A 57,671-nucleotide genomic window follows, 5' to 3' on the forward strand; every position below is an offset into this window, starting at 1 on the left:
GTTAGATACTTGGTGGATGACGGAAACAGGTGGCCATATGATTGTGAATTATCCAACGATGGATGTGAAATTAGGATCTATGGGCAAACCTTTACCTGGTGTTGAAGCAGCAATTGTAGATGATCAAGGGAATGAACTACCGGCAAATAGAATGGGGAATCTTGCTATTAAAAAAGGATGGCCATCTATGATGGTGTCTATTTGGAAGAACCCGGAAAAATATGATTCATACTTTATTGGAGATTGGTATGTTTCAGGAGATTCTGCATACAAAGATGAAGAAGGTTATTATTGGTTCCAAGGTCGTGTAGATGATGTAATTATGACAGCTGGAGAACGTGTAGGACCATTTGAAGTAGAATCTAAACTAGTAGAACATGACTCAGTAGCAGAAGCAGGAGTGATTGGTAAGCCTGACCCTATCAGAGGTGAAATTATTAAAGCATTTGTTGCTTTACGTCCAGAATATGAACCGAGTGATGAGTTAAAAGAAGAAATTCGTAAATTTGTTAAAGAAGGCTTAGCCGCACATGCTGCACCTAGAGAAATAGAGTTTAAAGATAAATTACCAAAAACACGTTCAGGTAAGATTATGCGCCGTGTACTTAAAGCTTGGGAACTCGACTTACCCGCAGGAGATTTAAGTACGATGGAAGACTAAAATATAATATAGCGATATTAAAGGCGAAATGATTGATAAACTATAGTCGTGTTTAATTATTTTAAGAAAACCTCTTTTGTATATAGTACAAAAGAGGTTTTTGTGTAAAATGTTAAGTAAAAGTACTAAATAGTATAATGTTTACGATTTTATATACAAATTATATGGAAGCGCTATCTTTAATTATCGACAATATATCTGAATTTGGTTAGTATAATGATATAAGGACTTACCGTTTTTGTTACAAATACGAAGGATATTTAAATTAAGAAGGGACGAGTGAATTTGGCACATTTATCTGATCTAGATATTGCGAATCAATCAACACTAAAACCAATTGGAGAAATTGCTGAAAAGGCAGGTATTCCGTCAAATGCATTAGAACCATACGGGCACTATAAAGCTAAGATTGATATTAATCAAGTTCAACAGCATAATGGCAAGGGAAACGTAGTATTGGTGACAGCTATGAGCCCAACACCGGCTGGGGAAGGAAAATCAACTGTTACTGTAGGGTTAGCTGATGCATTTAATCAACTTAAGAAAAACGTTATGGTAGCATTACGAGAACCTGCTTTAGGACCAACATTTGGTATAAAGGGTGGAGCTACAGGCGGAGGATATGCACAAGTATTACCAATGGAAGATATCAACCTGCACTTTAACGGTGATTTTCATGCAATTACGACTGCAAATAATGCACTTTCAGCATTTATAGATAATCATATACACCAAGGGAATGAATTAGGTATTGATCAACGCCGAATAGAATGGAAGCGTGTATTAGATATGAATGATCGTGCTTTACGTAATGTTATCGTTGGTTTAGGTGGTCCTACACAAGGTGTGCCACGGGAAGATGGTTTCAATATTACTGTGGCTTCTGAAATAATGGCTATTTTATGTTTAGCAAATGATATCAAAGATTTAAAAGTGAAAATAAGCCATATTACTATTGGTTATACACGTGAACGTCAGCCAGTTACAGTTGCTGATTTAAAAGTTGAAGGTGCATTGGCTATGATTCTTAAAGATGCGATTAAACCTAATCTTGTACAAACAATTGAAGGCACGCCTGCACTTGTACATGGTGGGCCATTTGCGAATATTGCACATGGCTGTAATTCTATTTTAGCTACTGAAACTGCTAGAGACTTGGCAGACATCGTAGTAACAGAAGCAGGTTTTGGTTCAGATTTAGGCGCTGAAAAGTTCATTAATATTAAAGCTCGAGAAGCAGGTTTTACACCTTCAGCCGTCGTTGTAGTGGCAACAATTCGTGCTATTAAAATGCATGGTGGTGTAGAGAAAGATAATCTTAAAGAAGAAAATGTGTTAGCACTTGAAAAAGGAATTGTTAATTTAGAACGTCATGTTAAAAATGTTAGAAAATATGGATTGGAGCCGGTAGTTGCTTTAAATGCATTTATCCATGATACAGATGAAGAAACGAAATTTGTACAAAAATGGGCCAAAGACAATGGTATACGTATAGCTTTAACTGAGGTTTGGGAAAAGGGCGGCAATGGAGGTATTGATTTAGCCAATGAAGTTTTAGAAGTTATCGATGAACCTCAAAACTTTAAACATTTATATGAACTTAATCAACCGCTTGAAACGAAAATAGAAACAATTGTACGAGAAATATATGGTGGCTCTAAAGTTACCTTTAGCAGTAAGGCACAAAAACAATTACAACAGTTTAAAGATAATGGTTGGGATAATTATCCTATTTGTATGGCTAAAACGCAATATTCATTTTCTGATGATGCCACACAGTTAGGTGCTCCAGAAGGATTTGAAATTACGATTCGTGAATTGGAGGCCAAGACAGGTGCTGGATTTATAGTTGCATTAACAGGCGCAATTATGACGATGCCAGGTCTACCAAAGAAACCAGCAGCATTAAATATGGATGTTACAGATGATGGACATGCAGTAGGTTTATTTTAAAGTTGAAGCCATTATGATAAAAGGACGCATGGTAATAAATACATGCGTCCTTTTATCTTGTAATTAAATGTTGTTGTACGTTATATTTTTCAGCATTTTTAAAATCATCAGGCGTGATTTTTTCTTCGACTAACATGCGTTTAAGTACATAATGTTGACGATTTAAACTGATCTTTATCTCTTGATCAGGTTTCAATGAACCATCCTCAGTATAAGGTGTATAGTAGTATGGACTTTGAAGCAAACCGATAAGGTAAGCAGATTCAGCAATATTCAAGTTTGTTGCTGATTTTCCAAACAAACTATATGAAGCTGAAGCAATACCTGTTATATCAGAACCATGGTTATCTCGTCCAAAGGGAACGATGTTTAAATACGTATAAATAATTTCATCTTTGGTTAACACGTGTTCGGCGCGCATAGAAAGTACAAGTTCATTCGCTTTTCGGTCATATGTTCTTTCGTTAGTCAGTAGTTGATTTTTTACGAGTTGCTGTGTAATGGTACTACCACCCGTGGGAGCTTCAGTATTAAAGATATCTTGCCCAACGGCACGCACTATGGCTTTCGGTAAAATGCCATTATGGTAAAAAAATAAGCTGTCTTCAGAAGAGGTCAGTGCTTTAATGACATTTGGACTAACTTGGTTAGGTCCGACAATAAGCGTATTGGTTGAATGATTATACTCTTCTAAGATATTACGCTTAGTATTATCAATATCTTCGTCGCCAACAATATGTAACAAATTCAATCTCAAATCTTTATCTGACAGATGAATCGTTGTATCAGTTAAATGTTGAAAATAAAACACTGATATTGCCATAAGTATGAGAAAGGTACATGTAAAAATTGTAAACAAGCCTAAAAATATATGTTTTATTTTTTTATAAACTATTTCATATCTATGAAATGGTCGTATCTCGTTGCTATCTTGAACACTTTTATCATATGTTTGACGCGCCATATGCATCCTCCTTGTGTATGCAATATTATAACATAATTTATGATGTTGACTTTTAAAATAGAGTTACTTATAATTAATATCAATTCGATATCGTTTTTGGATAAAGGAAAAGTAGTATATATAGAAAATCTTCAGAGAGTTAGTGGTAGCTGTGAACTAACATTTTCTTCTATACGAATACACCTTTGACTGTTTAACAATCCAAACGTTTAAGTTAATGAACGTATCATTAATAAAGTTGTTTGACTTAAGTATGGTGGTACCGTGCGCATGCGCCCTTACATTAATTTGTAAGGGCGTTTTTATGTTTTTTGATATTCGTTCCATCGTCAACGTTATGAATGTTGTTAAAGGTTACTAATTCTTATACAAAGAGATATCTTAAGTAAAATAGGAGGTTGATAAAATGACAAACGCATTATTAGAAGACTTACAATGGAGAGGCTTGATTTATCAACAGACAGATGAATCAGGAATTGAAGAATTATTAAATAAAGAACAAGTTACATTGTATTGCGGTGCCGATCCAACAGCTGATAGTTTACACATTGGTCATTTATTACCATTTTTAACATTACGACGTTTCCAAGAGAATGGTCATAGACCACTTGTGTTAGTTGGTGGCGGTACAGGTATGATTGGTGATCCTTCTGGTAAATCTGAAGAACGTACATTACAAACTGAAGAACAAGTTGAATTAAATGTTAAAGGTATCAATGAACAAATGCATAAAATTTTCGAATTTGATACTGATAAAGGTGCTAAACTTGTAAACAATAGAGATTGGCTTAGTCAAATATCGTTGATAGACTTTTTAAGAGATTATGGTAAACATGTAGGTGTAAATTACATGTTAGGTAAAGATTCTATCCAGACACGTCTAGAACATGGGATCTCATACACTGAATTTACTTATACCATTTTACAAGCTATAGACTTTGGGCATTTAAATAGAACATATAATTGTAAAATTCAAGTAGGTGGTTCTGACCAATGGGGTAACATTACAAGCGGTATAGAATTAATGCGTAGAATGTATGGTCAAACAGAAGCATATGGCCTTACGATTCCGCTTGTTGTAAAATCAGATGGTAAGAAATTTGGCAAGACTGAAGGTGGCGCTGTTTGGTTAGATGCTGACAAAACAAGCCCATATGAATTCTACCAATTTTGGATTAATACTACTGATGAAGATGTCATCAAATTCTTGAAATACTTTACTTTCTTAAGCAAAGAGGAAATTGAAACTTTAGAACAATCATTAATTGAAGCGCCACATTTACGTGAAGCGCAAAAAGCTTTGGCTGAAAATGTGACACGTTTTATTCATGGTCAAGACGCTTTAGATGATGCGATGCGTATTTCAAAAGCGTTGTTTGCTGGTGATTTACAGGCACTTTCTGCTAAGGAATTGAAAGAAGGCTTTAAAGATGTACCTCAAGTTGAATTAAGTAATGATACTACGAATATTGTAGAAGCTATTGTTGAAACTGGTATTTCACCATCTAAACGTCAAGCGCGTGAAGATGTGAACAATGGGGCAATTTACGTGAATGGTGTAAGACAACAAGATGTAAACTTTGAGTTGTCGGCAGACGATAAAATTGAAAACGAATTTACGATTATTCGTCGAGGCAAAAAGAAATACTTTATGATTAACTATAGATAAAAAGATGATTTGCAGTAAATGGATGAATTCTTTCAAACTGCCAACAAAGTCGAGGATTTTGTTGGCAGTTTTTTGTTGCACATGTCTAGGATTATGGTCTTACACAGATGTTTTGTAAAAGCGACTGCTCAAATCATCTGAAAACCAACCGTTATTATTCTGAATTTTAATTTAATAAATAAAAAGATAAACCAAACACTGAAAAGTGTTTGGTTTATCTGCATTACATTAAGATATTTTACCCATGGTTTATTGAGTTAGAATCGTTAATTAAAAGGGTTTGCACTTTCAGAACTGTCTTCACTATCTTCGTTGCTTGATTGTGTTGAAGCGGATTTTTGTTCTTTAAGATCGACCTTAACAGTCTGGACCTTACCTTTTCTTTCTAAAGTGAGTTTGACTGTGTCGCCCGGTTTTTTCTGTTGATATAAGTAGTTACGTAAATCTGTATCTTCTTTTACTTTATTGTCATCGATAGCGGTAATAATGTCGCCTTCTTTGAGCCCATTATTCTCATCAACTTTGGCGATATAAACACCTTCTTTACGTTTGGTATCAAGTTGCGCTTTATATTCATCTGGAATTTCACTTAAATTGAGCAAACCAATTCCAATTGAAGGGCGTTCAACTTTACCATGCTTCACAAGTTCTTTTATAGTAACTTTTACTTCGTTACTAGGTATTGCAAAGCCAATGCCTTCAACTTGTTCATTAGCAATTTTCATAGAATTAATACCTACAAGATTTCCATTAATATCAACCAATGCGCCACCAGAGTTACCTGGATTAATAGCGGCATCTGTTTGTAATACATTTACTTTATTTGCACCAGCTGTAGTCTGTGTATCAATCGTACGTTCACTTGCAGATATGATACCAGAAGTAACTGAATTCGCAAATTCTAAACCAAGTGGATTACCCATTGCAAAAACACTATCGCCTGTTTTAACTTTAGAGGAATTCGCAAATTCAATTGCTTTTGTACCTTTTGTATCATCTATTTTTAAAACTGCCATGTCAGTCAATGCATCTTTACCAATGAGTTTTGCTTCAACCTGTTTAGAATTATGTAATTGTACTTTAATTTCACTTGCACCATCAATAACATGGTTATTTGTTACGATGTACGCAGAACCATTATTTTTTTGATAAATTACTCCTGAACCAACGCCTGCCTCTTGTGATTTAGATGATTTACCTTTTAATAAAGCATCTAAGTTTTGCGCTTTTTGCATATTTATTACGCCTACAATAGCAGGTGATACATCGTTAATCATTTGGTTGACAGAATCATATTTTTCACTTTTTCCATCAAGTGTATTACCACCATTCGTACTATTAGATGTTTCTTTTACAGAAGAACCATCATCATCTAATACGGTATGTTCCATGAACTTTCCAACCCCTAACACAATGAGAGCACCAATAATTCCAGCAATTAATGCGACGACCATTGTTTTAAACCATGGGAATTTGGGTTTGTTTGTCGAACGCTGCTCACCTTTAAAGGGCTGTTGTGCTTGCTCATAATGTTGATTTCCGTTTGAGTGATTATCATTATTAGACATAGTAAACCTCCAATTCATTCTCTAAATCCTATTATGATAGGATTTGAATACTTTTTCTAGTATATCACCATACGACTTTAGACTGAAATATTAATTTTCTTGTCCATAAGTTAACTAAATGATAAAATCAATAGGGTATTAAAAGGAAAATGAAGTAGGTGGAGAAATGTATAAACTGATTAGTGGCTTGTTGAAGCTCATTATAGTCAAACTAAGTAATTCTTTAGAAGTACAGGGTAAAGAAAACATACCGCAGTTACATAGATATGTAGTTACTTGTACGCATGAGAGCTATAATGAAGTAATCATGCTCGGAACGGCTATATATCCTAACCAAATCCATTATATGGCTAAGAAAGAATTATTTAATAATAAATGGTTTGGTAGATTTTTAACGTCATTAAATGCTTTTCCTGTAGACAGAGATAATCCGGGTCCAAGTACTTTAAAAAGACCAATTAAATTATTGAAAGAAAATAAAACGGTAGGTATTTTCCCTACAGGTCAACGTAAAAAATATGATGAGGGTGCACCTTTAAAAAGAGGAGCAGTAACCATTGCTATGATGGCCCAAGCACCGATATTACCAGCTGCATATGTAGGCCCAAATGAAATTAAAGGGCTTATTACTGGAAAAGCTATCATAAAATTTGGTGAACCCATTGAGACAAAACATTTACCAAAAGATATGAAACGAAATGAAAAATTAGAATATTTAACAAAAGAATTGGAAAATAGAACAAAGCAATTGCAACAAGAATTGGATGCATACGTAAATATTAAGTAAAAGTGTAGACTAAATTCAAAATCGTTGACTTCTAAATTAGAATACGATTGTTGAATAAGTTATGTTATTATATAACTGTACAATGACAGCTAGTATAGCGTTTACAAACACCACGTGGACAACTTGTGCATGTGGTGTTTGTTTGTGTGAATGCGAGCTAGGAAATGGGGAATGAATATGTTTAGTTTCTTACAAAGATTAGGTAGGTCACTCATGCTACCTGTTGCAGTACTACCAGCAGCGGCTATTATTGCTGGAATAGGGAATGCTTTAACGGCGATTGGTATTTTACCGACAGTCGCTACTTTCTTCACAACGGCAGGGACAACAATACTTGATCAATTGGGTATTTTATTTGCAATCGGGGTTGCACTTGGAATGGCCAAGAAAAATGACGGAGCAGTTGCATTAGCTGCAACAGTAGGTTTCTTTTTAACGACAGTCGTGTTAAGTCCAGAGAAATTAGCACCACTATTAGGTGTAAAGCAGTCACATGTTGATGCTGCTTTCGAACAAATGAATAATTCTAATGTGTTAATAGGATTATTTGTAGGTTTAATAGCTGCTTATACTTATAACAAGTTTAGTCAAACAGAATTACCAGCAGCATTATCATTTTTTAGTGGTAAACGTTTAGTACCTATATTAACAGCGTTCTTTAGTATTATTTTAGCTGTGATTATGCTATTTGTATGGCCGCTTATATATGCAGCCATTGTAACGTTTGGTACATGGATTATAGATTTAGGACCGTTTGGTGCTTTTCTATATGGTTTCTTTAATAGATTATTAATACCAACAGGATTACATCATGCTTTAAATGCAGTATTTTGGTTTGATTTAGCAGGTATTAATGATATTGCTAAATTCCAAACTGGTGATGGCGCAGTCAAAGGTGAAACGGGCCGTTATATGGCCGGCTTTTTCCCAGTAATGATGTTTGGTGTGCCTGCAGCAGCTTTAGCAATGTATCATACTGCTGAAACAAAACAGAAAAAACGCGTATACGGTTTAATGTTAGCAGGTGCGATTTCAGCCTTTTTCGTTGGTGTAACGGAGCCAATTGAATTTGCATTCATGTTTGTTGCACCTATACTTTTCGTCATACATGCATTTTTAACAGGTCTATCATTATTTATCGCAGCATTATTTCACTGGACAGCAGGGTTTGCCTTTAGTGCGGGTCTCATTGACTTTGTACTTTCACTGATTAACCCAGTTGCTAACTATCCATTTATGCTGTTAGTACAAGGACTTGTATTCTTTGTAATTTATTATGTAGTATTTAGAATGGCAATTAAGTTTCTAAAACTAAATACACCAGGACGTGGAGATAATTTATTACCAGATCCGACTTCAGAAGAAGCTTCTACAGGAGAAACAGCTAGTTCAGAAGATGGATTAACACAAGCTACAAATAAATATTCAAAATCAGCTGCCCAAATTTTAGAGGGCTTGGGTGGTCAAGATAATATTATGTCGCTTACAAATTGTGCGACACGTTTACGTATGGAGTTACACGATAATAGTATTGTGGATGAAACCAAGATAAAAAGTGCTGGAGCTGTTGGGGTGACGCACAGTGGTAAGCATAATACTCAAGTTATTATTGGTACGCAAGTACAACAAGTAGCAGACGAAATAGAAAATCAAATGGAATCTGTGAATTAAAAAGCCCATTACAAGCGAATTGGATGATTAGTATAAGATATGTCTTTCAAGAAAAGCACGGAAAAGTGTGCAATTGTTGAAAGGCATATTTTTATTTATTTTATGTATGGTTATTATTTATATTATTTTGGAAAAAAGAATAAAATACATTTGCGCTTTTCACATGTAAATAGTACGATATACTAGTATCAGAATTTTCTGATTAAAGGAGAGTAGGTAGGATGAAGTCGGTATTATTTGATGTAGATGGTGTGTTTTTAAGTGAAGAAAGGTGTTTCGATGTTTCTGCATTAACTGTTTATGAAATATTAATGAGTAAAGCGTACATTGGACTGGATTCTTCAATACAATTTGATGGTTTAAGTGACCAACAAATAACTGAAATAAGAGATATTGTATTTTATCATGATGAAATACTAACTAAGTTAAAATCGCTTGGTTTAAATTCAAATTGGGATATGCTATTTGTAGTTCTTGCTATTCATTTTATAGAACTATGCAAAGTATTACCGGAAGATAAACTGATGGGAGTATTACAATCTGAGAACTTCAACCAAGAGACATTACAATTTGTTGGTGAAAATGTAACAGATGTAGAACTTAATTTTGCAGCACCGTTATCATTTTTGGATGGTGTAAGTTCAGGAAAGGATAACATCTACCAAACATTAGTGGAATTTGCAGGTGAAAGTCTAAATACAGATCAAACAGCGATTTTTGAGTTAAAGAGTTCTTTTTGGACATTTGCTCAAGAAATTTATCAAGAATGGTATCTTGGCTATAAACTTTTTAATAAAGTAGAGGACAAACCAAACCGTTCTGAATTTAAAAAAGGTTACATATATGAAGAAGTAGTTTTAAGACCTGTAGAAGAAATTAAACAATTACTAGAAGACTTAAAGGCAGCTGGTTACCACATTGCCATTGCAACTGGTAGACCAAGAACTGAAACCTTAGTACCATTTGATACAATCGGTATTAAAGATCTTTTTGATGACCAACATATTGTTACTGCAAGCGAAGTACTTATTGCTGAAGATCGTTACCCAAACTTAAAACCGTTAGGGAAACCGAATCCTTTTAGTTATTTAGCTACTTTAGAAGGTAATAATCTGGAAAATTATGAAAAATATGCAACCAATCAAGAAAATCGTGTAGAAAAAAATGATGTTTTTGTTGTAGGCGATTCATTAGCAGATTTATTAAGTGCTAAAAAAATTGGAGCAACGTTTATTGGGCCATTAACAGGATTGAAAGGAACCGATGCGCGTGAAGAATTAGAAAGTTATGGTGCAGAGCACATCGTAGATCACGTAGGTGAGATAAGAGCGATTCTTTTATAAAGCATTCATACACATGTAGGACGTATACGTAGTAGGCGGCTTGCATGTGTTTTTTTATATTTATTTAAAACGATGTTATTCAATATAAAAAGCTGGAAGGTTTTCAATTAAGAAAATCTTCCAGCTTTTTTACGCTGTGTATATAAAATAACAGATTATTTAGGTGGAATTACGTTATTAAATATTATAGCTTGGTTCATTTACTATATCTAATTCTACATTTCGAACTAAATTGAAACCTTCGATGCTATATAAGCTGTTAATTACATCTTCATTAACAGGGTGGTCAATAGATAGTACCATTAGAGCATTACCACCTTGATTTGTACGGCCTAAGTGCATAGAAGCGATATTAATATTATATTCACCTAAGATTTGTCCTGTATGTCCAACAATGCCTGGTTTGTCTGTATGGTTAACAACAAGTTGATATTGTTCAGGTTTAAAGTCTACAGGATAGTCATTGATACGTACAATTCTTGGACCATAGCCATTAAGTACAGTGGCACCGATAGTAATCTTAGTATCTTTATTGATTAAAGTTAACTCAATATAGTTACTAAAGCCACGGTGTTTTGTATTTTTTTCGATGTTATAAGAAACGCCTTGCTCATTAAGAAGCACTAATGCATTGATAAGGTTTACGCGTTCGCCAAGATCTTGGCGTAACACACCAGAAACCAGTGTTCTCGTTAATAAACTTGTGTCATCAAGTGCAATATCACCTTCATATTTAATTTGGAGTTCACGTGGTGCTTTTTCAAGTAATTGAATACCAACTTCACCTGTTAATTTTGTTAATTCGATATAAGGTTTTAACTCGTCGTTAATTTCGCTATAAGTCATTTTCGGAGCATTAATTGCGTTTAAGACATTACCATTTTCAAATATATCAATAATTTCATTAGCGACAGAAACCGCTACTTTTTCTTGTGCTTCAACTGTAGAGGCACCCAAGTGTGGGGTAACAATCACTTTGTCATGCTTAACAAGTGGTGATTCAGTTGCTGGTTCTGTTTCAAACACATCGATAGCAGCTGTCTGAATTTGATTATTGTCTAATGCTTTTAGTAATGCTTCTTCATCAATAATACCGCCACGTGCTACGTTAATAATTTGTAATGTAGGCTTAGCTTTTTCAAAAAATGCTTCTCCAACAATGCCTTTCGTTTTAGGTGTTAATGGGGTATGAACAGTTACAAAGTCAGCTTGTTCAGCAATTTCTTCTACCGTTGCACGCGTTACGTTTAATTCTTTTGCTTTATCTTCAGATAAATAAGGGTCAAAAGCTAAAATATGCATACCGAAACTTTGTGCACGTTTCGCAACGCCTAAACCAATTCTACCTGCACCAATAACGCCAAGTGTTTTATTATAAAGTTCTGTTCCTCTAAATGTTTTACGATCCCATCTACCATCTTTTAATGATAGGTGAGCTTGAGGAATGTTACGTGCCATTGATAAAATCATGGCCATAGAATGTTCAGTCGCAGAAATCGTATTGCCATCTGGCGCATTAATAACGATGACACCATGTTTTGTAGCAGCATCTACGTCAATGTTATCAACACCTACACCGGCTCTAGCGATAACTTTTAAGTTAGGCGCAGCTGCGATAATATCAGCAGTAACTTGTGTTTGACTTCTAACGATTAAACCTTCGAAATCCACAATTTTTTCAATTAATTCGCTTTCATTTAATTCTGTATTTGTTTCAATTTCAAAGTCTTTATGGTCAAACAAACTTTTTAAACCTTCAGGTGAAATTGGATCAGAGACTAAAATTTTATACATATGCTTTTACGACCTCCATGTATTGTGTAATTGCTTTACCAATATAAGATTCATTTCTAAATTCTGATAATAAAATTTCTAAAGCAGAAACTACTTGTAAAATATCAAATGGTGAAATTTGTCCCATATGACCAATACGCAATATTTCTCCTTTAAGGTGACCTTGACCGCCAGCGATTGTGATAGAGAAACGATCTTTAAGTTCTTTTTTGATGAAATTTAATTCATCTTTAGATTTAGGTATTAAAGCTGTAACAGTAGGTGAGGCAAACTCATCTTTAACAAGTAAGTCTAAGTCTAAAGCCTTAAGTGCTTCTCTTAAACCATCTCGTATTGCATAGTGACGTGCAATAACTTGTTCAAAGCCTTCTTCTTCAACTAACTTAGCATAAGCATTTACACCTCTGAATAATGAAACATTTGGGGTAAAAGGTGTTGAATGATCAGCTAATGATTTTAAATATTTGTTTAAGTCTAAATAGAATCGTGGTGTAGTCACTTGACTAAAGCGTTCTTTAGCACGATCATTGTATGCTACGAATGCTAAGCCTGGGGGTAACATGATTGCTTTTTGACTACCAGAAATAAGGACGTCTATTTGATCACGTTGTAAGTCAACGTCGACCGCACCGATACAACTTACACCATCGACAACAAAATAAATTGATTCGTCATATGTTTTAAGAGCGTGGCCTAATTCATTAATTGGATGAACAACAGCCGTTGATGTTTCACAATATTGACTATAAACAGCTGTTACAGTTGTATTTAGAGATTTTAAGAAATCGATGAAATCAGGGACATTTACAGCTTCTCCCCATTCAACTTCAAAAATATGTACATTATCATAATATGTTTCTGCTATTTGTTTAAAACGATTACCAAAAGCACCTGATACGATGATAACAATATCATCTTCAGGATTAGCTATATTTAACATGCTAGCTTCTAAAGAGCTTGTACCACTTGATGTTAATATCATTACATCATTTTGTGCGCCGAATATTGGTTTAAGTGCACGAAACGCTTCTTCAGCAATTGTTTCAAAATCACTTGATCGATGACCGACCATTGGTTCTTGTGTAGCGTGTAAAATTTGTTCTGGTACAGGTGTAGGTCCTGGTGTTAATAACAAAGGATGATAATATTTCATTTTGTAATTCCCCCATTGAGTAAGATTGTATAAGTTTAGCAAATTTTCAGACAATATAAAAGTGCAAAAGTTACAACTTATTGAAAATGAACACTATAAACCAGCAAATGTAAGGGCATACATCGTTATAGTGTCCACTTTTTAATAAGTATAAAAAATTTTTTAAAATTATTTTAAAATTGGTTCGATTTTTACAGAAACGTTACCTTTAATTGAATTTGAAATCATACAATTGTTATCTGCAACTTTTAATAATTTTTCTATTTTTCTGGATAGCATATCTTTTTGATTTTTTGAAACATATATTTCAGGATAGTGAGTGATTCTATCCATTCGGAATTTTGACTGTTCAAATATAGCTGTACCAATAGAAGATTGTTGTATTTCAATATCTGTAAATCCAGCGCGTTCTAATACCGCAGCTAGTGAAATTATATAACAAGATGATGCAGCTGAAACGAGTAATTCGTCAGGATTTGTCCCTGTCCCATTGCCCCCTAAACCAGCAGGAATAGAAATTTGCTCGTTTAATATATCACCTTTAAGCTGTCCTACTGATTCACGGCCTTCTGTCCAATGTGTACTGACTTTAAATTCATGTTGAACCATAACAATTGACCTCCAATTTATTTGTGATAACTTAAGTTTAGACGAACGTAAGAAATAAAGAAAGAGAGGCGAATTACTTCATGACCATGAATTATCTTAATGATAATATTACACTTATAGCACATCGTGGTATGGCCACAAATTATCCAGAAAATACATTAGTTGCTTTTGTAGCTGCACTTTCAAACAACATTGATATATTAGAAATAGATATTCACAGAACTTCAGATGATTATCTTGTGGTTATACACGATGATACAATTGATCGAACTTCTAATGGAAAGGGGAAAATAAAGTCTTCAACATTGGCTACTTTGCAAGCATATGATTATGGTTCGTGGAAAGATGATGTATTTTCCGAACAAACGTTAATGACATTGGATGAAGTACTCGCATTAATAAAAGAGCATCCTCAAAAATTATTAATTGAAATAAAAAAACCACAACAATATCCTGGAATAGAACAGGATATTATAGATAAATTAATAGTTTGGAACATACCGAAAGACAAGGTGATTTTACAATCTTTTGATCAAAAAAGCATTAGGAAAATTTATGATATGAACGTTGGGTATCAACTAGGTGTATTAATAAGTAAAAGGAAATATTGGTATAAATTACCTGATTTTAAGCAAATCGCTACATATGCAGATTATGTAAATCCACATTTTTCTTTGGTTAATCAAAAATTTATAACTGCTGCACATAATTATCAATTAAGTGTTATGCCTTATACAGTAAATAATTACTTTGAAGCAATGGCACTAATTAAATTAGGGGTAGATGGTATTATTTCAGATAATCCTCATACGATTTTAAATAAAAATTTAAGCACTTAATAAAAGCTTAGAAACCGCATCAGGTGTTTCTAAGCTTTTAAATGCTATATTCAAAATTGTTTAGTGTATGAGACTAAGGTTCAAGTTGAGACAAATCATTATCATGTTGGTTGACCCAATGCTTTTTGAGTAAACCCATAACATAGCAGTCGTTAAATTCACCCCGTGCATAAAAATGTTCCTGCAAAGTACCTTCAATAATAAAATTTTGGCCCTTATAAATATGTACGGCTTTTTCATTATTTACATCTACAAATAAATATATTTTATTGAGATTAAGTACAAGAAAAGCATAATCAATGGCCATTTTAAATGCAGTTTTTGCATACCCTTTGCCACCAAATTGCGAATCTATGATGATTTGTATTTCGCAATTACTATGTATAAAGTTAATCTCTACTAATTCTACGACGCCAATGCGTGTTTGCTCAGTCTCTATTATGAAACGGCGTTCAGATTCATCGTGTAGGTGTTTTTTATAAAGAGATTGAAGTTCGCTAAGTGACTGATAAGGTTCTTCAAACCAATACGACATTATAGAATATTCGTTGTTTAAGTGATGTACAAAATCTAAATCAGTTTCTTCTAAAGCTCTAATAATCAAAGTTAACACTCCTTTATCTTTATATTTAGGATACGCAATTATATTATAAAAGTAAAATGCAGTGAGCTATGAAGCGGCGGTAAAATATTCATAAAATAAGCATTAACGTTGGAAGTCTATGAATAACTGATTTGTAATAGGGGAGAATGCAATAAAAAACCAAGTACACCTTGTGAAAGGTATACTTGTTTTGAAGACATAATGCTTATCTTGAGTAGTACTCAACGATAAGTTGTTCATTAATTTCAGCAGGTAATTCACTACGTTCTGGAACGCGGATATATTTACCTTTTAAGTTGTCAGCATCAAATTCTAAGTACTCTGGTACAAAGTTATTGATTTCAACAGATTCAGCAATGATATCTAATTTTAAAGATTTCTCGCGAACTGTAATTTCTTGACCAGGTTTTAAAGTATATGATGGAATGTCTACACGTTTACCATCAACTTCAACGTGACCATGGTTAACTAATTGACGCGCTTGACGGCGAGTACGAGCTAAACCTAATGAATATACAACTGCATCTAAACGAGCAGCTAATAATTGCATGAAGCTTTCACCATGTACACCATGTTGGTTACCAGCAATTTCAAATGTGTTACGGAATTGTCTTTCAGTCATTCCGTATAAATAACGTAATTTTTGTTTCTCACGTAATTGTAATGCATATTCTGATAATTTTTTACGTTGGTTAGGACCGTGTTGGCCTGGAGCGTAAGGACGCTTCTCTAATTCTTTACCAGTACCACTTAATGAGATACCTAAACGACGTGATTTTTTCCAGTTCGAACCTCTGAATCGAGCCATAATAAGACTCCTCCTTTTTCTTTTTTGTTGTTATGAAAAAACAAAAAAGAGTGTTGTATGCTTAATTGGATATATTGTTTTATGTGTCCTCGCCTTTTAGCAACGGTTACACGGCACGTCCGCGTTGGGAACAACATAGAGCCAACTAATATACAACTGCTAATTTCGTTTATTCACACAAAGACCATTGTAACATGATATTGCAATGTGTCAACAGTATATATAATGATTGTTGTAAAAAGTGCCTTTGAGCCCAGTTATTTTATTTGCTGCTCAATAATGTTTACAATTTCTTCTAAGGCATGTTGATCGTTGTTTGAAAAGCGACCAATGATAGGTGCGTCGATATCAAGTACACCAATAATGTCACCGTTTCTGTGAAGTGGAACTACAATTTCTGATTTACTATTAGCATCACATGCAATATGTCCAGGGAACGCGTGCACATCTTCCACGAGTTGTGTTGTATTTTCTGCAACAGCAGTACCACAGACACCTTTGCCAATAGCGATATGAACACATGCGGGATGTCCTTGGAAAGGTCCTAGTATCAATTCATCATTTTCTTTTAAATAAAAGCCTACCCAATTAATTTGATCTAATGAATCATTTAATAATGCGGAGACGTTACTAAGAATAGCGATTAGATTTGATTCGTCTTCAATTAAACTAGCAACTTGCTTTTGTAATAAATTATAATTTGTTTCTTTTATCTCTGACATTTAAAAAACCTCACTTTTTACTTTTCATTTAGTATAAAGACTGTTTTAATAGTAATCAATCAAATGATTTGTAAGGGCTTTTTAAAGTAATGATGCTATACATATAATATATATAGTTAGATTTATTACGAGAATAAAAATATTCTTATCAATTCGTTCATTTTCTATTTTAATGAATAGGTGAATTACGTTATAATGAATAGTGATAAAATAGGAGGAGAAAACTTATGGCATTGTATATCATTTTAGCGATTATTGTCATTATACTGATTATAGTCGGTGTATTATTCTATATGCGTTCAAATAAAAGCCAAATGATAGAAAAGGCTGAAGAACGAAAATCAGAAGTTGAAAAATTACCGTACGACGAGAGTTTATCTCAATTATCTGATTTTACTTTAACAGGCGAAACTAAATCAACATACGATAAACTTAAACAATCGTCATTAGATAGTAAAGAACAATATTTAGCACCTGTTGAAGAAAAGATTCATAATGCAGAGGGTCTACTATACAAATTCAAATTTTCGCAAGCTGAAACTGAAATTGATGAAGCACACGAACTGATGGATAAATATGAAGAGAATTATAAAACTTTGACTACTGATGTAGAAAAGATTAAAGGCCTACATAATGAAAACGATAAATTTTACAACGAATGTAAAAATAATTATCGTGAAATGAAACGTGATGTCCTGGCAAACAGACATCAATTTGGTGAAGCTGCTGAACCACTAGAGCAAGAAATCGAATCATTTGTTCCAGAAATGGAAAATTATGAAGCATATAAAGAAGAGGGTAACTTTAATCAAGCACATGAACATATCAAAGTTTTACATGAAGATATGAACTTCTTGAAAAAAGATATGTCAGAAATCCCTGATTTAATTAAAGAAGCACAAAAAGAGTTGCCAGGTCAATTCCAAGACTTGAAATACGGTTGTAGAGATTTGAAAGTCGAAGGTTACGATTTAGATCATGTTAAAATAGATAGTACTTTGCAAACATTAAAGACCGAACTTAGCTTTGTAGAACCTATGATAAGTAGATTAGAATTAGATGAAGCTAATGATAAATTAAATAGTATCAACGACCGTCTTGATGAAATGTATGAACTCATCGAGCATGAAGTTAAAGCGAAAAACGACGTAGAAGAAACTAAAGAAGTGATTACAGACAATTTATTTAGAGCAAAAGAAATGAATTATACATTACAAACTGAAATTGAATATGTACGTGAGAATTATTATATTAATGAAAGCGACGTGCAAAATGTAAGGCAGTTTGAAAATGAAATTCAAAATTTAATTACTGTTTATGATGACATTTTAAAAGAGATGGCTAAAACTGCAGTTCGATATAGTGAAGTTCAAGATAATCTCAAATATATTGAAGAACATGTGGCAGTCATTAATGATAAGCAAGAAAAATTACAAAATCACTTAATTCAACTTCGAGAAGATGAAGCTGAAGCTGAAGAAAATATTTTACGAATCCAAAGTAAGAAAGAAGAAGTATATAGAAAATTATTGGCTTCTAATTTACCTAGTGTTCCGGAACGATTTATTATTATGAAAAATGAAATCGACTATGAAGTACGTGAAGTGAATAAGAAGTTTAGCGTACGCCCAATTCATGTTAAACAATTAAAAGACAAAGTATCAAAAGTTGTTTTGCAAATGAATAAATTTGAAGACGAAGCGACTGATGTACTCGTCAATGCAGTTTATGCTGAGAAACTTATTGAATACGGAAATCGCTATCGTAAAGAAAGTTCAAATATAGATAAAAGTCTTAACGAAGCTGAACGATTATTTAAAAATAATAGATATAAACGTTCAATTGAAATTTCTGAACAAGCTTTGGAAAGTGTAGAACCTGGAATTACAAAACAAATCGAATCTCAAGTTACAGCTTAACCAAATATTGGGGTTCTAAATAGTAAATATAAGACACGAAATGATATTATTATTTCGTGTCTTTTCTTTTCTATAAAAGCGAGTATAATGCTTAAAGGTAAGTATTAAAAAACTGTGCTATTAAATATAAATCGACCATAGTGTCTCATTGATTCTATATGTTAATATAAAAAGGAGTGGAAAACGTGATATATCTTGATAATGCTGCAACTACAAAGCCTAACCAAGACGTGTTAGATACGTATCTCAAAGTAAATCAATCATTATATTTCAATCCAAATAGTCCGCATCAGGCTGGTTTGCAAGCAGACCAATTATTACAACAAACTAAATCACAAATAAATGATATCTTAAACTTAAATCAAGCTTTTGATATCGTCTTTACAAGTGGGGCCACAGAATCTAATAATATTGCTTTAAAAGGTATTGCCTATAAGAAAAAAGCATTTGCTGATGAAATTATTACTTCTGTGCTTGAACACCCTTCTGTATTAGAAGTTGTTCGTTCATTGGAATTAGAAGGTTTTAAAGTGAAATACGTTGATGTGACAAAGGAAGGGAAAGTTGATTTAAACCATTTAGCCAATTTAATGACAGATAGTGTAGGGTTAGTGACATGTATGCACGTAAACAACGTCATGGGACAAGTACAACCTATTAGCGAAGTGGCTGAAATTGTACATCAATTCCCTAAAGCACATTTGCATGTTGATGCAGTGCAAGCCATTGGTAAAATACCATTGATATTTGAAGGTGTTGATTCCATGAGCTTAAGTGGACATAAATTCCATGGTCTAAAAGGACAAGGTGTATTATTTGTTCGTAACATCCATCAAATACAACCTACGATTCATGGTGGAGGTCAAGAATTTGGTGTGAGAAGCGGAACAGTGAATTTACCTATGGATATCGCTATCGTAAAAGCAATGAAGACCTCTGTACAAAACACGTCTGAGCTAAATAAAACTTTACATCAATTCAATAAAGATATACGTGATTATTTATCGCGTTTTCAAGGTGTTCAAATACATTCACCACAAGGTTCAGCGCCACATATACTTAATGTTGGTTTGCCAGGTGTTAAAGGTGAAGTGTTAGTTAATGCATTTTCAAAACATGATATTATGTTATCGACGACAAGCGCATGTTCCTCTAAAAAAGCAAGCTTAAATGAAGTGTTGCTAGCAATGGATATACCAGTGAAACAAATCGAAGGCAGTATCCGCATATCCATGGGTAGTCATACTACGCATGAGCATATTGAAATATTTAAAGATAAGTTTAATAAAGTATATGAAGAAGTAAGGGAGTTGTTAAGATGATTTATGATCACCTACTAGTAAGATACGGTGAATTAACGTTAAAAGGTGCAAATCGTAAAATGTTTGTGAATCAATTACGATCAAATGTTAAACGTTCATTAATGCCACTACAAGGTTACAAAGTAAAGGCAAATAGAGATAGAATGTACATTGAGTTAGACGAAGGGGCAGACATAGACGAAATGTGTCATAGACTGAAACAAGTTTTTGGTATTTATTCTATTAGTCCTGTATTAAAAATAGAAAAAACAATAGATGCAGCTAAAGCTCAAGCAGTTGAATTTGCAAAAGATTATGCAGAAGGCGACACGTTTAAAATTGATGTTAAGCGCTCTGATAAAAATTTCCCTTATGATACTTATCAATTACAAAGAGAAATTGGGGGAGCTGTCTTAAGTGAAGTGGAACATCTTTCTGTAGACGTACATCATCCTAATCATAATATCAAAGTGGAAGTTCGTTTAGATGCGATTTATGTTTATGATAAAGTGATTAATGGTGCTGGCGGCTTACCAGTTGGTACAGGTGGTAAAACGTTACTTATGTTATCAGGTGGCATTGACTCACCAGTAGCGGGTATGGAAGTGATGCGTAGAGGTGTTACAATTGAAGCGATTCATTTTCATAGTCCACCGTTTACAAGTGAAAAAGCCAAAGAAAAAGTGATTGAATTAACACGTATTTTATCATCTCATGTAGGGCCGATTAAATTGCATATCGTGCCGTTTACGAATTTACAGAAGCAAATCAATAAAGTTGTTCATGAACGTTATACAATGACTTCTACACGACGAATGATGATGCGCGTAGCTGATCAATTTGTTCATCAAATTGACGCACATGCTATTGTAAATGGTGAGAATTTAGGGCAAGTAGCGAGTCAAACACTGAAAAGTATGTATGCGATTAATCACGTTACTTCTACGCCGGTATTACGTCCTTTATTAACCTTTGATAAAGAAGAAATAGTAAAAAAAGCAAAAGCTATAGGCACATTTGATGTATCTATTCAGCCATATGAAGATTGTTGTACAATCTTCACACCCAAAAATCCAGTCACTGAACCTAATTTTGAAAAAGTTGAAAAATATGAAAATGTCTATGACTTTGATGAATTAATCCAAGAAGCGGTAGACGGCATAGAAACATTAACGATTTCAAAAGATTATCAGAGTGAAAAAGATACAGCCACGCAAGCTTTAGCTGATGATTTATTTTAAAAGAACTATAAATTAAAATCATGTATTTGATTGAACTTGTGGATCTATACAGCTTTATTAATTTAAAATAATCTTAATAAAGGACATGGTTGAAATAGAAAAGGGTGACGTGATGTTAGAGTGGGATACTTCAATAGTGATTATTGTCATATTACTTGGGTTTCTGGCTGCATTTATTGATGCAGTCGTCGGTGGAGGTGGATTGATATCTATTCCAGCACTATTAGCAGTAGGTATGTCGCCATCAATGGCATTAGGAACTAATAAATTAGCGAGTGCGTTCGGTTCTATGACCAGCGCATTTCGCTTTCTGAGATCTGGTAATGTCGATTTAAAACTTGTGGGTAAATTATTTCCATTTATCTTTTTAATGGCAATAGGTGGTGCGAGTATTGCGACATTTTTACCATCACAATTATTAAAACCGGTAGTAATCGTAGTATTAACATTAGTCATGATTTATACATTAATAAAAAAAGACTGGGGCAGTGTACGTACATTTTCTAAATTATCGATTGGAAAAGCAATATTATTTATTGCTTTAATGTGCTTAATAGGATTTTATGACGGTTTCCTTGGTGGAGGCACTGGTTCATTCATGCTTTTTGTATTACTAATGTTTGGTTTTGATTTTCTTGGTGCGGCAGGTAATGCAAAGGTGTTAAATTTCGCATCTAATTTAGGTGCACTAATATTATTTATCTTTTTACATCAAGTAGACTATTTTTATGGTTTAATAATGGCGGCAAGTATGATTTGTGGTTCATACGTAGGTGCAATGTTTGCGATTAAAAAAGGTGTGGGTTATGTCAAAACATTATTTATAGTTGTTACAGCAATATTGATATTAAAAAATACATATGACTATGTCATGCAATTAATATGAAAATTATGATATAATGCTATACATTTTAAAGACAAGCCAATTAGATTTTTAAAATCTAATTGGCTTTTTAATTTATTTATAAATAAGTCAGGTTTAATAGTGGAATATAGATTTGTGCTTATTTTATATTAAATATCTGTAAATATATACACAACATAAATAATTATGTTTAAATTAATATGATCATACATTTAAATTTAAGTCTTGGGAGTGTTTACAAATGTCAAAGAAAAGAATAGTTGCGATTATCATAGCAGTGGTAATTGTATTAGGTGGAATTGTGATTAGTTCTATCTCATCCGTGGTGTCCTCACTATTTAGTGATACATCCTCTTCAAAAATAGATCCGTTTACTGAAACGATTGAACAAGAAGGTGATTCTAATAAACGCATAGCGCATTTAACGTTAAATGGAGAAATCACTGAGGGTTCAGGTGGCGGCATGTTTGAAAGTAGTGGGTATAACCATGAAGCATTTTTAAAGCAATTAGAAAATGTGGAAAAAGATGACACGGTCAAAGGCATGTTGTTATCGGTAAATACGCCTGGCGGAGGATCATACCCGAGCGACGAAATTTATAAAAAAATTAAAGAAATCAAGAAACAAGGTAAAGAAGTTTATGTACATATGGGAAGTATGGCTGCTTCAGGTGGATATTATATTTCTGCACCTGCAGATAAAATTTATGCTGGCCCTCAGTCTTTGACGGGCTCTATTGGCGTTATCATGTCTAATGTAGATTATTCTGGCTTGCAAAAGAAATTAGGTATTAAAGAAAATGTGATCAAATCAGGGGAACATAAAGATATTTTAAGTAGTTCTAGAGCAATGACGGATGACGAAAGAGACATTTTACAATCTGCATTAAATGATAGTTTCAATCGCTTCGTTACAATAGTGAAAGATGGCAGAAACATGCCAGAAAGTAAAGTTAGAAAATTAGCTGATGGCCGGATTTATAGTGCGCAACAAGCTGAAAAAAATGGTCTGATTGATGAAATTGGTTATGAAGATAAGACATTAAAAGCATTGAAAAATGATATTCATTCAAAAAATGCAGAAGTCTTTGAATATAGTGAAGAAGGTGGTTTATTCTCTTCTATATTTAAAACGAAAACAAATTTAACTCATTTTACGAATGAATTTAAAAGTTTAAAATCAGTAATAAATAATGATACAAAGACACGACCAATGTATCTTTATGAAGGTTAGGTGGAAGTATGGAGAATTTAAAAAATGAGCCGTTACAAAATTCAGAAAAAGATATTATTACTGAACGTTCAGAGACTGAGGCCATGTACCATAATCAATTGGTAAAGGCGCTTTATGCAGGCTTTGGTATAAGATTCTGTAGTTTTATTATAGATTTACTGATTGTCTTTGGTATTCACAGCATAATATTAAAACCAATCTATGCTTTGACACATATAGATACGGTTAAGTTATGGATTGATTATTTTAGTGTTGGTCATCTGTTAGACGCGATCGTCTTTTACCTGTATTTTGTATTGTTAACTAAATATTTCAAACAAACCATTGGAAAAATGATATGTAACATTAGAGTAGAACGTATAGATAGACAGTCATTAACATGGGGCGATGTATTATTTAGAGAATGGATAGGGCGTATAATTAGTGGTGTCTTTGGTAATTTACCATACCTAGTAACTATATTTACGAATAAACACAGAGGGATTCATGATTATTTCGCTGGAACTGTCGTAATTAAAAATAAATTAGAAGATTTGTTCTATTTAAAGTAATTCAACACATTTTCAAGTAAGAAAGTTTTAAAAAATGAGCTTAAACAGTTATAATGAACGATGTAAGCACTTAATATAGGAGGCGTTCACATGGCGCAAATTACATTTAAACAAGAACCAGTTACATTATTAGGATCGCAAGTAAAAGAAGGAGAAACAGCTCCAGATTTTACAGTGTTAGACAATGATTTAAATCAAGTTAATTTATCAACTTATGATGGTCAAAAGAAATTAATTAGTGTTGTGCCATCTATAGATACAGGTGTATGTGATCAACAAACACGTAAATTTAACGAAGAAGCAGCACAAGAAGAAGGTGTTGTATTAACTGTTTCTGCTGACTTACCATTTGCACAAAAAAGATGGTGTGCATCAAATGGTTTAGACAACGTAATCACTTTAAGTGACCACAAAGACCTTTCATTTGGAGGCAATTACGGTGTGGTTATGGAAGAATTACGTTTATTAGCACGTTCAGTGTTTGTTTTAGATAAAAATAATAAAGTAGTTTATACTGAAATTGTTTCAGAAGGAACTGATTTCCCAGATTTTGAAGCTGCTTTAGAAGCTTATCGCAATATTTAATTTGAATATATGTTCGATTGATAAACTTGTCACTTCGATGAATTATAGTGAAACAATCAAACAGTATCATTGACATTATAAAGTATACTGTCCATAATTATTTGGTAATGTAAGTTAGAGAGAGCTAACTTAATTTCAAACGTATTATGGACAGTTTTTTTAGAAAGGACTATTAGATGACACAAGAAGAAACAGTAATGGAGAAGTTATTTAAAACACTCGATGAAAAAGCAAAAGCTTTAAATGAAGATAATGGACAAAGTTTTATTGAAAACTTAGGTTTAGCAATGGAGCATGTTTATACAAGTGAAAGAGATTTGCTAGAACAAGCTACACTACAAGATAGAAGAAAAGCATTTCAATTTTCCTACTTAAGTTTACTACAACAAGAAGAAATTCAAGCCAATCATCAAATTACACCAGATTCAATCGGTTTAATTTTAGGGTTTCTTGTAAAACGTTTCTTGAAAGATAAAGAAGAGTTGCATATTGCTGATATGGCTAGTGGTGCAGGACACCTTAGTGCCTCAGTACACGAAGTACTATCAGAACAAAAGATTATGCATCATCTCGTAGAGGTAGATCCAGTACTTTCAAGAGTAAGTGTTCATTTAGCTAACTTTTTAGAAATACCTTTTGATGTTTACCCTCAAGATGCAATTATGCCATTACCTTTTGAAGATGCAGAGGTAGTAGTTGGTGATTTGCCAATTGGTTATTACCCAGTTGATGAAAGAAGTCAACAAATGGCATTAGGTTTTGAAGAAGGGCATAGTTTTTCACACTTTTTATTGATTGAACAAGCTGTTACAGCATTGAAAAAATCTGGTTATGCATTCTTAGTGGTACCTAGTAACATATTTGAAGGTTCAAATGTGAAACAGTTACAAAATTTCATTGCTACAGAAACAGAAATGCAGGCATTTTTAAATTTACCTTCTACACTTTTCAAAAATGAAAAAGCGCGTAAATCAATACTAGTATTACAGAAAAAAGAAACTAATGTAACTAAGCCAGTTGAAGTATTATTGGCAAATATTCCAGATTTCAAAAGTCCGCAACAATTCCAAGGTTTTTTACAAGATTTAAATACATGGATGGATCAAAATCATCCACAAAATTAAACTGTAATATTCTTGAATTCGTACTGTATTAATGATTAAATAGATATGGATATTAAAACTTAATTAAAAATGGAGGCATTAGGCTTATGTCAAAATTAATTTTGGCCATTAACGCTGGTAGTTCATCTTTGAAATTTCAACTTATTGAAATGCCGGAAGAGAAAATTGTTACTAAAGGACTAATTGAACGAATTGGATTGAAGGATTCTATTTTCACTATTGACGTAAATGGAGAGAAAAACACTGAAATAAATGATATTGCAAATCATGAAGATGCTGTAAATATTATGCTTGAAAGCTTTAAAAATCATGGGATTATTGAAAGTATTTATGACATTGATGGTACGGGTCATCGTGTTGTTCATGGTGGAGAATTATTCCCTAACTCTGTTTTTGTTACTGATGAAGTTGAAAAACAAATTGAATCATTAAGCGAGTTGGCTCCATTACACAACCCAGCAAACTTAATGGGTATTCGTGCATTCCGTAAACTATTACCAGATATTCCACATGTGGCTGTCTTTGATACTTCTTTCCATCAAACGATGCCTGAGAAATCTTTCTTATATAGTTTACCTTACCAATATTATGAAGAGTATGGCATTCGTAAATATGGTTTCCATGGTACAAGTCATAAGTATGTGTCACAACGTGCGGCTGAAATCTTAGGTAAACCAGTAGAAGAATTACGTATAATTTCTTGCCATATTGGTAATGGTGCATCTATAGCAGCTATTGATGGCGGGGAATCTGTAGATACTTCTATGGGATTCACACCATTGGCAGGTGTAACAATGGGCACACGTTCAGGTAATATTGACCCTGCATTAATTCCATTTATCATGGAAAAAACAGGTAAAAACGCTGAAGAAGTACTCAATACTTTAAATAAAGAGTCTGGTTTATTAGGTATTTCAGGTACTTCAAGTGATTTAAGAGATATAATCGAAGAAGCTAAAGAAGGTAAAGAAAGAGCGCAATTAGCAGTCGATGTCTTTGCATCTCGTATTCATAAATATATTGGTTCTTATGCTACACGTATGCATGGTGTGGATGTTATTGTCTTCACTGCTGGTGTTGGGGAAAACTCTGATCCGGTAAGAGCAAAAGTACTTGAAGGTTTAGAATTTATGGGTGTTTATTGGGACGCTAAGAAAAATGAATCAATCCATGGCGAGGAAGGCTTTATTAACTATCCTCATTCACCAGTCAAAGTTATTGTAATACCTACGAATGAAGAAGTGATGATAGCACGCGATGTTGTAGATTTTGGAAACGTAAAATAATACGTTCATGAATTAAAAAAGACTTACACATTTTTTACGATGTGTAAGTCTTTTTATATTACAGAGTCTAGTTAATTTTTTTCTGGTACCACTTCGAAAGCTAATAGTTCTGTTTTTTGCGTTTTATTAAAATTATTATCAACTACTAATACTAAACTATCATTTCCGTTTGGAAGTTTTTTACCAAACGTCATACCTTCGATATTATCTACTTTTTCAATGTCATGATGATTTAAATTAGCAATTAATTCTTTTTTTAGTGGTTTGACGTTAGCGTGTTTGAGAGATGCTTTATTTTTTATGTCTGTGCCTTTATTCGTATTTATTTTATAAATACGTACAAAATTTTTGTAGGAACCATCATCGGATTGAACACTTGCACGTTCCAAAGTTAAAAATTCATGGTCGTTTATTGCTAACATTTCTGAAATTCCATTATCTGCAGGTCTGCCTTTGCCAGGCTTCTCTGGTACAGCGTCGAGTGGGTAAGCAAATTCGGATAATGTATTGCCTTGGCGATCGTATTGGGTGATTCTAGATAATGCACCGGATTCAGGTGTTGGTAGTGCGTCATCTTGTATGAGTGGTCCCTCCATTGAAGTCCAAAGGGTTTGTCCATTATTTGAAAATGTACTGCCCTCTAATGCGAAGTTATTGCGAAAGCCTTTCTTTGCGTGATGATCCATTTTAATTGTATTATTAATTGGAATGTCGGTTAAGTAGTTACCATTGGTTGTCGCTAGTCTAATAAATGGGTTTAATGCAAGAGAACGATCTCCTTCGCTTGTATACATAATTTGATTGTGAAGTGGATCGATACGTATCGATTCAGCGTCAACGACCTGACCTGTTTGTTCCTCTTTATATTGTGCTTTATTTGGGTAGGTACTGCCATCTGGTTGTTTAAGTGTATGAACTTTAGTGAATTTGACATTGTTAAATGTGTCATTATTATAATTCAATTTCGCTTCATAAAATCGAGCAGGATTTTGTTCTGATCGATCATCGCTAATTACTAGCCACTTATTATTTTGTGGATTATATGTAATACCTGATAGCCCGCCAATTGTAGTTTCTTTATAGGTTTGATTGTAGGGTATCGTTTTAGTATCTATGAGTTTCATATGATCTACATTATGCGATATAGATTGGTTTTGTGCCAAAGCATTATTAGCATGTAAAGTTAAAGGTGAGACTGAAAATGCTATCAAACCAATAATCAATGATTTATTACATAAATTCATGAATGTTTCATGCTCCTCTCTTTAATAGGGTTGAATTTAATCATAAACGTTGCACATGAAGGGTGTATAAATTTTTAATTAAGGCTTTGTTAAATGTACTAAACAGAGATGGTATGTCGCAGCTATTAAATGAGTTGTTAATATACTGTTATTATTTAAAATTTGAATTTAACACATAAAAACAAACCAAAGACTACTATATAGTTTTTGGTTTGTTTATATTCTATGCATAGTTTTGTAAGAAGATAAGACTTTCTTACAGAGTTAATCTTAATGTGCTTGATATTGTGATCTTAATTTATCTGTCGCTACTTGTGGTTCGAAATCTTCTGGAATCTCCTCAGTACGCACGACTAATACATCACAAGGAGAATGACGTACAATAGCTTCAGAAACTGAGCCAACAATGAATCTTTCTACTGCATTTAAACCAGAAGTACCACACATAATTAAATCTGCGCCAACATCTGTTGCTAGTTTTTTAGGAATAATTGCTTTTGGAGAACCAAATTCTAAGCGTGTTTCAACATTTTTAACACCAGAATTTGTTGCAACTTCTTTGTAGCCTTTCAACAAATCTTCAGAGAAATTCTTAGATTTCTCAGTGAATTGTGCATCGTAAACCTCGTATGAAGAATAAGTTCTGGAATCAATTACGTTGACAACTGTTAGTTGTGCTTCATTACGTTTTGCTACATCTACTGCTTTGTTAAATGCCCATTCCGCTTCATGTGATCCATCTACTGCTATTAAAATATTTTTATAAGTTAGCATCACAATAACCTCCTTATTTTTCTTACTTACATTATATCATTATTGACAGAATATTAACACAATTTATATGTTGTAAAAGTACTCATAACTTTGATTGCGCTTTCATAAAATCCGCGTTACTATAAATTTGGAGGTGGATGGAATGATTATTGGTATTCCTAAAGAAATAAAAAATAACGAAAATAGGGTGAGTTTATCACCAAGTGGTGTACATGCATTAGTAGAGCAAGGCCACACAGTAATTGTAGAAAAATCAGCAGGATTTGGTTCATATTTTGAGGACATCGATTACATAGATGCAGGGGCAAAAATAGTAAATGAACCAGCTGACGTATGGAATGTAGATATGGTTATGAAAGTTAAAGAACCGTTAGAAGAAGAATTTCAATTTTTTAAAGAAGGGCTAATTCTTTTTACTTATTTACATCTAGCTAATGAAAATAAATTAACGCAGGCATTATTGGACAATAAAGTGATAGGCATAGCATATGAAACAGTGCAATTACCAGATCGTTCTTTACCATTGTTGACACCAATGAGTGAAGTTGCCGGTCGTATGTCTGCTCAAATTGGTGCTGAGTTTTTACAAAAATATAAAGGTGGCATGGGTATCTTGCTTGGTGGCGTTCCTGGTGTTTCTAAAGGACGTGTATCCATTATCGGTGGAGGTCAAGCTGGAACAAACGCAGCTAAGATTGCATTGGGCCTTGGTGCAGATGTTACTATTTTGGATGTTAATCCAAAACGATTGCAAGAATTAGAAGATTTGTTTGATGGAAGAGTACATACGATTATGTCTAATCCATTAAACATTGAACAATGTGTGAAAGATAGTGATTTAGTTATTGGCGCAGTTTTAATCCCAGGAGCTAAAGCGCCAAATCTTGTTACTGAGGACATGATTAAAAAAATGAGGGACGGTGCAGTAATAGTTGATATTGCAATAGATCAGGGCGGCATCTTTGAAACTACCGACCGTATTTCTACACATGATGATCCAATATATAAAAAACATGGTGTGGTTCATTATGCGGTAGCAAATATGCCAGGTGCAGTACCACGTACATCAACGATAGCATTAAATAATGCCACTTTGCCTTATGCACAACAACTGGCTGGGAAAGGTTATTTAAAGGCTTTACAAGATAACCCAGCGTTATTATTAGGGTTAAATACCATCGATGGGCAATTGACAAATAAAGGCGTTGCTGAAGCGCTACAATTGCCATATAAAGATATTGACTCTGTAATAAAATAATAAAGTGGTTTTCGCATGACTGCCTGTGCAAAGTATGATTCTAAGCTTACAGGATGAGCACATGCTTATATTAACTTTGAATATAAAAGACTGTCGACAAAGTTTGAGCTTTTGTCGACAGTCTGTAATGGTAAATCTACTTTAGGTTTGCCATTTTTTGTTTTAATGAATAAAGCGAATGACCTCAGACGATTTTAGTGCCGTGAACTTCTTGAAAAGGAAATGCAGCAATTAAAGCTTCTACGTTATCCTTATTTAATCCACCGCCGGGCATAATTTCAATATTACCACCTGAATTAACTACAAGTTTACCTAGTTGATTTAAATTATCAAAGAGATTAGTGTTAGAAGGCCCTCCGTGTGTTAAAAGTCTAGAAAACCCCATATTGATGAGTTGATGTAATGCTTTGATTTGACCGCGTTGATGAATTTCATCGAAGGCCATGTGGCATACTACTGGTTTAGGATCGGCTAATTGTTTTAGTGTTTTCATTTGCCATTCATTTAATACATGATCTTCTGTCAAGCAGCCGAATACGAAATAATCGACATCAAGTTGTTTGATTGCTTTTATATCTCGTTGCATGATTTCGAAGTCGTATAAATTGTATACAAAATCTCCGCCACGTGGACGAATCATAACTGCAATTGCAACGTTATTTAATCTACATAAAGATGATGCAATTTCAATCATCCCAAGACTAGGTGTAGTACCTCCAACTGATAAGTTATCACATAGTTCAATGCGATCAGCACCATGCGCAATAGCATATTCTACTTGTTGAATTGTTTCTACAACCGCTTCTTTAATCATTTTTCATATCCTGTTAGACTTGTATTCCCATCTTCTGTTACTAGAATATCATCTTCGATACGCACACCAGCGATACCAGGGACGTAGATACCTGGTTCAACTGTAACAACCATGCCTGGAACAAATTTATTCGTATTAGAACTTGAAATATCTTGATATTCATGTTCTTCTAATCCTAATCCGTGACCTAAACGATGTGGGAAGTATTCACCATAACCTGCATCAATGATAATGTTACGAGCGATATCATCTACCTCTTTTATCGTAACACCTGGTTTAATTGCCGCAATTGCTTCTTGTTCAGCTTTTAAAACAATATTATAAATATTTTGTGCTGCTTCACTAGGTGTACCAAATTGTACAGTTCTAGTCATATCACTACAGTAGTTATCATAAATGACGCCTAAATCAAATAAGACATACTCATCTTTTTGTAGTTTACGATCGCCAGGCGTACCGTGTGGAGAAGCTGCATGGTCTCCGAATAGAACCATTGTGTCAAAACTCATTTCATTGACGCCATAGTCTTTAATCGCATTTTCAATATGATTTACAACTTGACGTTCAGTAACGCCTTCTTGTAGAAAATCTACGCCGATTTCTATACATTTATCAGCAAGCTCGCAAGCTTTTTTAATTTTATTGATTTCACTTTCGCTTTTTACATTTCGCAAGTCTTTAATTGTTTGATCTATATCTCCAAATGATTGAACATGAAATGCTTCTATCAATTCGCGTTGACGTTGAACAGTTAAATGAGCTGCTTCAATTAATAATTTTTCAAATGTTTGAGGATACTTGTCTAGTGCGTTCTCAGTATCGAAATAACCGATAATTTCACCTTCAAAAGGAGAAGCTTTGACTTCTTCTACTTCTAATTGTGGACAGAATAGAACTTGTTTGCCATTCTCTTTAATCAATAATGCTAATAAACGTTCATGAGGATTACTTAAATAACCTGTAAAGTAAAAAATATTTAAAGGTGTTGTAATCCACGCCGCATCGGCTTGTTGTTTTTTCAATTCATTTATAATCTGTTCAGACTTCATTCGTCATCATCCTCCTAAAATATGTGTTCGTTTTAATTTTAGGTTACTTCATAGCGGAATTCAAAAATTAAATATTGTTAAAGTACAATTGATTATAATATTTGCGTAATGGTACTAATGAATTAACTTGAATGTGCTATTACTGTGTTATAAAAAGAGAATAACGTGGTATATTAAAATTAAATAGAATTATGGGAGGAATTAACAAAATGAAATTATCATTTCATGGACAATCAACAATTTATTTTGAATCTAATGGAAAGAAAGTAATCGTAGATCCATTTATTAACGGAAATGATCAATCTGATCTAGATGTTAATAAGTTAGAAGTTGATTATATCATTTTAACACATGGTCACAGTGATCATTTTGGCGATACTGTAGAATTAGCAAATAAAAATAATGCCACAGTAGTAAGTTCTGTTGAAATAACAAATTACGTAACGTTAAATAAAGGTGTAGAGAATGCAAGACCAATGAATATTGGTGGTAAAACAGATTTTGAGTTTGGTTCAGTAAAATTTGTTCAAGCCTTTCATAGTTCTAGTTTAACCAATGATGATGGTATTTCAATTTATCTAGGTATGCCAATGGGAGTTATTCTAGAAGTTGAAGGTAAAACAATATATCATACCGGTGACACAGGATTGTTTAGTGATATGAAGTTAATTGCAGAGCGTCATCCGGTTGACGTGTGTTTCTTACCGATTGGAGATAATTTTACAATGGGGATTGATGATGCGAGTTACGCGATTAATGAATTTATTAAACCGCAAATCACAGTACCTGTACATTACAATACATTTGAGTTAATTGAACAAGATCCTCAACAATTTAAAGATGCTGTAACAGTGGGAGAGGTGCAAATCCTTAATCCTGGCGAGGAAGTTAAATTTTAATTCTTTATTGGCAAACAAAGCCTGAAGCACTTTATAGAGCTTCAGGCTTTGTTTTTTATTTTACTATGAGTACTGGGATGCTTGCTCTTTTAGCAACCTTATGACTGACACTACCTAAGACAAATTTTTTCTTGTCTTCAGCTTTACGGTTACTAAGTACGACAATTTCATATTTACCACTATTTGCATGCTTAAGCAATTCTACTTTAGCATTACCGCGTACAATAATTTCATCGTATTCGATACCATATTCATCTAATGCTTCACGAGTACTTCGAAGACCTTCACTACGTTTTTCAATCAATTTATCTAAATGTACACCTGATTTGATTGATGTCTGCGCATCTTGTTCACTAATTGCGTTTAGTATAGTGACAACAGTACCTTCACCTGCTAATTTTGATACTTGTTTAAGTGCTTTTTCATTTTTAAGTGTTGTATCAACACCAAGTAAAATATTTTTGAACATTGTTCATCCCTCCTTAAATTCATTCTAATCAAACTATCCCTATTTATCCAATAAAAAATTAGATTTTGCATACGAATTTTTTTATATAGTATTATTTATAAACAATGGTATGTATGATTCAACTTTTTATTTTTTAAATTCGCTATAATTTATGTCGTTGCATCGCAATTTTAGTTATAAAAAGTTATAATGGCAGAGAAACTGTTCAAAATAAATGAGGTTATTAAAATGACGAAGCATGAGCAAATTTTATCATATATAGAATCTCTAGCAGTCGGACAAAAAATTTCTGTTAGAAAGATAGCGAAAGATTTAGGCGTATCTGAAGGAACGGCTTATCGAGCTATCAAAGATGCTGGACAAATAGGGTTAGTCGCAACCATTGACCGTGTAGGTACTGTTCGTATTGAAAAGAAATCGAGAGAACAAATTGAACAATTAACTTTTGGTGAAGTAGTAAAGATTATTGATGGTCAAGTACTAGGGGGAAGAAATGGATTAATTAAGACCCTCACAAAATTTGCAATCGGTGCGATGGAAATCGAAGATGTAGTTAAATATTTGAGTACACATACTTTACTAATAGTAGGTAATCGTAAAGATGTTCAATTGGCTGCTTTAAAACGAGGTAGCGCTGTTTTGATCACAGGTGGCTTTAGTACTTCTAATGAAATTATAAAATATGCAGATGAGCATGATTTACCAATATTATCTTCGAATTATGATACATATCTAGTAGCTAATATTATTAATAGAGCTATGTATGATCAAATGATTCGAAAAGAAATATTAGTTGTTGAAGATATAGTCAAATCGGTAAATGAACATACGGTTATTTTTGATAACATGACATTAAATGATTACAAGAAAAAAGCAAGAGAAACTGGTCATTCAAGGTTTCCTGTTATTGATGCTCAATGGAAGCTAGTAGGCATTGTTACAAGTAAAGAAATTATAAAAATGGATGAAAAGGATACCATTGCACAATTTATGACCAAAGCACCAATTAATGTACAGTTAACAACGACTGTAGCAAATTGTGCTCATATGATGATTTGGGAAGGTATAGAGCTTTTGCCAGTCACTACGCCAAGTAAAAAACTAGTCGGTGTAATCACGCGTAAAGACGTCCTGACAGCAATGCAACTCTTAAGTCGTCAACCACAAGTGGGAGAAACAATTAATGATCAAATAGCAAAGCACATCACGATTGCAAATGATGGTATTCAAGTGCAGATTACGCCACTCTTAACTAATCAGTTTGGAACGTTAAGTAAGGCAGTGTTCGTTGCAATTATAGAAGAAACAGTACGATACGAAATAAGAAAGTTAAAAAAACTTGAAGTAATGATTGAAAGTTTGAACATTATATATATTAAAACAGTGCAAATAGAGTCTGAAATTGATGTACATTATGATATGTTAGATGTAGGTAGAAATTTTGCAAAATTAGAAATAACAATGTCTAGTAACGGACAGCAAGTAGCGAAAGCAATGATTATTTGTCAGATGATAGACTAGTAAAAATACAATATAACTTTTGAAAAGGAAGAAGCATATGACTAAAGAATTTAATCAAATTATGACTGCAATAAATGAAAAAGAAACAATTATTATACATAGACATGTAAGACCTGATCCCGATGCTTACGGTTCTCAACTTGGATTAAAAAGCTATCTACAATTGAAATTTCCAAACAAAAATATTTATGCTGTAGGCGAGGCGGAACCTTCATTAGATTTCATTGGTACATTTGATGATGTAACAGATACACAGTACAATGATGCGTTAGTTATTGTTTGTGATACCGCTAATTCCCCAAGAATCAGTGATTCAAGATTTAGTCAGGGACAATCATTGATTAAAATTGATCACCATCCTGGAGTTGATCAATATGGTGATATTAATTTTGTTAATACGGAAGCGTCTTCTACAAGTGAGATTATTTTTGATTTCATCAATCACTTTAATGATTTATCAATTATTGATGCTTCAGTAGCTCGCTTATTATATCTTGGCATTGTTGGGGATACAGGACGATTCTTATTTAACAATACAACCCCACATACATTAGAAGCAGCAAGCGAGCTACTTAAATACCCATTTAATCATAATGAAGAATTAAACAAACTTGGAGAAAAAGATCCTAAGTTACTTCCTTTCCAAGGATATGTACTACAAAATTTTGATTTAAATGATAAAGGATTCTGTAAGGTAATTATTACAAAAGATGTTCTTGAAAAATTTGATATAGCGGCTAACGAAGCATCTCTTTTTGTAAATGCAATTGCTGATATTCAAGGTCTCAAAATATGGGTCTTTGGTGTGGATGAAGGTTCAGAAATTAGATGTAGAATTCGTTCGAAAGGTATTATAATCAATGATATTGCGAGTGATTTTGGTGGTGGCGGACACCCGAATGCATCAGGCGTTTCTGTTGAAAACTGGGAACAATTTAATCATTTAGCAGCAGCATTAAATAATAAATTGTAATAGCAAAGGAGGTATTTGTTGATGGTTGCGCATTTAAATATTCACACAACATATGATCTATTAAATTCTAGTTTAAGAATTAAAGATGTGGTGACTAAAGCTGCAAAAGAAGGTTATACAGCCTTAGCCATCACAGATACAAACGTTTTATATGGCTATCCACAGTTTTATGACGCATGTATAGCAGCGAATATGCATCCTATTTTTGGTATGACAATCTATGTAACAGATGGGTTATCCGAGGTTGAAACAATCGTCTTAGCTCAAAACAACCAAGGGTTAAAAGATTTATTCAAGTTATCTTCAGCTATCAAAATGAAAGAAAAAACAGAAACCCCTGTAGAGTGGTTGAAAAAATATTCACAACATTTTGTTGTCATATTTAAAAATGTAGATCAATCACATCAAACTATTATTTCTGAGTTTAACAAGGAAGCGAATATATATGTGAATCATACGAGTCAAGTATCATACAATTTACCTATCGTATGGGCACAAAATACATGCTATCTAAATCGGGAGGATGCTGAGACGTTAACGGCATTAGCCGCAATTAAAGATAATTCGAAATTAGATTTAGTAAGTGAACAACAGGATTATGATGCGCATTTGTATGGTCAACAAGATTTAAGTGAACTCAGCCTAAGCAAAGATATATGGCATAATACAAACGAACTGGCAACGCTTTGTAATGCTGAACTACGCTACCACCAATCTTTGCTGCCAAAATTCAAAACGACAGATAATCAGCCGTCTAAAGATTATTTGTGGAGTTTATTAGAAAGTAGCTTACAGCGATTAAACTTAGCTGAACACAAAGTAGCGCAATATAAGCGTAGGCTGTTACATGAATATCAAATTATCACTGACATGGGATTTGAAGATTATTTCTTAATAGTAAGTGATTTAATACATTATGCTAAAACACATGATATCTTAGTGGGACCAGGCCGTGGCTCTTCTGCTGGTTCTCTCGTGAGTTATTTATTAAATATTACTACTATGGATCCAATAGAATATAACCTTTTATTCGAACGGTTTTTAAATCCAGAACGTGTCACAATGCCAGATATAGATATTGATTTTGAAGACACACATCGCGACAAGGTGATTCAATATGTTCAAGAAAAATACGGTTCCCATCATGTAGCAGGTATTGTAACGTTTGGTCATCTATTAGCAAGAGCTGTAGCAAGAGATGTGGGCAGAATTATGAGTTTTGATGATATTACGCTAAATGAAATTTCTAAATTGATTCCACACAAGTTAGGTATTACTTTAGATGAAGCATACGCTCAGGAGGATTTTAAACAATTTGTGCACCGGAATCATAGGCATGAGCGATGGTTTGAGATATGTAAAAAGTTAGAGGGCTTACCTCGCCATACATCTACGCATGCAGCTGGAATTATTATTAATGATCATCCTTTATATGAATATGCACCACTTACTTTAGGAGATACAGGACTTTTAACGCAATGGACTATGACAGAAGCTGAGCGGGTAGGTCTGTTGAAAATTGACTTCTTAGGACTGCGGAATTTATCAATCATACATCAAATTGTTAAACAAGTTCGTAGTGATATGAATGTTAGCATAGACATAGAACAGATACCGTTTGATGATGAGAAAGTGTTTCAACTATTATCTAGAGGCGACACCACAGGTATATTTCAACTCGAATCAGATGGTATTAGAAATGTATTACAAAAATTACAACCTGAACATTTTGAAGATATCGTAGCTGTGACTTCACTTTATAGACCTGGTCCAATGGAAGAAATACCAACTTATATTTCAAGAAGACATGATTCTACAAAAGTTAAATATTTACATGAAGATTTACAACCCATATTAAAAAAGACATATGGAGTTATTATTTATCAAGAACAAATTATGCAAATTGCGAGTAAGTTTGCTGGATTTAATTATGGTGAAGCGGACATTTTAAGACGTGCAATGAGTAAGAAAAATCGAGCTGTGCTAGAAAGTGAACGACACCATTTCGTTGAAGGTGCATTAAAAAATGGTTATAGCGAAAGTTTGAGTAAACAAATATTTGATTTAATATTAAAATTTGCAGATTATGGCTTTGCACGTGCACATGCAGTGAGTTATTCCAAAATCGCATATATCATGAGTTATTTGAAGGTTTACTATCCCAATTATTTTTATTCAAATATTTTAAGTAACACAATCGGTAGTGAGAAAAAAACATCACAAATTATTGATGAAGCAAAACATCAAAATTTAAATATTCTTTCTCCACATATTAATTATAGTCATTGGTTTTACAAAGCCACTAAAGAAGGTATCTATTTATCGATAGGTGTAATTAAAGGCGTAGGCTATCAAAGCGTTAAATTGATTGTTGATGAGCGGAAAGCAAATGGATATTTTAAAGACTTTTTTGATTTTGCCAGACGTATACCGAAAAGGATAAAATCAAGAAAGCTATTTGAAGCATTAATACTTGTAGGTGCATTTGATACATTTGGAAAAAATAGAGCCACGCTATTACAGGCTATTGACCAAGTGTTGGATGATGTGTCTAATGTTGAGCAGGATGGATTTATATTCGACGTTTTAACGCCTAAAACAACATATGAAGAAAAAGGTGAATTACCCGATAAAGTATTAAGTGATTATGAAAAGGAATATTTAGGTTTTTATGTATCTACGCATCCAGTTGAAAAGACATTTGAGCAAAAACAATATCTGGGTATTTATAAACTAACGAATGCGCGAGATCATCAACCAATATTAATTCAAATTGATAGTAGTAAAAAGATACGCACCAAAAATGGTCAAAACATGGCATTTGTAACATTGAATGATGGATTGAATAATTTAGATGGTGTCATTTTCCCTGATGCATATAAAAAATATGAGTCATTATTAAATGGAGACGACGTTTTTATTGTCAGAGGTAAGTTTGATAATCGAAATAATAAGAAACAACTTATTATCAATCAAATAGAATCTATAGAAGCATATGAATCATACATTTTTAATAACGCAAAACAAATTGTTATTAGAAATTTAAATGACGAACCTGAATTAGAACAATACATTACTCAAAATAAAGATAATGACCATATACCAGTAGAATACTTTCAAGAAGGTCAGAATAACTTTAAAACAATAGGCTATGTGGCCCGTAATAATGCATCAATTAGGGAATTAATACAAAAGTTTTCTCCTTGGGATATTAGAATTATTTAACTTTAACAGCATTATAAACTATGATATAGTTGACTGATGGTTATACATAAGCTTGCCATCAGTTTTAATTTTCATGAAATTAAAACTATGACATATTTAATAACAAATAAATCTATATGTTTTTATTACAAATATTAACAGTGCAAATGTAATTTTTGTTTTTGTTAACGATATCATTTGTAATTTACGTTAGAGTGTAATAAAAATATATATGAAATGATATTTATACTAAATTGAATGTAAAGGGGTAGATTTACATGACTTTGCGAGATGAAGCTCTAGAAATGCATAGAAAAAATCAAGGAAAATTAGAAGTAGCTGCAAAGGTGAAGGTTACCAATAAAGATGAATTAAGTTTGGCATATTCACCGGGCGTAGCTGAACCATGTAAAGAAATACATGAGGACCCTAGAAAAGTATTTGAATATACTATGAAAGGGAATACGGTTGCTGTGGTTACTGATGGTACTGCAGTATTAGGCCTAGGCAATATTGGTGCAGAAGCTAGTATTCCAGTAATGGAAGGAAAAGCCGTGTTATTCAAAAGTTTTTCTGGTATAGACGGTGTACCTATTGCTTTAAATACTACCGATACAGAAGAAATTATTAATACCGTGAAATTATTAGAGCCTAATTATGGTGGGATTAACTTAGAAGATATTTCAGCACCTCGTTGTTTTGAAATTGAAGAAAGATTAAAAAAAGAAACAAAAATACCTGTTTTTCATGATGACCAGCATGGTACGGCAATCGTAACGGTTGCAGGTATGATTAATGCGCTTCGCATTGTTGATAAAGACTTATCAGATATTAAGGTAGTACTTAATGGTGCAGGTGCAGCTGGTATGGCAATTGTTAAATTACTCTATTCTTATGGCGTTCGTGATATGATTATGTGTGATTCAAAGGGAGCGATTTATGAAGATCGTTCATTTGGTATGAATGATACTAAAGCATATGTTGCAAGATGGACAAATAGAGATAAAATAGAAGGTAGCTTGGAAGATGTTATCAAAGATGCAGATGTATTCATTGGTGTTTCTGTAGCTGATTTATTATCAAAAGAAATGGTTGAATCTATGGCAGATGATCCAATCATTTTTGCGATGGCAAATCCTAATCCAGAAATTAATCCAGAGGTTGCGAAAGAAGCAGGTGCTAAAGTTATAGGTACTGGTCGTTCAGATTTTCCAAATCAAATTAATAATGTGTTAGCATTCCCTGGAATATTTAGAGGTGCATTAGATGTAGAAGCAACTCATATTAATGAAGAAATGAAACAAGCTGCAGTAGAAGCTATTGCTGATTTGATAAAACCAGAAGAACTAAATCCAGATTATTGTATCCCTGGTCCATTCGATAAACGTGTGGCACCTTCAGTCGCGAGAGAAGTCGCAAAAGCAGCAATGGAATCAGGTGTAGCAAGAATGGATGTTGATCCGGAAGAGATTTATAATAAGACTATGAAATTAACAGACTTAGATAAATAATAATCATAATTTCTAATCTCTATACACTTTAATGTTTAAGTAAAGGGAAAGATAGTGATGGTTATGTGGAGGTTTACCAATGTTTAAAGATTTTTTCAATAGAAGTAGTAAAAAGAAAAAGTACGTTACGGTATCTGATTCAAAACAAAGTGATGTCCCAGCAGGCATAATGACGAAATGTCCAAAATGTAAAAAAATCATGTATACCAAAGAATTGGCTGAAAATTTAAATGTTTGTTTTAATTGTGATCATCACATTGCGTTAACTGCATATAATCGTATTAATGCTATTTCTGATGAAGGCACATTTAAAGAATTTGATAAAGGAATGACCTCTGCGAATCCATTGGACTTTCCAAGTTATGAAGAAAAAATTCAAAAAGACCAACAAAAAACAAAACTTAATGAAGCTGTCGTTACTGGAACAGCCGAATTAGATGGCGTGCCTTATGGTGTTGCAGTTATGGATGCAAGGTTTAGAATGGGTAGTATGGGATCAGTGGTAGGAGAAAAAATTTGTAGAATTATTGAGCATTGTACAGATAACCGTTTACCATTCATACTATTCTCTGCCAGTGGTGGCGCAAGAATGCAAGAAGGTATCATTTCATTGATGCAAATGGGTAAAACAAGTGTGTCATTGAAGAGACATGCTGACGCAGGATTATTGTATATTTCATACATAACAAATCCTACCACAGGTGGTGTTTCTGCAAGTTTCGCATCTGTAGGTGATATCAACATCAGCGAACCGAAAGCTTTAATTGGTTTTGCTGGTAGACGTGTAATCGAACAGACAATCAATGAAAAATTACCAGAAGACTTCCAAACTGCAGAATTTTTATTAGAGCACGGACAATTAGATAAAGTAGTGCATAGAAAAGAAATGAAGACCACATTATCTAATTTTCTTAAAATGCATCAAGAGGTGAAAACGAATGCTTGATTTTGAAAAGCCACTTTTTGAAATAAAAAACAAAATTGAATCTTTAAAAGAATCACAGGAAAAAAATGATGTTGATTTACAAGAAGAAATTGATATGCTTGAAGCTTCATTAGCTCGGGAAACTGAAAAAATATATACTAATCTTAAGCCATGGGATCGTGTGCAATTAGCGCGATTACAAGAAAGACCAACGTTATTAGATTATATTCCACACATCTTTGATTCATTCATTGAACTACACGGGGATCGTAATTATCGTGATGATCCAGCAATGGTGGGCGGTATTGGTTATTTAAATGGGCATGCTGTAACGGTTGTTGGACAACAACGGGGTAAAGATACGAAAGATAATATTTATCGTAACTTTGGTATGGCTCATCCTGAAGGCTATAGAAAAGCAATTCGATTAATGAAGCAAGCTGAAAAATTCAATCGTCCAATTTTCACTTTTATTGATACTAAAGGTGCATATCCAGGTAAAGCGGCTGAAGAACGTGGGCAAAGCGAATCGATTGCTAGAAATTTAGTTGAAATGGCTTCACTTACAGTACCGGTGATTTCGATTGTCATTGGTGAAGGTGGTAGCGGTGGTGCATTAGGTTTAGGCATTACAAACCGCATACTTATGTTAGAAAATAGTACATATTCAGTTATTTCTCCTGAAGGTGCATCAGCATTATTATGGAAAGATAGTAACTTAGCTAAAATTGCTGCAGAAACAATGAAAATTACTGCAGAAGATTTACATGAATTAAAAATTGCAGATGAAGTAATTAAAGAACCATTAGGTGGCGCACATCACGATATTGCAATACAAGCACAAAGTATAAAAGCCACGTTTGAACGTCATTTATCAGAATTAAATAAATTAAGCGAGCAGCAACTAGTTGAAGATCGCTATAATAAATTTAGAGCTATTGGTGCTTATACTGAATAATTAGCATGTTTCCTCTACGTCTATCGATGTGGAGGATTTACTTTGCTATCATTCTTAAAATCGTTCTATCTGTTTAAGATTTAACAGATAAAGGTACATAAGTAATAGCATTTTGAATAGAGATACTGTCAAAATTAAGCAAACGCTTTCTATGTGAATATTAATCGAACGCTTATATTTAAAACGTTTACATTCATTCGCAAGCCTAATTTTAATGGCACCTCATTAGATTTTATGGTATTTTTAGAGTAAGAAATACAAGTTAGAAAGGTATGTCGTCATGAAAAAAATTGCAGTGTTGACAAGTGGTGGAGATTCACCAGGTATGAATGCAGCGGTAAGAGCTGTTGTTCGTAAAGCGATTTACAATAACATTGAAGTTTATGGTGTTTACCAAGGCTATCAAGGCTTATTAAACGATGATATTGAGAAGCTTGAACTTGGTTCTGTAGGTGATACTATCCAACGTGGCGGTACATTTTTATATTCAGCGAGATGTCCTGAATTTAAAGATCCAGACGTGCGTAAAAAAGGTATTGAAAACTTACGTAAAAGAGGTATCGAAGGTCTTGTAGTTATTGGTGGAGATGGTAGCTATAGAGGTGCTCAACGTATAAGTGAAGAATGTGAAGAAATCCAAACGATTGGTATTCCAGGAACAATTGATAATGATATCAATGGTTCTGATTTTACAATTGGTTTTGATACAGCATTAAATACAATTGTTGAATGTGTCGATAAAATTCGCGACACAGCGTCTAGTCATGCCCGAACATTCATTATTGAGGTTATGGGACGTGACTGTGGAGATTTAGCACTATGGGCGGGTCTGTCAGTAGGAGCAGAAACAATCATTGTTCCAGAAGTAGAAACAGACATCAAAGAAGTAGCAGAAAAAATCGACAGTGGTATAAAAAGAGGTAAAAAGCACTCTATTGTCATCATTGCTGAAGGTTGTATGTCAGGAGAAGCTTGCGCCGCAGAATTGACTAAATACATTAATGTTGATGCACGTGTGACAGTACTTGGACATATTCAACGTGGTGGAAGTCCAAGTGGGGCAGATAGGGTACTTGCTTCACGATTAGGTGGTCACGCAGTCGATTTATTATTAAACGGAAAATCTGCAGTTGGTGTAGGTATTCGTAATAATGAATTAACTGATACGCCATTTGATGAAATCTTTAACTCGCATGAACATGAGTTTGATTTCAAAACATATGCATTAACGAACGAATTATCTATATAAAATACTGGGAGGCATTAATAATGAGAAAAACTAAAATTGTTTGTACTATAGGACCAGCGTCAGAATCAGAAGAAATGCTAGAAAAATTAATCAAAGCCGGAATGAACGTAGCGCGCTTAAACTTTTCACATGGTGATCATGCAGAGCATAAAGCGAGAATTGATACGATTCGTGAGGTTTCAAAAAAACTAGGTAAAACAGTAGCAATCTTACTTGATACTAAAGGTCCTGAAATCCGTACGCATAATATGAAAGACGGTGTTATTGAACTTGTAAAAGGTTCAGAAGTCATCGTGAGCATGACTGAAGTAGAAGGTACAACTGAAAAATTCTCAGTAACATATGATAATCTTATTAACGATGTTGAAGAAGGTTCATATATTTTATTAGATGATGGTCTAATTGAATTACAAGTTAAAAAAATTGATCAAGCAAATGGCGAAGTACTTTGCGATGTTTTAAACACTGGAGAATTAAAAAATAAAAAAGGTGTTAACTTACCAGGCGTTAAAGTGAGCTTGCCAGGTATTACTGAAAAAGATGCAAACGACATCAATTTTGGTATTAGTGTAGGCGTAGACTTCATTGCTGCTAGTTTCGTACGTCGCCCTAGCGATGTATTAGACATTCGTAAATTATTAGAAGCACAAAAAAATACAAACATTAGCATTATTCCAAAAATTGAAAACCAAGAAGGTATTGATAATATCAAAGAAATTCTTGAAGTTGCAGATGGATTAATGGTAGCTCGTGGTGACATGGGTGTTGAAATTCCACCAGAATCAGTACCAATGGTACAAAAAGATTTAATTAGACAATGTAATAAATTAGGTAAACCAGTTATTACTGCTACACAAATGCTTGATTCTATGCAACGTAACCCACGTCCTACACGTGCAGAAGCCAGTGATGTTGCCAATGCAATTTATGATGGTACTGATGCAGTTATGCTTTCAGGTGAAACGGCTGCTGGACAATACCCTGAAGAGGCAGTTAAAACAATGCGTAATATTGCGATTTCTGCTGAAGCAGCGCAAGATTATAAAAAATTATTATCTGACCGTACTAAATTAGTTGAAACGTCATTAGTGAATGCTATTGGGGTGTCTGTTGCACATACGGCATTAAACTTAAAAGTTAAAGCTATTGTTGCAGCTACAGAAAGTGGTTCAACTGCGCGTACGATTTCTAAATATCGTCCACAATCAGATATTATTGCTGTGACTCCAAGCTCAGAAACAGCACGTCAATGTGCATTAGTTTGGGGAATTCACCCAGTGGTCAAAGAAGGTCGTAAAACTACAGATGCATTATTAAATAATGCCGTAGCTACTGCTGTTGAAACTGAAAAAGTTCAAAATGGTGATTTAATCATTATCACTGCTGGTGTACCAACTGGTGAAAAAGGTACTACAAATATGATGAAATTACACCTTGTTGGAGATGAACTAGCAAAAGGTCAAGGTATTGGTAGAAACTCAGTAGTTGGCCATACTCTAGTTGTTAATGACGCGAGTGAATTAGAAGGTAAAGATTTATCTGATTCAATCATTGTTACATCTTCTGTTGATGAATCTCTTGTACCATATATTGAAAAATCAATTGGTTTAATCACTGAAGAAAATGGTATTACTTCTCCAAGTGCGATCATAGGTTTAGAAAAAGGTATTCCTACAGTAGTTGGCGTTGAGAATGCTACAGCTGAAATTCAAAGTGATATATTAATCACAGTTGATGCTAATCAAGGTAAAATCTTCGAAGGTTATGCTAACGTACTTTAATAAAAATGGGTGTTATGAAATTGTAGAATGAAAATTCCATAATACTATATATGAAGTAAATTTGGGTGGTAACACCCAAGGTTCAGAAAAGACCTATCAAATTATTTAATTTGATAGGTCTTTTTGTATTTCAATATGCTTTAAGACAGAGCAATATAAAAAAACATCTATATTCATTGAAAAATTACAATGGATATAGATGTCTAAATACAATTAATTAAAATTGTTTTTGTTGTTTACGTGCGGTTTTTTTAAAGCGTAAGTACATTATTGTAAGAATAACAAACCAAATCGGTGTTAAGAATACTGCGCGTCTTGTATCTATGTTAACGAATAATAAACAAAATACGAGTATAAAGAAAATCAATATAATATAACCCATATACTTGCCACCAAATAACTTAAATGTTGCGTTTTTATGTAATTCTGGGTTACGTCGATGATAATTAATATAAGCAATAGTAATCAATGCCCAAACAACGAGAAATAGTACAGTTGAAACGGTAGTAATGTACGTAAATACAAGTGAAGCGTTAGGTACAATATAGTTTAAAAGAGCAGCAATCATAAGCAATGCACATGAGAATAAAATTGCGATGTGCGGCACTCCGTTTTTATTTGTTTTAGTAAAAAGCGGTGATGCCTGTGCTTTGCTAGATAGTCCAAATAGCATTCGACTATTTGAAAAAATACCACTATTACATGATGATGCCGCGGCTGTTAACACTACAAAGTTAATAATACCTGCTGCAAAAGGTATACCAACCAGTGCAAATAATCTGACAAATGGACTTTCATTTGGGTTAATATCATTCCAAGGAATGATAGACATGATAACTGCCAGAGCACCGACATAAAATACTAATATTCTCAATGGAACACTATTTACGGCTTTTGGAATTGTGGTTAATGGATTCTTCGTTTCGCCTGCAGTGACGCCTATTAATTCGATACCTACGAATGAAAAGAGTGCCATTTGGAAGGACATAACGAAGCCACTGATACCTTTTGGAAAAATCCCATTACTATATAGGTTAGTTAATGATGCATGGCCAAACTGTGTTTTGTAAGCCATAGCAATCATAATTGCACCCACTACAATTAAGGCGATGATAGTGACAATTTTAATAATTGAAAACCAAAACTCTAATTCCCCGAATAATTTAGCGCTTAATAAATTAAGTGACATTAATACTAAAACACAAAATAGTGCACTTAACCAATTAGGAACGTGTGGAAACCAAAAACTGACATATTTTGCAACGGCTGTTACTTCTGCCATACCTGTAATAATCCAACATAACCAATAAGTCCATCCAGTGACAAACCCTGCAAATGATCCAATATAAGCATTGGTTACATCTGCAAATGATTTGAAATTAGTGTTTGTAACGAGCAATTCTCCCAAGCCTCGCATAAACATAAATAGCATAAATCCAATTATTATATATGTAAGTAAAATAGAGGGGCCAGTTAATGCTATTGTTTGACCTGCGCCTAAGAATAATCCAGTACCAATTGCTCCCCCAATAGCAATAAGCTGAATATGACGATTACTTAGTTCTCTTTGTAACTGATTTTTAGCCATTAAAATAACTCCTTTATTAAGTTAATTATTATTATGCAATGTGATTTAAAATAACACAACTATTTTTTAAACATAGTAAATAATGATAAGTACAAAAATACATTAATAATTTGTTATTAAACTTGATAACCAATTAAAATGCTATAAAAATTGATGTGTGGTGAATTCCATATTAAAATAAAGATACGACAACCTATATGATTGTGGCGTTTATAAGGGCATATAAACAAATTATTATTTCTTATTCTTTTGGTAGGACAATAAATCTTAAAATATTCACAAAATAGTAAATATTGGATATAATGGTTATTGAAAGCCATTTCATAATGAAATAGAAAAGGGGAATTTATATATGGCAGAGTTACAAAAAGGTTTAGAAGGGGTAATTGCAGCTGAGACAAAAGTAAGTTCTATTATTGATAGTCAATTGACTTATGCAGGTTATGATATCGATGATTTGGCTCAGAATGCAGAATTTGAAGAAGTTATCTTTTTGTTATGGTACTATCGTTTACCAAACGAGGAAGAATTACAATCATTAAAAGATAAACTATATGAATATATGACATTAAATCCAAGAGTGTATAACCACTTTAAAGAATATGCGACAAGTAATGTCCATCCTATGACTGCATTAAGAACATCAGTTTCATATGTAGCACACTTTGATCCTCATGCTGAAGATGAAAATGACGATCAAACAATGGAAAGAGCGGTACGTATACAGGCGAAAATAGCTTCCCTTGTGACTGCATATGCAAGAGTAAGAGCAGGCAAAGAAGTTGTGAAGCCTAATAAAGATTTAAATTACGCTGGCAACTTCTTATATATGTTGAGAGGAGAGTTACCAACTGATATAGAGATCGAAGCTTTTAATAAGGCGCTCGTTCTACATGCAGACCATGAGTTAAATGCCTCAACATTTACAGCTAGATGTGCCGTATCATCTTTATCTGATATGTATTCTGGTATTGTAGCAGCTGTAGGTTCTTTAAAAGGACCATTGCATGGTGGCGCAAACGAACGTGTAATGAGCATGCTATCAGAAGTGAAATCAATCGATGAAGTAGATGCTTATATCGACAATAAAATTGAAAATAAAGAAAAAATTATGGGCTTTGGACATCGTGTATATAAAGATGGTGATCCGAGAGCGAAATACTTAAAAGAAATGAGCCGTAAAATCACAACCGAAACAGGACAAAGTCAACTGTTTGATATCTCGGTTAAGATTGCAGATAAAATGAAAAAAGAAAAAGGCTTAATCGCCAATGTTGATTTCTTTAGTGCAACAGTTTATCACAGTATGAATATTGATCATGATTTATTTACACCAATTTTTGCTGTAAGTAGAACATCTGGCTGGATAGCGCATATCTTAGAGCAATATAGAGATAACAGAATCATGCGTCCAAGAGCGCAATATATCGGTGAAACAAATAGAAAATATGAACCAGTTGAAGAAAGATAATTTGATTGTTACATTTAACTACCACTGCTGTTTTGTTCAGCAGTCTTTTGTTCAATCAAAATTTTTCTGAAAATATTAAATAAATAGAAATTAAAACACGGAGGTTTTTTACATGTCAGGTGAAAAAGTATTAAAAACAAATGAAGGTTTAACAGTTCCAAATAATCCAATTATCCCATTTATTATCGGTGACGGTATTGGTCCTGATATTTGGAAAGCAGCTAGTAGAGTGATAGATGCAGCTGTAGAAAAAGCATATAATGGCGAAAAGAAAATCGAATGGAAAGAAGTATTAGCTGGTCAAAAAGCATTCGACGAAACTGGCGAATGGTTACCACAAGAAACGTTAGATACAATTGATGAGTATTTAATTGCAATCAAAGGTCCATTAACAACTCCAATCGGTGGCGGTATTCGTTCACTCAATGTTGCTTTAAGACAAGAGTTAGATTTATTCACGTGTTTACGTCCTGTACGTTGGTTCCAAGGTGTGCCATCACCAGTTAAACGTCCTGAAGACACTGATATGGTTATTTTCCGTGAAAATACTGAAGATATCTATGCAGGTATTGAATTTAAAGAAGGTACACCAGAGGCTAAAAAAGTAGTTGATTTCTTACAAGATGAAATGGGCGCTAAGAATATTAGATTCCCTGAAACTTCTGGTATTGGTATTAAACCAGTATCTAAAGAAGGTACTGAACGTTTAGTACGTGCTGCAATTCAATATGCTATTGACAATAACCGTAAATCGTTAACGTTAGTGCATAAAGGTAATATCATGAAATTTACTGAAGGTGCATTTAAACAATGGGGTTATGATTTAGCTCATAACGAATTTGGTGATAAAGTATTTACTTGGCAACAATATGATAAAATTGTTGAAGAAGAAGGTAAAGAAAAAGCGAACGAAGTTCAAACACAAGCTGAAAATGATGGTAAAATTATTATTAAAGATTCAATTGCTGATATTTTCTTACAACAAATTTTAACACGTCCAGCGGATCATAATGTAGTTGCTACAATGAACTTAAATGGTGACTATGTATCTGATGCATTAGCAGCACAAGTCGGAGGAATTGGTATTGCTCCAGGTGCTAACATCAACTATGAAACAGGACATGCTATTTTTGAAGCAACGCATGGCACTGCACCAAAATATGCTGGTTTAAATAAAGTGAATCCATCTTCAGAAATTTTAAGTGCAGTATTAATGTTAGAACATTTAGGTTGGCAAGAAGCTGCAGACAGCATTACAGATTCAATTGAGAAAACAATTGCGTCTAAAGTTGTAACTTATGATTTTGCACGTTTAATGGACGGTGCTAAAGAAGTTTCGACATCAGAGTTTGCAGATGAATTAATTAAGAATATCTAAGTTAATTTTAACGATTGCATTAATATTTAATTTATACAATAGATGGCCTGATAATATTCATTAATGAATATTATCAGGCTTTTTTATGAAACATGTAACCTTAATACACACTTGTTTCAAATCATAGTATAGTGATGATTGTTCATAATATGAAATAAATGTTAAGATTCTATTAACTTGTAATTTTCAGAATTTGCTGATAAAAGTTAAAAATAGCGCAATAGATTGTTTATAGCACAATCATATGGACTTTATAACACCCCAACTATTTAATCTACATTGCGTATTGTTAAGTTTATGTAAAAATATTTTAAACTATGTTATTTTTATTAAAATTTAAGTTATAATTAATTTGTAAACACAAATATGGAGGGACACTATGTCACAAAAAGTACTTGTAGTAGATGATGAACAATCGATCGTAACCTTGTTAAAATATAATTTAGAACAAGCGGGATACATAGTAGAAGTTGCTTATGATGGAGAAGAAGCATTGGATAAGGTTAATACTACAAATCCAGAATTAGTCGTATTAGATGTTATGCTCCCTAAAAAAGATGGTATTGAAGTATGTAAGACAATTCGTTCAGATAAAAATCTTGTGCCTATTCTCATGTTAACAGCTAAAGATGATGAATTTGATCGAGTACTTGGGCTTGAGTTAGGCGCTGATGACTACATGACTAAGCCATTTTCGCCAAGAGAAGTTGTGGCACGAGTGAAAGCTATTTTAAGAAGATCAGCAATGATTAATGAAGCTATTACTATTGAGAATGATGATGCGGATATTATTATTGGATCAATTAGAATTAGACCCGAGTATTTTGAAGTGTATAAAGAAGATGAACTATTAGAACTCACACCAAAAGAATTTGAATTGTTATTATATCTTATTGAAAGGCAAGGTAGAGTTATTACTCGAGAACATATGTTGAATTCAGTTTGGAATTATGAATTTGCAGGTGATTCGAGAATCGTAGACGTACATATTAGTCATTTAAGAGATAAATTAGAAGAAAATCCTAAACAGCCTAAACTCATTAAAACAGTACGTGGACTAGGCTATAAATTGGAAAGACCGAAAGTTTAATGCTGAAGTTTCACCAGAGACTCTTATTACTATTATGTACGATTGTTATTGTCAGCTTTTTAGCTTTAGGTACCATTATTACACATGTCATTTATAATACAGTGACTATCAGTCAGCAAGGTGATTTAGAACATCGAGCAGATCATATCGTTAGTTTGTATAAACATGGTAAAAAATCTGAAATAAGAAATATCGCCAAAAATGAGAAATTAAGTGTAATGCTTAAAGAAAATAATGGTGTTTTATTTTCCACTCAAAAGGGAGTGCCGGTCAATAACAATATTAAAAATACAGCTAATCCTTCTAATCTCATTTATGATAAAGAGGGAAATGACCATCGATTTACATTTCGAACATCTATCGATGACACACATGTTTTCATAAGTGGCATCAATAATGATATCTTAAATTTACAAGTTCAGATATGGAAATACACAGCTTTAATTGGCTTATTTGTGCTCATCATTATTTTTTGTGTAGTTCGTAGTATTAATCGTACGTATATAAGACCTATAAATGAAGTGACGTATGCTACAAATTTGTTGGCTGAGGGATATTACCATGTGAGAGTGCCTGAAAGTAACGTCAAGGAAACAAGAGAACTATTTGTAACCACAAATGAGCTTGCACGTAAACTACAGTTACTGAATCATAAACAAAAATTACAGTCTAATCGCTTGAAAACAACAGTTGAAAATATACCGAGTTCTATTCTAATGATAGATAAGTATGGTGAAATCGTTGTGGCCAATAAAGCTTATTATGAAGTTTTTACGCCTGATGAAGCTGTTGAACATAAAAGTTATGTTGATTTCATTGATGAAAAGATTCAAAAGCTAATTACAGAATCTTTCAAAATGGAAAAACCAATATATGATCAAATTGAAATAATGATAAATCAAGTACATCAAAAGTATTTTGATACTGCATGTGTGCCAATTCTGTCTAAGACAAAGAAAAACTTATACGGAATGGTTATTGTTTTACATGATATTACTAATTTAAAGAAATTGGAAAACTTACGTAGAGAGTTTGTTGCGAATGTGTCTCATGAATTAAAAACACCAATTACATCAATTAAAGGGTTTGCTGAAACATTGTTAGATGGTGCGAAAAATGATGAACAGACATTAAATGATTTCTTAAATATTATTTCTAAGGAATCCGATCGAATTGAAACATTAGTATTTGATTTGTTGGATTTATCTCATGTAGAACAACAAACTGAAATAGAAACAGCGTACGTAAGTCTTTCTGAAATAGCTGAAACGACCATACAAAATTTATCAACGATTGCTGACAGTAAAGACATAACGATTGTCGATGAAATTCATCCTAATATTGTTATTGACGCCAATAAAGATAAAGTTGCACAAGTGGCATTAAACTTACTTTCTAATGCAATTAGTTATTCAAAACCTTCGAGTAAAGTCATTGTTCGAGTATATAAAGAAGCTAATAAGAGAATGTTAGAAGTACAAGATTTTGGAATAGGTATAAGCGAAGAGGACCAAAAACATATTTTTGAACGATTTTATAGAGTAGATAAAGCCAGAAGTAGGGATTCTGGAGGTACTGGTTTAGGTTTATCTATTACTAAACACATCATGGAAGCACATCATGGTAAAATAAACGTGTTTAGCCAGTCGAATGAAGGTTCTACGTTTAGAGTTACATTTTATGAGACAACTAAAATGTAGTATAATAAATTAACAGATGGTCGATCTAATTTCACAGTTGTGTAATTAGATCGACTTTTTCATATGCCATCTAATGTAAATATGAATGAACATTGATAAACAATTATTTTCATATAATGATATACGACGTATCGATACAGATGTAGTGATTATTTGTGATAAAATGAAATATAAATATGTGTTGGAGGTTAAACTATTGAATAAATTAATCTTAATTGATGGTAACAGCTTAAGTTTTAGAGCTTTTTATGCCTTACCATTATTACAAAATAAAGCAGGTATCCATACGAATGCAGTATATGGTTTTGCTATGCTACTTGAAAAAATTATAAAAGAAGAACAACCTACACATTTCTTAGTTGCATTTGATGCAGGAAAAACAACATTTAGACATGACACTTATGGTGAATATAAAGGTGGACGTCAGACAACACCACCAGAGTTAAGCGAACAATTCCCGTATGTTAGACAGTTATTAGATGCCTATCAAATCAAACGTTATGAATTAGATAATTATGAAGCTGATGATATTATTGGTACTTTAAGTAAAGCAGCAAACGATGAACAATTCCAAACAATTATTGTCACTGGAGATCGTGATTTAACACAATTAGCTACAGAAGATGTGACGATATATTATACGAAAAAAGGTGTTACAGATGTCGATCACTATACACCTCAATTTATTTCTGAGAAATATGATGGATTAGTTCCTGAACAAATTATTGATATGAAAGGGCTAATGGGTGACACTTCAGATAATATTCCTGGTGTAGCTGGTGTCGGTGAAAAGACAGCTATAAAATTATTGAAACAATTTACGACTGTAGAAAATGTTTATGAACATTTAGATGAAGTGTCTGGTAAGAAATTAAAAGAAAAACTTGAAAATAGTAAAGATGATGCGTTAATGAGTAAGAAACTCGCAACGATTAATTGCGAAAGCCCGATTGAAGTTTCTTTAAAAGATACTAAACTTCCAGAAAACCCAGATATTAGTGAAAAAATAGAATTATTTAAAAAATTAGAGTTCAAACAATTGTTAGACCAAATTGATATTAATGGAGATAATACTACTACCGAAGAAAAAGAGATGAATGTAACGACTGATTTTACAAACATAGATTTTACAGATTTGAAATCTGCGATTGTACATTTTGAATTAGATGGCTCTAATTATTTAAAAGATGATATATTAAAATTTGCTTTGTATGATGGTATCCACCACGTTGTTATTGATGCTCAAGACATTCATAAGTATGAACAGCTTATTGAATGGTTGGAAAATGAGCAAACAGAAAAAATAGTTTATGATGCAAAGAAATCATACGTGGTGGCACATAGATTGGATATTAATATAAAAAACATTGAATTTGATATCATGCTAGCAAGTTATATTATCGATCCTTCTCGAAATATTGATGATGTGCATTCGGTGGTGACGAATTTTGGTCAACACTTTGTGCAACAAAGTGTTGCTGTATACGGTAAAGGCAAGAAGAGACAAGTGCCTGAAGATGAAATACTCAATCATTACATTGCAACAATCATAGAAGCGATAAGTGAGTCGCAATCTATCATGAAAGATTACTTAGAAGAATACAACCAAACGGATTTATTGTATGATTTAGAATTACCATTAGCACGTATTTTAAGTCAAATGGAAGAAATTGGTATTTACACAGATGCGAAAGATCTTCAAGAAATGGAAAAAGAAATTCAAAGTAAATTAGATGTATTGGTAGATAACATTTATCAATCTGCTGGAGCATCATTTAATATTAACTCTCCTAAACAACTAGGCGTTGTCTTATTTGAAACGCTAGAGTTACCAGTGATAAAAAAGACGAAAACAGGCTATTCGACAGCAGTGGATGTTTTAGAACAGTTACAAGGTGAACATCCAATCATTGAATATATATTAGAATATCGTCAACTTGCTAAATTACAATCGACCTATGTAGAAGGTTTGCAAAAGGTTATAAGCAAAGATAATAGAATTCATACTCGGTTTAATCAAACGCTTGCGCAAACAGGTAGGTTATCTTCTATAGACCCAAACTTACAAAATATACCTATTCGCTTAGAAGAAGGTAGGAAAATTAGAAAAGCTTTTAAATCTACTGATGAAAATAACGTTATTTTCTCAGCCGACTATTCACAAATTGAATTAAGAGTATTGGCACATATTACGCAGGATGAAAGTATGAAACAAGCATTTATTAATGATGAAGATATTCATACCGCTACAGCAATGAAGGTGTTTGAAGTTCCTGCTAATGAAGTAGATAGTGTTATGCGTAGACAAGCAAAAGCTGTTAACTTTGGAATTGTATATGGTATTAGTGATTACGGTTTGAGCCAAAGCTTAGGTATTACACGTAAGCAAGCGAAAAAATTTATTGATGATTACTTAAATAGTTTCCCAGGCGTGAAACAATATATGGAAGATGTTGTAAAAGATTGTAAAGCTCAAGGTTATGTTGAAACACTATTACATCGTCGTAGATATATTCCTGATATCACAAGTAGAAACTTTAACTTAAGGGGTTTTGCAGAAAGAACAGCAATGAATACACCTATTCAAGGTAGTGCAGCAGATATTATTAAATTAGCAATGGTTAACTTTGCAAACGAGGTTAAGCATACAGAATTCCATGCTAAGCTATTATTACAAGTACATGATGAATTAATATTTGAAATACCTAAAGAAGAAGTAGAAGCGTTTGGAGAGTTCATAGAAGATATTATGGACAATGCGCTAAAATTAGATGTACCATTGAAAGTTGAGTCCAGTTATGGTCAAACTTGGTATGATGCAAAATAGAAAGAAGGTATAAGTGTGCCTGAATTACCAGAAGTAGAACATGTTAAAAGAGGCATTCAACCGTTTGTTCAAGGTCAAACAATTGAATCAGTAGTCTTTTCCGATAAAGTGAAAGAAGGAAAAGCAGCTAATAAAGAAACAATTATTAAAGGTTTAGCGTTAGATACATTTCAACATCTTACAGAAGATTTTGTAATAAAGGATATAGAAAGAAGAAGCAAGTATATTGTTTTCTACTTACAACATGGAGACGAAGAAAGGATTTTAATCAGTCATTTAGGGATGGCTGGTGGTTTCTTTGTGGTTGACAGCATAGAGGATATTAGTGTGCCAAATTACCGTAAACACTGGCATGTTATTTTTAAATTAAATAACGGAAAATTACTTGTTTACTCTGATATACGAAGATTTGGAGAAATAAGAAATGTGCCTTCATTTGAGGCATATCCCTCATTTTTAGAAATTGCGCCAGAACCATTTACTGAAGCAGCTATGCCTCATTATTTATCTTGGTTTGGCAAAAAACTATATCAAAATAAACCAATTAAACAAATGATTTTAGATCATAGAGTGATATCGGGTTGTGGGAATATATATGCATGTGAAGCCCTATTTAGAGCGGATATTCATCCTGCTAGACTATCCAAAGATTTGAAACATCAAGAGCGAGAAATGTTATTTTATTATGTTCGAGAAGTACTTGAAGCGGGTATAAAATACGGTGGCACAAGCATATCTGATTATCTACATGCGGATGGTAGTAAAGGATCTATGCAATTGCATTTGAATGTATATAAACAAAAGGTATGTAAAGTTTGTGGAAATGATATTGAAACACAAGTAATTGCTACAAGAAATAGTCATTTCTGCGCTACATGTCAAAAATAAAGGATGAGTGAAAATTATGCCAAAAGTTATAGGACTAACTGGTGGTATCGCATCAGGTAAATCAACTGTATCTGAATTGTTAACAGCACATGGCTTCAAAGTAGTTGATGCAGATGTTGCAGCACGACAAGCGGTAGCAAAAGGTACGAAAGGTTTAGAACAGGTGAAAGCTGTATTTGGTGAAGCAGCGATTGATAAAGATGGAAATATGGATCGTGCGTATGTAGGAGACGTTATTTTTAACCATCCGGAAAAAAGATTAGAGTTAAATGAAATCGTACATCCAATTGTCAATGATATCATGCAACAAGAAAAAGAAGATTACCTCAAACAAGGTTTTAATGTGATTATGGATATTCCATTATTATTTGAAAATGAATTGCAAGATACGGTCGATGAAGTATGGTTAGTCTATACTTCTGAAAGTATTCAAATTGAAAGATTGATGGAACGAAATGATTTATCTATGGAAGACGCTAAAGCACGTGTATATAGTCAAATATCCATTGATAAAAAACGCAGAATGGCTGACCATGAGATAGATAATCGTGATACAAAATTAGAACTAAAGCAAAATTTAGAACAGTTACTAGTTGAAGAAGGTTACATTGATAATGATACGGATACCGAGGAAGTAGAGTAAGTTTGAATATAACGATAACCTCAACTTCATGATTAGTATTTTCTATAAATATAATTAAACAATCTAGTCATTGACTTAATTACACAAGCCCATTCCATTTGCGTCTGCATTGGAGTGGGCTTGTGATTTTTTTTCTGTAAATCGGTGAGGGAAGCAAAGTTAGAAATGTATGGTGACTCAGGATATTTCGGTTGAAAAAGAAAAAG

At 33.3% G+C, this 57,671-nt stretch carries 47 protein-coding genes (1 of these 47 running past the window's edge); 33 read left to right on the plus strand and 14 right to left on the minus strand.

What is annotated here, in order from left to right; translation table 11 throughout:
* Together acsA and PYW31_RS05685 are read left to right on the plus strand one after the other, a co-directional pair.
* On the plus strand, positions 1-661 hold the 3' portion of the coding sequence (acsA, locus tag PYW31_RS05680) for an acetate--CoA ligase (protein WP_046836721.1). Its footprint begins 1,049 nt before the window's first position; the window shows 661 of its 1,710 coding nt (coding positions 1,050-1,710); the start codon falls outside the window, past its left edge; its stop codon occupies positions 659-661.
* Positions 662-946: 285 nt separating this feature from the next.
* Positions 947-2,614 carry a formate--tetrahydrofolate ligase gene (locus PYW31_RS05685; RefSeq protein ID WP_046836833.1) on the plus strand — a complete coding sequence of 556 codons (1,668 nt, stop codon included), beginning with the start codon at positions 947-949 and terminating at the stop codon, positions 2,612-2,614.
* A gap of 52 nt (positions 2,615-2,666) precedes the next feature.
* On the opposite strand, the gene PYW31_RS05690 is transcribed toward PYW31_RS05685, so the two are convergent.
* Complete coding sequence (locus PYW31_RS05690) at positions 2,667-3,578, minus strand: transglycosylase domain-containing protein (RefSeq protein ID WP_046836720.1); 912 nt, start codon at positions 3,576-3,578, stop codon at positions 2,667-2,669.
* 406 nt (positions 3,579-3,984) lie between these two features.
* On the opposite strand from PYW31_RS05690, the gene tyrS reads away from it, so the two are divergent.
* Positions 3,985-5,247, plus strand: a complete 1,263-nt coding sequence (gene tyrS / locus PYW31_RS05695) for a tyrosine--tRNA ligase (RefSeq protein WP_046836719.1) — start codon at positions 3,985-3,987, stop codon at positions 5,245-5,247.
* 266 nt (positions 5,248-5,513) lie between these two features.
* Here tyrS and PYW31_RS05700 read toward each other — a convergent pair whose 3' ends face one another.
* A complete protein-coding gene (locus tag PYW31_RS05700; RefSeq protein WP_046836718.1) occupies positions 5,514-6,815 on the minus strand; it encodes a S1C family serine protease in 1,302 nt (433 codons plus the stop codon).
* A gap of 166 nt (positions 6,816-6,981) precedes the next feature.
* On the opposite strand from PYW31_RS05700, the gene PYW31_RS05705 reads away from it, so the two are divergent.
* The 3 genes from PYW31_RS05705 (at position 6,982) to PYW31_RS05715 (ending at position 10,616) form a co-directional block, all read left to right on the plus strand.
* Entirely contained in the window at positions 6,982-7,602 is a 621-nt protein-coding gene (locus tag PYW31_RS05705; protein WP_046836717.1) for a lysophospholipid acyltransferase family protein, read from the plus strand.
* A gap of 177 nt (positions 7,603-7,779) precedes the next feature.
* A complete protein-coding gene (nagE, locus tag PYW31_RS05710; protein WP_046836716.1) occupies positions 7,780-9,273 on the plus strand; it encodes an N-acetylglucosamine-specific PTS transporter subunit IIBC in 1,494 nt (497 codons plus the stop codon).
* Between the two features lie 221 nt (positions 9,274-9,494).
* Positions 9,495-10,616: an HAD family hydrolase gene (locus PYW31_RS05715; RefSeq protein ID WP_046836715.1), complete on the plus strand. Its 1,122-nt coding sequence runs from the start codon at positions 9,495-9,497 to the stop codon at positions 10,614-10,616.
* 177 nt (positions 10,617-10,793) lie between these two features.
* Here the strand turns inward: PYW31_RS05715 and serA are convergent, their stop codons facing one another.
* The 3 genes from serA to PYW31_RS05730 form a co-directional block, all read right to left on the minus strand.
* Positions 10,794-12,410 (minus strand): phosphoglycerate dehydrogenase, encoded by a 1,617-nt coding sequence (serA, locus tag PYW31_RS05720; RefSeq protein WP_046836714.1) that lies wholly within the window; start codon positions 12,408-12,410, stop codon positions 10,794-10,796.
* A complete protein-coding gene (locus PYW31_RS05725) occupies positions 12,403-13,563 on the minus strand; it encodes a pyridoxal-phosphate-dependent aminotransferase family protein (protein ID WP_046836713.1) in 1,161 nt (386 codons plus the stop codon). The genes serA and PYW31_RS05725 overlap by 8 nt, the downstream gene beginning before the upstream one ends.
* A 168-nt stretch (positions 13,564-13,731) precedes the next feature.
* Positions 13,732-14,172 carry an SACOL1771 family peroxiredoxin gene (locus tag PYW31_RS05730; RefSeq protein WP_046836712.1) on the minus strand — a complete coding sequence of 147 codons (441 nt, stop codon included), beginning with the start codon at positions 14,170-14,172 and terminating at the stop codon, positions 13,732-13,734.
* Between the two features lie 80 nt (positions 14,173-14,252).
* Between PYW31_RS05730 and PYW31_RS05735 the strand changes: the two genes are divergently transcribed.
* Positions 14,253-15,011: a glycerophosphodiester phosphodiesterase gene (locus tag PYW31_RS05735; protein WP_046836711.1), complete on the plus strand. Its 759-nt coding sequence runs from the start codon at positions 14,253-14,255 to the stop codon at positions 15,009-15,011.
* A gap of 73 nt (positions 15,012-15,084) precedes the next feature.
* Here the strand turns inward: PYW31_RS05735 and PYW31_RS05740 are convergent, their stop codons facing one another.
* The 3 genes from PYW31_RS05740 to PYW31_RS05750 form a co-directional block, all read right to left on the minus strand.
* On the minus strand, positions 15,085-15,615 hold the full coding sequence (locus tag PYW31_RS05740; protein ID WP_046836710.1) for a GNAT family N-acetyltransferase: 531 nt from the start codon (positions 15,613-15,615) through the stop codon (positions 15,085-15,087).
* 205 nt (positions 15,616-15,820) lie between these two features.
* Positions 15,821-16,423 (minus strand): 30S ribosomal protein S4, encoded by a 603-nt coding sequence (gene rpsD, locus PYW31_RS05745; RefSeq protein WP_046836709.1) that lies wholly within the window; start codon positions 16,421-16,423, stop codon positions 15,821-15,823.
* Between the two features lie 257 nt (positions 16,424-16,680).
* Complete coding sequence (locus PYW31_RS05750) at positions 16,681-17,145, minus strand: GAF domain-containing protein (RefSeq protein ID WP_046836708.1); 465 nt, start codon at positions 17,143-17,145, stop codon at positions 16,681-16,683.
* Positions 17,146-17,372: 227 nt separating this feature from the next.
* Here PYW31_RS05750 and ezrA point away from each other — a divergent pair, with 227 nt between their 5' ends.
* From ezrA to PYW31_RS05795, 9 genes are all read left to right on the plus strand, one after another.
* Positions 17,373-19,064, plus strand: coding sequence for a septation ring formation regulator EzrA (gene ezrA / locus PYW31_RS05755; protein WP_046836707.1), 1,692 nt, complete (start codon positions 17,373-17,375; stop codon positions 19,062-19,064).
* Positions 19,065-19,249: 185 nt separating this feature from the next.
* On the plus strand, positions 19,250-20,386 hold the full coding sequence (locus PYW31_RS05760) for a cysteine desulfurase family protein (protein WP_046836706.1): 1,137 nt from the start codon (positions 19,250-19,252) through the stop codon (positions 20,384-20,386).
* Positions 20,383-21,606, plus strand: a complete 1,224-nt coding sequence (gene thiI, locus PYW31_RS05765) for a tRNA uracil 4-sulfurtransferase ThiI (protein ID WP_046836705.1) — start codon at positions 20,383-20,385, stop codon at positions 21,604-21,606. Before PYW31_RS05760 ends, thiI begins: the two co-directional genes overlap by 4 nt.
* 112 nt (positions 21,607-21,718) lie before the next feature.
* Positions 21,719-22,492, plus strand: coding sequence for a sulfite exporter TauE/SafE family protein (locus tag PYW31_RS05770; protein ID WP_046836704.1), 774 nt, complete (start codon positions 21,719-21,721; stop codon positions 22,490-22,492).
* Positions 22,493-22,712: 220 nt separating this feature from the next.
* Positions 22,713-23,705 carry a signal peptide peptidase SppA gene (gene sppA, locus PYW31_RS05775; RefSeq protein ID WP_046836703.1) on the plus strand — a complete coding sequence of 331 codons (993 nt, stop codon included), beginning with the start codon at positions 22,713-22,715 and terminating at the stop codon, positions 23,703-23,705.
* An 8-nt stretch (positions 23,706-23,713) separates the two neighbouring features.
* Positions 23,714-24,256 carry an RDD family protein gene (locus tag PYW31_RS05780; RefSeq protein ID WP_046836702.1) on the plus strand — a complete coding sequence of 181 codons (543 nt, stop codon included), beginning with the start codon at positions 23,714-23,716 and terminating at the stop codon, positions 24,254-24,256.
* A gap of 90 nt (positions 24,257-24,346) precedes the next feature.
* Positions 24,347-24,841: a thiol peroxidase gene (tpx, locus tag PYW31_RS05785; protein WP_046836701.1), complete on the plus strand. Its 495-nt coding sequence runs from the start codon at positions 24,347-24,349 to the stop codon at positions 24,839-24,841.
* A 176-nt stretch (positions 24,842-25,017) separates the two neighbouring features.
* Positions 25,018-25,965: a class I SAM-dependent methyltransferase gene (locus PYW31_RS05790; RefSeq protein ID WP_046836700.1), complete on the plus strand. Its 948-nt coding sequence runs from the start codon at positions 25,018-25,020 to the stop codon at positions 25,963-25,965.
* An 86-nt stretch (positions 25,966-26,051) separates the two neighbouring features.
* Positions 26,052-27,251, plus strand: a complete 1,200-nt coding sequence (locus PYW31_RS05795; RefSeq protein WP_046836699.1) for an acetate kinase — start codon at positions 26,052-26,054, stop codon at positions 27,249-27,251.
* A 71-nt stretch (positions 27,252-27,322) separates the two neighbouring features.
* Here the strand turns inward: PYW31_RS05795 and PYW31_RS05800 are convergent, their stop codons facing one another.
* Both PYW31_RS05800 and PYW31_RS05805 read right to left on the minus strand, forming a co-directional pair.
* On the minus strand, positions 27,323-28,495 hold the full coding sequence (locus PYW31_RS05800; RefSeq protein WP_046836698.1) for an esterase-like activity of phytase family protein: 1,173 nt from the start codon (positions 28,493-28,495) through the stop codon (positions 27,323-27,325).
* Between the two features lie 270 nt (positions 28,496-28,765).
* Entirely contained in the window at positions 28,766-29,269 is a 504-nt protein-coding gene (locus PYW31_RS05805) for a universal stress protein (RefSeq protein ID WP_046836697.1), read from the minus strand.
* 142 nt (positions 29,270-29,411) lie between these two features.
* On the opposite strand from PYW31_RS05805, the gene ald reads away from it, so the two are divergent.
* Positions 29,412-30,527 carry an alanine dehydrogenase gene (gene ald / locus PYW31_RS05810; protein ID WP_046836696.1) on the plus strand — a complete coding sequence of 372 codons (1,116 nt, stop codon included), beginning with the start codon at positions 29,412-29,414 and terminating at the stop codon, positions 30,525-30,527.
* A 184-nt stretch (positions 30,528-30,711) separates the two neighbouring features.
* Here ald and PYW31_RS05815 read toward each other — a convergent pair whose 3' ends face one another.
* Entirely contained in the window at positions 30,712-31,341 is a 630-nt protein-coding gene (locus PYW31_RS05815; protein ID WP_046836695.1) for a copper homeostasis protein CutC, read from the minus strand.
* On the minus strand, positions 31,338-32,390 hold the full coding sequence (locus PYW31_RS05820) for a M24 family metallopeptidase (RefSeq protein ID WP_046836694.1): 1,053 nt from the start codon (positions 32,388-32,390) through the stop codon (positions 31,338-31,340). Before PYW31_RS05820 ends, PYW31_RS05815 begins: the two co-directional genes overlap by 4 nt.
* A 209-nt stretch (positions 32,391-32,599) precedes the next feature.
* Between PYW31_RS05820 and PYW31_RS05825 the strand changes: the two genes are divergently transcribed.
* Positions 32,600-33,289 (plus strand): metal-dependent hydrolase, encoded by a 690-nt coding sequence (locus PYW31_RS05825; protein ID WP_046836693.1) that lies wholly within the window; start codon positions 32,600-32,602, stop codon positions 33,287-33,289.
* 55 nt (positions 33,290-33,344) lie between these two features.
* Here the strand turns inward: PYW31_RS05825 and PYW31_RS05830 are convergent, their stop codons facing one another.
* Positions 33,345-33,758, minus strand: coding sequence for a universal stress protein (locus PYW31_RS05830; protein ID WP_046836692.1), 414 nt, complete (start codon positions 33,756-33,758; stop codon positions 33,345-33,347).
* 228 nt (positions 33,759-33,986) lie between these two features.
* On the opposite strand from PYW31_RS05830, the gene PYW31_RS05835 reads away from it, so the two are divergent.
* The 8 genes from PYW31_RS05835 to pyk all read left to right on the plus strand — a co-directional run bounded on the left by PYW31_RS05835 (position 33,987) and on the right by pyk (position 45,880).
* Positions 33,987-35,279, plus strand: coding sequence for a DRTGG domain-containing protein (locus tag PYW31_RS05835; protein WP_046836691.1), 1,293 nt, complete (start codon positions 33,987-33,989; stop codon positions 35,277-35,279).
* Positions 35,280-35,316: 37 nt separating this feature from the next.
* Positions 35,317-36,252, plus strand: coding sequence for a DHH family phosphoesterase (locus PYW31_RS05840; RefSeq protein WP_046836690.1), 936 nt, complete (start codon positions 35,317-35,319; stop codon positions 36,250-36,252).
* A 21-nt stretch (positions 36,253-36,273) separates the two neighbouring features.
* Positions 36,274-39,477, plus strand: a complete 3,204-nt coding sequence (locus PYW31_RS05845; RefSeq protein ID WP_046836689.1) for a DNA polymerase III subunit alpha — start codon at positions 36,274-36,276, stop codon at positions 39,475-39,477.
* Positions 39,478-39,734: 257 nt separating this feature from the next.
* Positions 39,735-40,967 carry an NADP-dependent malic enzyme gene (ystJ, locus tag PYW31_RS05850; protein ID WP_046836688.1) on the plus strand — a complete coding sequence of 411 codons (1,233 nt, stop codon included), beginning with the start codon at positions 39,735-39,737 and terminating at the stop codon, positions 40,965-40,967.
* 79 nt (positions 40,968-41,046) lie between these two features.
* Positions 41,047-41,913 carry an acetyl-CoA carboxylase, carboxyltransferase subunit beta gene (gene accD, locus PYW31_RS05855; RefSeq protein ID WP_046836687.1) on the plus strand — a complete coding sequence of 289 codons (867 nt, stop codon included), beginning with the start codon at positions 41,047-41,049 and terminating at the stop codon, positions 41,911-41,913.
* Entirely contained in the window at positions 41,906-42,850 is a 945-nt protein-coding gene (locus PYW31_RS05860) for an acetyl-CoA carboxylase carboxyltransferase subunit alpha (RefSeq protein WP_046836686.1), read from the plus strand. The genes accD and PYW31_RS05860 overlap by 8 nt, the downstream gene beginning before the upstream one ends.
* A 280-nt stretch (positions 42,851-43,130) precedes the next feature.
* Positions 43,131-44,099 (plus strand): 6-phosphofructokinase, encoded by a 969-nt coding sequence (gene pfkA, locus PYW31_RS05865; protein ID WP_046836685.1) that lies wholly within the window; start codon positions 43,131-43,133, stop codon positions 44,097-44,099.
* A 20-nt stretch (positions 44,100-44,119) separates the two neighbouring features.
* Positions 44,120-45,880, plus strand: coding sequence for a pyruvate kinase (gene pyk / locus PYW31_RS05870; RefSeq protein ID WP_046836684.1), 1,761 nt, complete (start codon positions 44,120-44,122; stop codon positions 45,878-45,880).
* A gap of 217 nt (positions 45,881-46,097) precedes the next feature.
* Here the strand turns inward: pyk and PYW31_RS05875 are convergent, their stop codons facing one another.
* A complete protein-coding gene (locus tag PYW31_RS05875; protein WP_046836683.1) occupies positions 46,098-47,468 on the minus strand; it encodes an amino acid permease in 1,371 nt (456 codons plus the stop codon).
* A 352-nt stretch (positions 47,469-47,820) separates the two neighbouring features.
* On the opposite strand from PYW31_RS05875, the gene PYW31_RS05880 reads away from it, so the two are divergent.
* The 7 genes from PYW31_RS05880 (at position 47,821) to coaE (ending at position 57,465) form a co-directional block, all read left to right on the plus strand.
* Positions 47,821-48,939, plus strand: coding sequence for a citrate synthase (locus PYW31_RS05880; RefSeq protein WP_046836682.1), 1,119 nt, complete (start codon positions 47,821-47,823; stop codon positions 48,937-48,939).
* A gap of 112 nt (positions 48,940-49,051) precedes the next feature.
* The gene (icd, locus tag PYW31_RS05885; RefSeq protein WP_046836681.1) at positions 49,052-50,317 is read left to right on the plus strand and encodes an NADP-dependent isocitrate dehydrogenase; all 1,266 of its coding nucleotides are present in this window, start codon (positions 49,052-49,054) and stop codon (positions 50,315-50,317) included.
* A gap of 379 nt (positions 50,318-50,696) precedes the next feature.
* Entirely contained in the window at positions 50,697-51,407 is a 711-nt protein-coding gene (locus PYW31_RS05890) for a response regulator transcription factor (RefSeq protein WP_046836680.1), read from the plus strand.
* Entirely contained in the window at positions 51,407-53,107 is a 1,701-nt protein-coding gene (gene pnpS, locus PYW31_RS05895; protein WP_046836679.1) for a two-component system histidine kinase PnpS, read from the plus strand. Before PYW31_RS05890 ends, pnpS begins: the two co-directional genes overlap by 1 nt.
* Before the next feature lie 196 nt (positions 53,108-53,303).
* Positions 53,304-55,934, plus strand: coding sequence for a DNA polymerase I (gene polA / locus PYW31_RS05900; protein ID WP_046836678.1), 2,631 nt, complete (start codon positions 53,304-53,306; stop codon positions 55,932-55,934).
* Between the two features lie 15 nt (positions 55,935-55,949).
* Positions 55,950-56,822, plus strand: a complete 873-nt coding sequence (gene mutM, locus PYW31_RS05905) for a bifunctional DNA-formamidopyrimidine glycosylase/DNA-(apurinic or apyrimidinic site) lyase (RefSeq protein WP_046836677.1) — start codon at positions 55,950-55,952, stop codon at positions 56,820-56,822.
* A 16-nt stretch (positions 56,823-56,838) separates the two neighbouring features.
* The gene (gene coaE / locus PYW31_RS05910; protein WP_046836676.1) at positions 56,839-57,465 is read left to right on the plus strand and encodes a dephospho-CoA kinase; all 627 of its coding nucleotides are present in this window, start codon (positions 56,839-56,841) and stop codon (positions 57,463-57,465) included.
* Positions 57,466-57,671: the final 206 nt, after the last annotated feature.

It is taken from the genome of Staphylococcus succinus (genome assembly GCF_029024945.1).
Taxonomy (GTDB): domain Bacteria; phylum Bacillota; class Bacilli; order Staphylococcales; family Staphylococcaceae; genus Staphylococcus; species Staphylococcus succinus.

Excerpts from the sequence above, each read along its gene's own strand:
- PYW31_RS05690 (WP_046836720.1), bottom strand. The coding sequence starts at position 3,578 with ATGGCGCGTCAAACATATGATAAAAGTGTTCAAGATAGCAACGAGATA.
- tyrS (WP_046836719.1), top strand. The coding sequence starts at position 3,985 with ATGACAAACGCATTATTAGAAGACTTACAATGGAGAGGCTTGATTTAT.
- PYW31_RS05700 (WP_046836718.1), bottom strand. The coding sequence starts at position 6,815 with ATGTCTAATAATGATAATCACTCAAACGGAAATCAACATTATGAGCAA.
- PYW31_RS05705 (WP_046836717.1), top strand. The coding sequence starts at position 6,982 with ATGTATAAACTGATTAGTGGCTTGTTGAAGCTCATTATAGTCAAACTA.
- nagE (WP_046836716.1), top strand. The coding sequence starts at position 7,780 with ATGTTTAGTTTCTTACAAAGATTAGGTAGGTCACTCATGCTACCTGTT.
- PYW31_RS05715 (WP_046836715.1), top strand. The coding sequence starts at position 9,495 with ATGAAGTCGGTATTATTTGATGTAGATGGTGTGTTTTTAAGTGAAGAA.
- serA (WP_046836714.1), bottom strand. The coding sequence starts at position 12,410 with ATGTATAAAATTTTAGTCTCTGATCCAATTTCACCTGAAGGTTTAAAA.
- PYW31_RS05725 (WP_046836713.1), bottom strand. The coding sequence starts at position 13,563 with ATGAAATATTATCATCCTTTGTTATTAACACCAGGACCTACACCTGTA.
- PYW31_RS05730 (WP_046836712.1), bottom strand. The coding sequence starts at position 14,172 with ATGGTTCAACATGAATTTAAAGTCAGTACACATTGGACAGAAGGCCGT.
- PYW31_RS05735 (WP_046836711.1), top strand. The coding sequence starts at position 14,253 with ATGACCATGAATTATCTTAATGATAATATTACACTTATAGCACATCGT.
- rpsD (WP_046836709.1), bottom strand. The coding sequence starts at position 16,423 with ATGGCTCGATTCAGAGGTTCGAACTGGAAAAAATCACGTCGTTTAGGT.
- PYW31_RS05750 (WP_046836708.1), bottom strand. The coding sequence starts at position 17,145 with ATGTCAGAGATAAAAGAAACAAATTATAATTTATTACAAAAGCAAGTT.
- ezrA (WP_046836707.1), top strand. The coding sequence starts at position 17,373 with ATGGCATTGTATATCATTTTAGCGATTATTGTCATTATACTGATTATA.
- thiI (WP_046836705.1), top strand. The coding sequence starts at position 20,383 with ATGATTTATGATCACCTACTAGTAAGATACGGTGAATTAACGTTAAAA.
- PYW31_RS05770 (WP_046836704.1), top strand. The coding sequence starts at position 21,719 with ATGTTAGAGTGGGATACTTCAATAGTGATTATTGTCATATTACTTGGG.
- sppA (WP_046836703.1), top strand. The coding sequence starts at position 22,713 with ATGTCAAAGAAAAGAATAGTTGCGATTATCATAGCAGTGGTAATTGTA.
- PYW31_RS05780 (WP_046836702.1), top strand. The coding sequence starts at position 23,714 with ATGGAGAATTTAAAAAATGAGCCGTTACAAAATTCAGAAAAAGATATT.
- tpx (WP_046836701.1), top strand. The coding sequence starts at position 24,347 with ATGGCGCAAATTACATTTAAACAAGAACCAGTTACATTATTAGGATCG.
- PYW31_RS05790 (WP_046836700.1), top strand. The coding sequence starts at position 25,018 with ATGACACAAGAAGAAACAGTAATGGAGAAGTTATTTAAAACACTCGAT.
- PYW31_RS05795 (WP_046836699.1), top strand. The coding sequence starts at position 26,052 with ATGTCAAAATTAATTTTGGCCATTAACGCTGGTAGTTCATCTTTGAAA.
- PYW31_RS05800 (WP_046836698.1), bottom strand. The coding sequence starts at position 28,495 with ATGAATTTATGTAATAAATCATTGATTATTGGTTTGATAGCATTTTCA.
- PYW31_RS05805 (WP_046836697.1), bottom strand. The coding sequence starts at position 29,269 with ATGCTAACTTATAAAAATATTTTAATAGCAGTAGATGGATCACATGAA.
- ald (WP_046836696.1), top strand. The coding sequence starts at position 29,412 with ATGATTATTGGTATTCCTAAAGAAATAAAAAATAACGAAAATAGGGTG.
- PYW31_RS05815 (WP_046836695.1), bottom strand. The coding sequence starts at position 31,341 with ATGATTAAAGAAGCGGTTGTAGAAACAATTCAACAAGTAGAATATGCT.
- PYW31_RS05820 (WP_046836694.1), bottom strand. The coding sequence starts at position 32,390 with ATGAAGTCTGAACAGATTATAAATGAATTGAAAAAACAACAAGCCGAT.
- PYW31_RS05825 (WP_046836693.1), top strand. The coding sequence starts at position 32,600 with ATGAAATTATCATTTCATGGACAATCAACAATTTATTTTGAATCTAAT.
- PYW31_RS05830 (WP_046836692.1), bottom strand. The coding sequence starts at position 33,758 with ATGTTCAAAAATATTTTACTTGGTGTTGATACAACACTTAAAAATGAA.
- PYW31_RS05835 (WP_046836691.1), top strand. The coding sequence starts at position 33,987 with ATGACGAAGCATGAGCAAATTTTATCATATATAGAATCTCTAGCAGTC.
- PYW31_RS05840 (WP_046836690.1), top strand. The coding sequence starts at position 35,317 with ATGACTAAAGAATTTAATCAAATTATGACTGCAATAAATGAAAAAGAA.
- PYW31_RS05845 (WP_046836689.1), top strand. The coding sequence starts at position 36,274 with ATGGTTGCGCATTTAAATATTCACACAACATATGATCTATTAAATTCT.
- ystJ (WP_046836688.1), top strand. The coding sequence starts at position 39,735 with ATGACTTTGCGAGATGAAGCTCTAGAAATGCATAGAAAAAATCAAGGA.
- accD (WP_046836687.1), top strand. The coding sequence starts at position 41,047 with ATGTTTAAAGATTTTTTCAATAGAAGTAGTAAAAAGAAAAAGTACGTT.
- PYW31_RS05860 (WP_046836686.1), top strand. The coding sequence starts at position 41,906 with ATGCTTGATTTTGAAAAGCCACTTTTTGAAATAAAAAACAAAATTGAA.
- pfkA (WP_046836685.1), top strand. The coding sequence starts at position 43,131 with ATGAAAAAAATTGCAGTGTTGACAAGTGGTGGAGATTCACCAGGTATG.
- pyk (WP_046836684.1), top strand. The coding sequence starts at position 44,120 with ATGAGAAAAACTAAAATTGTTTGTACTATAGGACCAGCGTCAGAATCA.
- PYW31_RS05875 (WP_046836683.1), bottom strand. The coding sequence starts at position 47,468 with ATGGCTAAAAATCAGTTACAAAGAGAACTAAGTAATCGTCATATTCAG.
- PYW31_RS05880 (WP_046836682.1), top strand. The coding sequence starts at position 47,821 with ATGGCAGAGTTACAAAAAGGTTTAGAAGGGGTAATTGCAGCTGAGACA.
- icd (WP_046836681.1), top strand. The coding sequence starts at position 49,052 with ATGTCAGGTGAAAAAGTATTAAAAACAAATGAAGGTTTAACAGTTCCA.
- PYW31_RS05890 (WP_046836680.1), top strand. The coding sequence starts at position 50,697 with ATGTCACAAAAAGTACTTGTAGTAGATGATGAACAATCGATCGTAACC.
- pnpS (WP_046836679.1), top strand. The coding sequence starts at position 51,407 with ATGCTGAAGTTTCACCAGAGACTCTTATTACTATTATGTACGATTGTT.
- coaE (WP_046836676.1), top strand. The coding sequence starts at position 56,839 with ATGCCAAAAGTTATAGGACTAACTGGTGGTATCGCATCAGGTAAATCA.